The following is a 57,671-nucleotide window of genomic DNA, read 5'->3' as shown; positions in this document are numbered from 1 at the left end:
GCCCGGAACGATAGACGTCTGCGGCACTGTCGAACAGCACGTCTATCGACGGTCTCGAAAAGTTCACGCGCGCCTCGGTGGAGAATGCGAACCGTCCGTCGGTTTCGATCAGCAAGTGCATGCCGCCCGGCGCGAGATAGACATTGCCGGCCTGCGGCGCGACTCGCTCCGGCGCCTCGGATACATTCAACGGCGTCCGTGCGGCGTACAGCTGAGCCATGTCGGACACGTCTTCGGTTGCGGTGTGCAGGACCGCGATCACCGGCCAGGGAAAACGGCCGTGCAGGGCCGCGAACAACGTTCGCAGGGCATGAAAGCCGCCCAGCGAAGCGCCAACGACCACTGCCCGATACCGTCTAGACGGCATTCGTGCTGCGTAGCCTGTAGAAGGCGTGGCCGCTGCTCACCGGCTTGAACTCGTCCGCCAGCGTGGACAATATCAGCGATTCCTTGTTGCCGAGACACAGATAGCCCCCCCGCGCCAGGCTGTCGCGAAACAGCGTCAGCACGCGATCCTTGAGGCTGTCGGAAAAGTAGATCAGCACGTTACGGCACAGAATCAGATGCGCCTCGCAGAACACGCCGTCCGCCGTGAGATTGTGATTGGCGAAGCTGATGTTGCGCTTCAGGCGTGCGTCGAGCTTGATATGGTCATAGCCGGCCACGTAGTAGTCGGACAGCGAGCCACTACCGCCGGCGCGCTGGTAGTTCTCCGAGAACAGTCGCGCCTCGCGTGCCGCGTAGATACCTTCACGGGCGCGGTCCAGCGCGTGCTCGTTGAAGTCGGTGGCGTAGATCAGGGCCCGGTCGTAGAGACCGGCTTCCTCCAGCAGGATCGCCAGCGAATACACCTCCTCGCCGCTGGCGCAGCCGGCCTGCCAGATGTTGAACTGCGGGAAGCTCGACAACCACGGCAGCACGTCCTCGCGCAGCTGCTGGAACACCTCCGGGTTGCGGAACATCTCCGTCACCGGCACCGAAAGACGCGCGATCAGTTGTGTCAACAAGGTCTCGTCATGCAACGCGCGTTCCGTGAGTTGCGAGATCGTGGCCAGGCCGAAGTGTTCGGTGGCACCGCGCACGCGGCGCTTGAACGAGGCTGGCGAATAACCGCTGAAATCGTAGCCGTAGCGCAGCTGCATGGCCTGCACGAACAGGCGAACTTCGATGTCCTGCAGGTCCGATGGATGGAGGCTGCTCATGCGGGCACCCGGCGGCTCCGTCAGGCCAGCGGTTTGCGAATGTTGTCGCCGCCGGCCCAGACACGCATCAGCGACACCAGCCGCTCGACGTCGATCGGTTTGGACAGATAGTCGTTGGCGCCGGCTTCAAGGCATTTCTCGCGATCGCCACGCATCGCCTTTGCGGTGAGCGCGATGATCGGCAGACGCAGCCATTGCGCGTTGCCGCGGATGCGGCGCATGGTTTCGTAACCGTCCATGCCGGGCATCATGATGTCCATCAGCACTATGTCCACGACGGGCTGCTTCTCCAGCTGCTCGAGTGCCTTGAAGCCGTCCTGCGCCGCCACTACGTTGAGGCCGCGGCTACGCAGCGCCTTGGACAAGGCGAACACGTTGCGCATGTCATCGTCAACCACGAGCACGGTCTTTCCAGCCAGGTCGGTACTGCGCTCCGGCTGGGGCACCAAGGCCGGCGCCGATGCCGATTCACGGCGGATCGCGTGCAGGAACAGGCTCACCTCATCCAGCAACCTTTCCGGCGAGCGCGCGCCCTTGATGACGATGCTGTCGGTGTATTCATGCAGCTGGAGGTTCTCCTCGCGCGTCAGCTCGCGTGCCGAATAAACCACCACGGGTGGCACCGGACCACTGCGTGCTGCCTGTTCCAGCAGATCGAAGCCGGTTCCGTCCGGCAGCCCCAGGTCCAGAATCACGCAGTCGAACTGGCCGTCCTGCAAGGCTTTGAGACCATCGGCCGCCGTCGCCGCCTCGGTGAGTTCGACCTGCGCTTCGGACAGCAGCTTGCGTACTGCGACCCTTGATGCATTGTCATCGTCCACCACCAGCACGGTGCGGGCGCCATTCGAGGCGAAGTGCATCACGCGGTCGAAGGCCTGGTCGAGACCTTCCTTGCTGACGGGTTTGTGCAGGAAGCCGACAGCGCCCAGCTCCAGGCTCTTGGCCGACTCCTCGCCAGCGGAAATCATGTGGACAGGGATCGTGCGCGTCACCGGATTGCGTTTGAGGTGCTCGATCACGTCCAGGCCACTCATGCCCGGCAGAGCCACATCCAGCAGCACGCCGGTCGGCCGATACTGCCCGGCCAGGATCAGGGCACTGGCTCCGTCGAGCGCGGCGAGCACTCGAAAGCCCTTTTTGCGCGTCACATCCACCAGGATCTTGAGGAAGACCGGATCATCTTCCACCGCGAGTATCACCGTATCGCCGGCCTCGATGCGATCGCGGTCGTCATCGACCAGTGCCCGCGTACTGACCGGCGCTGCCGCTTCGGTCAAGATGGTCGGCGGCTGCGGCGCCTGCGTCGTCACCCCGTCGCGACGCAAGGGCGCCTGACTTGGCCGGTCGGCCTCGGCGGGTGGCATCTCGGGCAGGATCAGGCTGAATGAGGAGCCCTCGCCTTCGCGGCTGTGCACGCCGATTTCCCCGCCAAGCATCATCGCCAGACCGCGCACGATGGAAAGCCCGAGCCCGGTCCCGCCGTAATTGCGGCTGGTCGAACTGTCGACCTGCTCGAAAGCCTGGAAGATGCGCTCCAATTTTTCAGCCGGAATGCCGATGCCGGTGTCGGTGACCACCAGGCGTACGAACGCCGGAACCCCGCCAAACAGGCGTTGCTCACGCACCGGCTCGATGCGCAAACTTACGCCACCGCTGGCGGTGAACTTGAACGCATTGCCGATCAGGTTCACCAGGATCTGTCGCAGTTTGTGCGAGTCGGTCTGCAAGCATTCCGGCGCCTCGGCGGCGATGTCGATATGGAAATCGAGCCCGCGCTGACGTGCGACATGCTGGTACTCGCGCTTGAGCCCGGCGGCGAACAGCGGCAGGTCGATGAAATCAGTGACCACCTCCATCTTGCCGGCCTCGATCTTCGACAGATCGAGAATGTCGTTGATGAGCTGCAGCAGATTGGTTCCGCTTTCGAACACGATTCGGGCGGATTCGATCTGGTCTTCGCTGAGGTTGCCTTCGTCGTTGTCGGCCAGGGTCTTGGCGAGTATCAGCAGGCTGTTGAGCGGCGTACGCAGCTCGTGCGACATGTTCGCCAGAAATTCCGACTTGTACTGGCTGGCCTGTTCCAGGTCCTGGTTGCGCTGCTCGAGTTCCCGCCGGAAGCTCTGCAACTGCTCGTTGAATTCGCCCAGGGTACGGCTCTTCTCCTCCAGTTCCTCGTTGGTCGATTGCAGTTCCTCCTGCTGCACCCGCAGTTCCTCTTCGGACGCGCGTAGCTGCTGGCTCTGTTCTTCGAGTTGCGCATTGCTCGACTGCAAGGTTTCATTGCTTCCGCGCAGAGCCTCCTGTGAGGCATGCAATTCCTCGGCCTGCGCCTGAGTTTCCTCGAGCAACTGGCGTGTGCGTTGTGCATGTCCCAGAGACTCCAGAGCCAGGGACATCACTTTGGTGAGTTCCGTGACGAGTTCCTGCTGGCGGACATCGATGGCTTGGAATCCGGCCAGTTCGAGCACAGCGACCACGTTACCGCCAGCGGTAATCAGCGGCCACAGATACAGCACCCGCGGAGTGGCTGCGCCCAGACCGGATTCGATACGCACGTAGTCCGCGGGCAAGGCATCGATCCGCATGGGGCTTCGCGTCCGCACGCATTGTCCAACCAGCCCCTCACCCTCGCGAACAGCCTTGGTCGTGGGCTGCGTACCATGACTTCCGATGGGCTCGTAGGTGTCTTGTTCGGCATCCCGGTAGAACAAGGCTCCGTACGGCAGCTCGACCACGGGACACAAACGCGAGAGTACGATGGTGGCGAGCGCGCGTGGCGTCGCCTCAGAGCCCATATCCACACTGATGCTGGCCAAACAGGTCTTGATCCACTCCCGATCGGCGGTATTTCGTGCAGCGTCCTGGAACACTTCGAGCGCACGCGCGATATCGCCGACCTCATCGCGGTGGCTCCTGTACGACAGCTCGATATCGAGTCGGCCGCCGGCCAGCTCCTGGGTCTCGCGCGTCAGCTTTTCGAGCGGGCCGGCAATCGAGCGGGAGGCCAGCCGCAGCGTCCCCCAGCCGATGAAGATCCCGAGCGCCAGCATGCCGAGCACTTCGATGTTGCTGATCAGTTTGGACCGGTCCAGGCGCGCTTCACGCTCCGCCAACAACTTGCGTTCTGCACTGATGAAGCGCGTCAACTGGTCGAACAGCTGATCGATCACGACGGCACCGCGCCTGAGCGGGCCGTCCTCCATCGAGAACGGCGCACGCAAGGCGGCCAACCCGCGGCGCCCCTCGACCGCCAGCATCGGCACGACGACGATCTCGCGATAGTCGTCCATCAGCTCACCGATCCGCTCGGCACCGACCCGCTGCTGCGGATTGTCGCTGACCAATATCACCAGGGATGCCAAGGCATCGTCGAACCGGCGGGCGGATTCACGATAGCCAGCGAGCTCATCCGGCGACTCGTAGATCAATGCATTCCGGACCAGTCGCTGCTGATCAAGCACCAGGCCCTTGATCTCCTCGCCGGCGAGCAATACCTCGAGGGTATGCGCGGTCCAGCGGCGCGCGTCCTCGGTGAGCTGCTGCGATACGAAGAACAGGCCGCAGGTCACAGCGAACAACAGCAGCAAGCTGCCGAAGGTCACGGCGATTTTGGTCATGACCCGCCGGTTTGCCAGCCAGGCCCGGCTGAGCTCCCGCTTCGCCATCAGCGCCGCACCCCGTTCGCAGCATGGACCAACGCGGGATCAGTCACCCGAGACGCGCAGCTTTTCGCGTATGAAATCCTTGTGCGGGATATGCAGCATGTCCGCAAGACGCCGCACCAGCACTTCCTCGTTCGGATCGAGCCGACCGTCCGCAAAAGCGACCTGCCAGATCATGTTGATCATGCCCTGACGGTCTTCGTAACTCAGTGAGCGGTTCAGGGTCTCGACAAATCCGTAGAGCGAGGTCGTGCTGCGCAGCTCCCGGCCGGCGCGTTCCATCAACATGTCGAGCGCGGCCGAGTCGAGCCCGAAATGGCGCCCAACCAGGTCACGCACGGTCTTGTGTTCGGTCTCCTGCAACTCGAAATCGGCGCGGGCGATCTCCAGCAACAGCACCGCAACCGCCATGCGGCGTTTCGCTTCCGGATCCTGGTTCGGTTCATCGCCACGGGCGAACAGCTTGCTCAGCGCTTCCAGCAATGGTCAGTCCTTGTGTTCGATCAAAGTCCAAGTGAAACACGCAGGCTGAAGACATCGTTGTCGCCCACGTGCTCGTACTCCGGTGTCAGCGCCATGAACCCGAGCGTCATGCGGACGCCCGCGAAGAAGCGACCCACGTCGACATCTTCCTTGTCGAGCCCGAATTCGTCGGCGGCGTCAACGGTGCCGAACACCATACCGGCTCCGGCGTAGGGCGTCAGCAGGGTGAAGCCCTTGGAAATCGAAACGTCGAGGCCCGTGGAGTCGTAGTCGATATCGTCGACACCCGACAGCTTGCTGTAACTGGCGCGCACCGCCACCGCCGGCGATGCGATCCCGCCTTTCCACACCGCATAGCGCAGTTCCGCGCCGAACAGGCTGCCGTCGGTGCCCGGCACGGCGCTGTAGAACGCTCCCACATCGACCCCGAACGGCAAGCCCTTGCTGACACTGATGCCGGCCATTCCGATCTCGCCAGGCTCATCACCGGTCAGGGTCTCCCACGCGTCCTCGTTCTCGACCGGCACGTAGCTGCCGAACATGCCGATCGAAAATCCGCTCAGACCGGACGGCTCGGCCGGACCCAGTGCCTTGTAGTTCAGGGCCGCAGTGATGTCCTTGGCGACATCACCGAAAGCATCCTGGTCCGGCGTCTCGATATCGAAATCGCCGGCCAGCGCCTGTGCCGAGAATGCAAGGCTCAGCAGCACTGCAAATGGGGGCAGAACGCGCAATCTGTGCATGGGGATTCCCCTCCTTGGTTATTGCGGGCGAGCATACCAAACCGAATGTGAACGCCTGGCTTCGAGCAGCGCCTTGCAGCTCAGAAGTTGTTAGCGTGAATCACTCGCGGCGTGATGCCGACCGACCCGCGCGAATGCGAGCGCTGGGTGAGGGCAACGGCCATGCCGCAGCAGATTCATACTGAGTCCGGCAGGCTGCTAGGCCTGCAGCAATTCATCCAGAAACGGCACGACGGCATCGCGCACCACATCGAGCCGGCCATGGAAGAAGTGCCCGCAGCCTTGCGCTGTCACCAGGCGCGGCCTGGGCGACAGCGTCTCGATCTTGCTTGCGGTTTCCGCATACGGCACCACCTCGTCATCCGTGCCGTGGATCAGCAGCCACGGACAATCCGGCTGCGGCGTCTCGCGATCCTCGAAATAGCGAAACGGCGGCGCCACCGTCACCAGCGCATCCGGCTTCACCCGGGCGGCCGCGCCGAGCGCGACATAGCCACCGAACGAGAAACCGGCCATCACCGTCTGCGCATCGGGCATCTGCGCCTGCATCCACTCGAACAGCTCGATCGCGTCATCGGTCTCGCCAAACCCCTTGTCGTGTTCACCCTCGCTGGTGCCGACGCCGCGGAAATTGAAACGCAGCGCGTACAGCCCGGCCTGCTGCGCAGAGGACGCCAGCATGTACGACACCTTGTTCGACATCGCACCGCCCATCAGCGGGTGCGGATGACAGACCACGGCGAAGCCCGGGCGCTGGCGCGACTTGCGGGGAGCCGACAGGATTGCCTCAACGGCTCCGCCTCCGGCGCGCAGGCTCAGGTTCCTGGATTCGCCGACAGAGGGTAAGGAATTCGAGTTCATGAAATGGGTCGTTTCAGCACTGCATGGTGGTAGGTTCGCCGGCCAGCGGCGAAACGGATCACAATTCTCGCCAGCCGGCGGGCGGCTTGGCCAGTCGCCGCGTCGCCCATGCGCCCAAGGCCAGACCCACGACAAACACCAAGGCGCCGGCAACCAGCGCATCGCGCTGCGCTCGCGCCAGTTCGGACTTGCGCTGTCGCAACTGCTCATCCGCGGCGCTTTTCTCAAGCTCGCGCCGCAGGCGCTCATTGTCTTCCAGCAGCGCCTCGACATCGACCCCCGACAGCGCCTCCAGTTCAAGGATGCGGGCTCGCGCCGTTTCAAGATCGGCCAGCACCGATTCCATCTGCTGGCGCGCGCTCGGCTGCTCGCTGAGATAACGCGACAGCAACCAACCGCGTCGTCCGTCCGCGGTGGACACGCGGGCATAGCCGCTGTCGGTATCCTGCGCCAGCACGGTCACCGCCTCACCACTGTGCACCAGCCCGAGCACCGTGGCATCGGTCCCCTTCGCCGCACGCAAGGTCACGGCCAGCTCATCGCTGACATAAGCGCGCGCGTCCTGCGCCAGAATCGGCGCCGGCAGCAGTGCCGCAAGCGTCAGCCCCAGCCTCATCAGCGCCCCGACCGCCCCAAAGGCTGCGCGCAGCCTTCCCCGAGCATTCCCTTGCATGCACATGATCGACCAGCCCGCCTTCGACATTCGCCGGTGCGAGCATAGTGCAGCGCTTGTCAGCCCGCATGCAGCTCCATATAGTCAGTGCAGCACCGCCGCACTCGAACCGGTGTATGGCGTAACGACACACCCAAATAAACTGGATGGGGGAGCACGGATGCGTTCGATCGCTCTAGCAGCAGTCACCGTCGGCGCTCTGGCGACGGTCGGCTTGGCACAGGCGGACACCTGGGACCGTTCCTCGGAATCGCGCGCCAGCGCCTATGTCGGCATGGAATTCGGTGGCACCACCACCACGAACCGGGACGTCCCTCTGCACTACGGCTTTCGCTTCGATCAGGCACGAAGCCACCGCTGGCAGACCGACACGTTCGGCGGCACGCCGTTTGCAATGGCCGACTTCACGGCGCAGGGGCTGGAGCAGATCAGCTTCAACGGCGTTCCCATGGTTCGCCGCGCGGCGATTCCCGGCAACCGGGCCAACGGCGACGACACCGAATATCAATGGACGGACTGGGCGTTGATTGCGGTGGCGGCGGCCGGCTTTGGATACCTGATCTATGAAATCAGCGAAGGCGATGACGACGACGAGCCCGAACCCGCCGAGGACACCGGCGGTGGGCTGCTCGGCGGTGACGGCGGGGGCTTGCTCGGCGGTGGCGATGACGGAGACGACGGTGACGGCGGCGGGCTGCTCGGAGGACTGCTCGGTAGCGGATACCGCGACGGCGGCTACGTGCGCGGCCTCGGTGAACGCGTCGATCCGGAATACCAGCGCTGGCTGGACGGCGGCAGCGGCCAGATGGGCGACCTCGGCGGTTGATGACACACTTGCAGTGACACGGGGGAGCGTTCGCGCTCCCCTTTTTCGTGGGGGCTGACCATACTCGGGGAAACATGACCGTTCGTTCGCCCATCCGCCTGCCGGACCGCCTGCTCGATCTGTTCGCAATCGATCTGAGGACGCTGGCGCTGTTCCGCATCGCGCTGGGTCTGCTGCTGTTCGTGGACCTGTGGCAGCGCTTTGCCGACCTCGGCGCGTTCTACAGCGATTTCGGCGTGTTCCCGCGCGAAGTCGCCGTGACCAGCGCCGGCGCCTGGCGTTTCTCGCTACACCTGTCCAGCGGCTCGGTGTATTTCGAGGCCGCCTTGTTCGTCGCGCAGATGGCCGCGGCACTGGCGCTGGTAGTCGGTTGGCGCACACGCCTGGCCGCCGTGATCAGCTTCGTACTGCTGGTATCGCTGCAAAGCCGCAACCCGCTGATCCTGATCGGCGCCGACAATCTGCTGAGCTGCCTGCTGTTCTGGGGCATGCTGCTGCCGCTCGGCGCGCGCGCCTCGCTGGATGCCGCGCTGACGCACGCCGCCCCGCCTGAAACGAATCACTATCGCAGCTGGGCCAGCGCCGGCCTGCTGCTGCAGGTGCTGTCGGTGTACTTCTTCACCGCCTGGCTCAAGTCGGACGCGGACTGGTGGCCGGACGGCAATGCGGTCTATTACGCGCTCAAGCTCGACCGCTACGTCACGCCTATCGGCGAATGGCTGCGCGATTTCCCAGGGCTCATGCGCACGCTGAGCTACGGTGTCTACGGCCTCGAATGGGCTGCACCGCTGCTGGTGTTGTGTCCATGGTTCAACCGCATCACACGCGGCGTCGCGCTGCTGTTGCTGGCGCTGATGCACCTCGGCTTCCTCGCCTGCCTGACGCTGGGTCTGTTCCCGTTCGTGAGTCTGTGCTCGCTGACGGTGCTGATCGGCGGAGGGCTGTGGGACTGGCTGGGAACTCGCCAGCAACTCGGACGCGGCCTGCGTGTCCACTACGATCACGACTGCGCGTTCTGCCGCCAGAGCTGTCGCGCGCTGTGCGCACTGCTGATGCTGCCGCGCGCCGAAATCCGTCCGGCGCAGGACAGCCCGCGCGCCGACGCGCTGATGCAGGCACATGGGTCGTGGGTTGTCATCGACTACAGCGACACCGCGCACCTCAAGTTCAGTGCCTTTACCGCGCTGCTGAAAGCCTCGCCGTGGCTGGCCCCATTCGGGCATCTGCTCTCGGCGACCTGGCTACAGACGCCCGGCAACCGACTCTATGACTTCGTTGCGAATCATCGTGCAGCAGTCGGTCGAGCGAGTGCCTGGCTGCTGCACGAGCGCCCGGTACGCTTCGTACCCGGCCACGCCTCGCAGATCATCGCCGCGATTTTCCTGTTCGGAATCCTGGCCTGGAACCTGAGCTCGGTGCAGGCCCTGCCACGCTTCGTCGGCGGGCCGGTCGAGCCGGTGTTCAACTGGCTGCGCATCGATCAGAACTGGAACATGTTCGCGCCGCGCCCGTACCGGGACGACGGCTGGATGGTGGTTCCCGGCCGCCTGGTGGATGGTTCCGAAGTCGACGTGCTGCATCCGGGACAGACGCCGAGCTTCGACAAGCCCGCCCACATCGCGATGACCCATGCCACGCCGATCCGCTGGCGCACCTATCGCACACGGTTGTGGCAGCGCGAATACGCCGACCAGCGCGGGCACTACGCGCGCTACCTGTGCCGCGACTGGAACCTCAAAGCCCGGCCGCAGCAGCGCCTGCTGTCGCTGCGCCTGATCTACATGCTGGAGCGTACTCCGCCGCCCGGCGAAACGGCCCGGATCGAACAACGCGTACTGTGGCGCCACGACTGCCTGGCGCCGGCGACGCGAACCGAGGGTGTCGATGCCTACTGAGCACGATGCACCGGTGGGGCTGATCGACATCGGCGCCAATCTTTCGCACGAAAGCTTCAAGGCCGATCTCGACGCCGTGCTGGAACGCGCCTGGGCTGCGGGCCTGGAGGCCATCATCGTCACCGGCAGCGACCGCGACAGTGCCACGCACGCGGTCGAACTCGCGCGCCGGCATCCGGGCCGCCTGTACGCCACGGCCGGCCTGCACCCCCACCACGCCGAGCACTGGAATTCCGATCTGCGCAGCCATTTTCAGACGCTGGCGCAGGACCCGGGCTGTGTCGCCCTCGGCGAATGCGGGCTCGACTATTTTCGTGATCTCGCACCGCGCCCGGCGCAGCGCCAGGCGTTCTCGGAACAGCTTCGGCTGGCGGTCGACTGTGCCATGCCGGTATTTCTGCATCAGCGCGACGCACATGCCGACTTCCTGGCGATCCTGCGTGAATTTCGCCCGCAGCTGAAGGCCGCTTGTGTGCATTGCTTTACCGACAGTGTCGAAGCTCTGGACGACTACCTCGCGCTGGACTGCCACATCGGCATCACCGGCTGGATCAGCGATGAGCGCCGCGGCGCTCATTTGCTCGAATCGGTGCCGCGCATTGCGGACGACCGCCTGATGATCGAGACCGATGCGCCCTATCTGATGCCGCGCAATCTGCCGCGCGAGGTCCGCAAGCAGGCGGGCCGGCGCAATGAACCGGCGTTCCTGCCCGCGGTGCTGGCGGCCGTGGCCGAGGCGCGCCAGCAGACAGCATCACAGCTCGCTGGCCTGACCCGTGACAACGCGCGCGCGTTCTTCGCGTTGGATGCGGTATGAGCATGGCGTCTGCGGTCCGCGATGCCCTTGGCAAAAGCGGGTACGCTTGAACCTGGGCTTGATGACGAACGCGCCTAGACCCGGTCCGGGGAGAACAGGCTGATCCGAATCGGCCAGACAGCAATGGAAACCGATCTAAGAAACCGCCGCGTACTGGTCGTCGACGACGACGATCGTCTGCGCGCCCTGATCGTCCGGCATCTCAACGACGCCGGCATGGATGCGCGCGGCGTGCCGGATGCGCGCCAGATGCAGCGTTGGTTGGAACGCGAGCATCAGGACCTGATCGTGCTCGACCTGATGCTGCCGGACGACGACGGGCTGCGTGTGTGTTCGCGCCTGCGCGCCGAAGGCAACGACGTGCCGGTGCTGATGCTCACGGCCAAGGGCGACGACGTGGACCGCATCCTCGGGCTCGAAGTCGGCGCCGACGACTACCTGCCCAAGCCCTGCAACGCACGCGAACTGGTGGCGCGCGTCAAGGCGATACTGCGGCGTACACGCTCGACCCCGCCGGGCGCGCCGGAACCGCAACTGGGCCAGTACCGCTTCGGTCCGTTCATCCTGGATTTCGAACGGCGCAGCCTGACGCGCGACGCGGATACCCGCATCCCGCTGACCACCGGCGACTTCGCGCTGCTGTCCGCCCTGATCCGTCACGCCGGGCAACCACTGTCGCGCGACCGTCTCTACGTGCTGGCCACCGGGCGCGAATACCTGCCCGAAGACCGGGCGATCGACGTCCGCGTGTCGCGCCTGCGCAAACTCCTGACAGACGACAATTCCCAGCCGCGCTACATCCAGACCGTCTGGGGCTTCGGCTACGTCTTCGTCGCGGATGGCTGAAACCGCACCGCCACGGATGGCGGGGCCAGGCTCGGGATCCGGATCGTCCATCCTGACCGCGCCCAGCGCACATCAGCAGACCTTCTTCGCGGTCGCTTCGGCCGTAGTGGTGACGATCGGCAGCGCGATCACGCTGGCCTGGGTGTTCATCGCCGGCGTCCAGTTCGACAGCGTTGGCGATCTCGTCCAGGCGCAGTACCGACTGGCGCAGTACATCTACGCGACCGCCGATTCCGACGAACAGGCACGCGAAATCCTCAAGGGTTCCGGGCTGGAACTGAGCCGCGAGCCGCCGAGCCTGGGCACGCCGCTGTCACCGATACGGATCACCGCGCGCAGCGTCGCGCGTCGGGCCTCGGAACGGCTCGGGGTGCCGGTGGAGGTCCGCCGCGACGGCGAGCAACGCGTGGTGTTCTGGATCGGCCCCACCCCCGACATCGGCGGCGACTGGCTGGCGCTGCCCCTGGCCTACGATCCCGGCAACGTACGCCTGCTGATTCTGATCTGGTTTGCCGCGGTGGCCGCCGCGATCATCGTCGCGTCGTGGTGGCTGGCCGGGCAGATCAACCGTCCTCTGCAACGTCTCGCCGCCGCGACCCGCACGCTGGCGGAGGGCAAACCCCTGCCTCCGGCCCGCGAGGAAGGGCCGCGCGAGGTCCGCCAGCTGGCCGCAGCCCTGGGCGACGCCGACCGCAGGCTGCGCGACGATCTGCAGGAACGCAAACTGATGCTGGCGAGCATTTCGCACGACCTGCGCACGCCGCTGGCTCGCATGCAGCTATCGGTCGATCTGCTGAAAGGCGACGAGGACACGCATCTCGCGATCGAACAGGACATCGGCGAAATCAACGCGATACTCGACCGTTTCATGGAATATGTACGGGACGGGCGCGAAGAACCGTTCGCGCACACCGATCTCGCCGTGCTGGTCCGCGAGGCGGCGCAACGCTACCGCGCGCAGATGCGGATCGAGGTGGAAGTGGCACAGCACCTCGACGCGCAATGCCGTCCGCAGGCGCTGCAACGCTTACTGCACAATCTGCTCGACAACGCCGTACGCCACGGTCGGCCACCGATCCAGCTGTCCTGCCGGCGGCGCGGCAATACCATCGAGCTGAGCGTTCGCGACCATGGCGAGGGGCTGCCGCCGACCGCGCAGGAACAACTCGGTCGACGCCCGAACCTGTCCGAAGAGCGGCGCCACGGATACGGACTGCACATCGTGCAGCGCATCGCCGCCGCGCACGGCGGCATCGTCAAGTTCCGTGACGCCCGACCCGGTACCCGCGTGCGCTTCGTCTGGCCCGACCCGCGCGGTAATCCGGAAGCCTGAACCTATCCCGCCCTGCGTGGCGGCGGCTAGAGTGGTGCCCCAGAGACAAGTATCAATTCTCGCTCGGTCTGGCGCTGCGATACGGCGTTGCTCGTCGTCACCATAGCGATGGCCATGCCTCCGCCTCGCGCCTTGTCTCTCAGCACCATCCCTTCGCGATTGATTGCACTGACCTCGGGGATACCAAAACAGGCCTCAGTCCACGAAATACGCCTTGGTGTTCGCGTGCACGCGGTCATCGCTCAGCAGCGCCGCGACCCCACACCAGCGATAGTCGCTGTGCTGTTCCGGCGGCAGTTCCAGCCCGGCCTCCAGGCGCAGTTCGTAGCCGAGCACGACGTAGTGTGTTCCGAAGCCCGGGCGTTCACCGGCATTGTTGTCGTAAACGTGCTCGTAGACGCCGAGAAAACGCGCATCGCTGCGCTGCTTCGCCCGGCCAAGCTCGCTTGCGGTCAGACGGCCGAAGGCCGCCTCAAGCGGCTCATTCTTGAGCACGCGCCCGCCAGGAACAAACCAGAAGTCGCGCGCCGGCTCGTTGCGGCGCAAGCCGAGCAACACCCGCCCCGCGGCATCACGCACGATCAGATCGATCGACACCAGCGGCGCATCACGCACCACATCCAGGAATGCGGCTCGCGACAGCATCGCCGGGGGTCCGGTTTCGCTCACGGCCCCCGACACCCGTCAGCGCGTTCGAATACCGGCACCGCTCGGTCGACAGGACTTCATCCGATTTCGGCTGCGCTCTGGACGATACGACCGACCAGACCGTAATCCTTGGCTTCCGCCGCGGACATCCAATAGTCGCGATCGGTGTCCTTCTCGATGCGCTCGATCGGCTGCCCCGTCTCGATCGAGAAAATCTCGTTGAGCCGGCGACGCATGCGGATGATTTCCTTGGCCTGGATCGCGATGTCCGACGCCGTGCCCGTGCCGCCGCCCGAGGGCTGATGCAGCAGGAAGCGCGTATTTGGCAGGCTCAGGCGGTTTTCCGCCTTGGCCGCGGCATAGATCAGGGCGCCGGCGCTGGCAACCCAACCGGTGCCCACGATCCGGACCTCTGGCTTCACGAACTTGATCATGTCGTAGATCGTATCGCCGGACTCGACGTGGCCGCCCTGGCTGTTGATGAAGATCGTGATCGGCTCGTCGCTTTCGGACTGCAAGGCCAGCAAGCGTGCGGTCACCGTTTCGGCGAGCTTCTGGTCGATACCGCCATAGATCAGGATCGTGCGCGCCTTGAACAGGCGTTCCTCGAGCGCAGGCGTGCGCGGGGCCTTCTTCTCGTTTTCGGATTCCGGATCGTCGTTGAGCATGCGGAGGTCGGTCTTGGGTTTGTTCATCAGCGCAGTTTATCCGAGTCGGTCAGTGCACAAGCTAGTTGGGGACGAAGCTGCGCTCGATCAAGGTCTGCATCGGCGCCAGCGGCGACAGCGTGCCGAAGGCCTGGCCGCGCTGCCCACCCAACCGCGATTCGCAGAAGGCATCGGAAACCACACGATTGCCGCCTCGGATCAGCACTGCCGCCTGAATCGCCAGCGCCGCGCGCTCGGTCAGGTAGCGTGCGCGCGGCTCGATGTTGTCCTTGTCGGCCAGTTCCTCGCGCAGCGCGCCGATCTCGCGGTCCAGCGCCGGATGACCACCGCGTGCCGATTCCAGCTCGGCCATCAGCGCCTCGGCCGTTGCCGGTTCGCGATTGAGCGCGCGCAACACGTCCAGACACTGGATGTTGCCGCTACCCTCCCAGATCGAGTTCAGCGGCGCCTGCCGGTACAGGCGCGGCAGGATCGATTCCTCGACATAGCCCTGGCCGCCGAGGCATTCCTGGGCCTCGTTGACGAACGGCGCGCAGCGTTTGCAGATCCAGTACTTGCCGATCGCCGTGGCGATTCGCGCGAATGCGGCTTCCCGCGGGTCGCGGGCGCTGGCGTCCACGGCACGCGCCACGCGCATCGTCAGCGCAGTGGCCGCCTCGGACTCCAGCGCCAGATCGGCCAGCACGTTCCGCATCAGCGCATGTTCGACCAGGGTCTTGCCGAAGGTCTGACGATAGCGGGCGTGATGTACCGCGTGCTGCAGGGCCTGCCGCATCACGGCGGACGAGCCCATCATGCAGTCCAGCCGCGTCAGCGCCACCATCTCCAGTATCGTCGCGACCCCACGCCCCGGCTCACCCACACGACTCGCCACCGCCCCGTGGAACTCGACCTCGCTGGAGGCATTGCTCCAGTCGCCGAGCTTGTCCTTGAGGCGCTGGATGCGCACGCGATTCCTGGAGCCGTCGTCCAGATAACGGGGCAGCAGGAAGCAGGAGATTCCCGCGTCCTCCTGCGCCAGCACCAGATGCGCATCGCAGGCCGGCGCCGAAAAGAACCATTTGTGGCCGACGATCTCGAACTGAGCGTCGCCCAGCTCATACGCGCGCGTGGTGTTGCTGCGAACATCGGAGCCGCCCTGCTTCTCGGTCATGCCCATGCCGATCTGCACGCCGTTCTTGCTCAGGCCCGGCAGCGGGCGCGGATCGTATTGCCCGTCAGCGATTTTCGACACCCACTGCCGGCCGAAATCGCCAGCGTGAAGCAGGGCCGGCACGCTGGCATAGGTCATCGTCAGCGGACAACCGGTGCCCTGCTCGGCCTGCGCGTGCAGCAATGCCAGCGCCGCGCGCGCCACGTGGGCGCCGTGCTGGCCCGCGTGCTTCCAGGCGAACCCCGGCACGCCGTGGGCCACCGCCAATTCCATGATGCGGTGATACGCCGGATGGAACTCGACCGTATCGAGACGGTGCCCGTAACGATCGTAGAGCACCAGTTCCGGCTTGTGATGATTGGCCTCGAAACCGAGATCGAGCAGTTCGCCGCCGGCAAGTTCGCCGAAGGCCTGCAGTTGACTCTCGGCCCAGCCGCCGCCTTCGCGATGCACTGCATCGCGAAGGGCCGGATCACTGACATAGGCATTGAAGCCGCTCAGCGGCGGCGCCTGGTTGGTCACTTCATGAGTAACGAAGCGTTCGGAGGGTCTGGAGATGTTCATGCGCAACTCCGCCAAAACGGGGGCTTCGACCGTACCCCGTTCCGCCGGTTCCAGCCAGAGCCACCGGCGCCACTGCATGAAAAAAGCCCGTCCGCGCTGTTGCGCGGACGGGCCTTGACCGAACCGGCCAATGCTCAGTGGATGCCGCGCATGCCCTTGCGCAACAGCGGCGACAGCGCCAGCAGCACCGCTCCGGTACCGATTCCAATCCAGAACAGCTTGCCGAACAACTCGGTATAGGTCGCCAGCGCCACACCGATGTCGGCGACCGCACCCGCGGTGGTATCCACCGAGGCGAGCTTGGAGATCAGCGCGGCCATGAATTCCGCGTAGGCCGTGGCCAGGAACCAGGCGCCCATCATCACGCCGACCACCGAGGGCACGGCCAGCTTGGTCACAGCCGACAAACCGACCGGTGACAGGCACAGCTCGCCGGTGGTGTGGAAGAAATAGGCCAACACCATCCAGATCAACGCGACCTTGCCGAGTTCGTCCGGATGCTGCGCGCCGTAGACCAGCATGCCGAATCCCAGGCCAGCCTGGGCGATGCCCAGCGCGAACTTCACCGGCGTACTCGGCTCCCAGCCGCGCTTGCCGAGGTATTGCCACAAAATCGCGAAGAAAGGTGCCACAGTGAAAATGAAGAAGGCGTTGAGCGAGCCAATCTGCACCGCCGTGAAGGTGAACCCGAATGCCTCCCGATCAAGCACCCGATCCGCGTACAGGGTCATCGATGCCGAGGACTGCTCGAACAAGGCCCAGAACACCACGGTGGAGATCGTCAGCACCGCCAGCACGATCATGCGGCTGCGTTGCTGTGCATCGCAGCGCATCGTCACGAACCAGGTAAACCAGACCAGGAAGCCCAGCGCCAGCAGGTTCAGCGCGGTATGCACCACCGGATTGAACTGCACCAAGCGCCAGATCACGAACAGCGCGGCGATCGAGCCGGCATAGATCAGCCATTCGCGCGACATGAAGCCGAACACCTTGGCCCGCAGCTTCTCGGGGTCGTGCGGCTCGGCGGCACCGTGCAGATAGCGCTGGCCCCACAGGAACCACACCAGTCCGAACAGCATGCCGATGCCGGCAGCGCCGAAGCCGTAGCGCCAGCCATAGGTTTCACCCAGCCAGCCGCACAGCAGCGTCGCCGAGAACGAACCGATGTTGATGCCCATGTAGAAGATGGTGAAACCGGCATCGCGCCGCGAATCGCCCTGTTCATAGAGCTGACCGACGATGGTGGAGATGTTCGGTTTGAGAAAGCCGACACCGGTAATCACCAATGCCAGCGAGAAATAGAACATCTGCAAGGCGCCGGTATCACGGATGACGGTACCGTTCTCGATGTAGGCCTGGGTGCCTTCGATGGCGAGGCCCAGATGCCCCAGCACCAGCAGCAGGCCACCGAAGGTCACGGCCTTGCGCATGCCCAGGTAGCGGTCGGCGAGCATGCCGCCGAGTACCGGCGCGGCGTAGGCCAGGCCGGCATAGGCGCCGAGCACGTCGAGCCCGTCCTTGTCGGTGAACAGATGGTACTTGGTGAGATAGAGCACCAGCAGGTACTTCATCCCGTAGAACGAGAAGCGTTCCCACAGCTCCGTGCCGAAGCAGATATAGAGCCCGATGGGATGACCCAAAAACGTTTGGCCGCGTGATGCGGCAGCAATGGACGTCGACATGAATCCCCGGCAAGCAATAACTTTGCCCGGAGTATACCGAGCGCACGCCGCCGTACCGCTTTTACCCAAGCTTCGGTTTTGCAGGCCCGGATTCGGCGCGTACCATCCGCGAAGCCCCAATACCCGGAATCCCCATGCTGCGCATTGTTTCGGCTGCCGCGCTGAGCCTCACCGCCTCAATCGCCACGGCGGCGACCCATCCCTATTCGATTGACGATCAGGTTCGCTTCGATCGTGTCAGCAGCCCCCAGCTGGCGCCCGACGGCGAGTCGCTGGTCTACCAGCTGCGCGAAACCGACTTCGATGCCGACAAGGGGCTCAACAGCCTGTGGACGCTGTCACTCGCAAACGGCAAGGCCACACCGCAACGCATCACGCCGGCCAGCCTCGGTGCGCATGACGCGCAGTGGGCGCCCGATGGCAGCGCCGTTTATTTCCTCGCGGCAAAGGACGGCTCGCAGCAACTGTGGCGCGTGGTTCCTGGCGAGGATGCCGAAACGCTCAGTGAATTGCCGGTCGACATCGGCAGCTTCCTGATCGCGCCGGACGGCAAGCAGCTCGCTTTGTTGATCGATGTGTTTGCGGACTGCACGAACCTCGCCTGCACCGCCGCGCGCATCAAGTCCGCCGACGAGGACCCCGTCAGCGGCGTGATGTATCAGCGCATCTTCGTGCGTCACTGGGATACCTGGGAAGACGGCCGCAATACCCAGCTGTTCTCGGCCACACTCAAGGACGACGGCCTTGGCGAACCCGTCGCGCTGTCCTCCACGCTCGACGCCGACATCACCGAACCGGCGTTCTCGCCGGATTCGCGGACCCTGGCGTTTTCGGCCCGGCTCAAGCAGGGCGAGCCCTGGTCCACCAACTTCGATATCTACACGGTCGCAGTCGACGGCAGCGCCGCGCCAAGCAACCACACGGCCATGAACCAGGCCTGGGATGCCGGCCCGCTGTACTCGCCGGACGGCAAAACCCTGTACTACCGTGCCATGAAGCGCCCCGGTTTCGAGGCCGACCGCTACGGCATCGTGGCCCTGGATCTGGACAAGGGCTCCACGCGGGAAATCGGCGCCACCTGGGATCGTTCGGCCGGCGCGCTACAGGTTTCGCCGGACGGCAAGACGCTCTACACCACGGCCGACGATCTCGGCCAGCATCGATTGTTTGCGATCGGCGTCGCCAGCCAGCGCGTCAGCGCCCTGAGCAAGGATGGTTCGGTCGGCAATTTCGACGTGGGCACCGGGCAAATCGTGCTGACGATGGACAATCTCGACTCGCCGGCGCAGGTCTACCGCATCAGCGGTTCCGGCAAACCCAAGCCCATCACCAAGCTCAACGCCGAACGCCTGGCGGACATCGAGTTCGGTGACTACGAGCAGTTCTCGTTCAAGGGCTGGAACGACGACGAAGTCCACGGCTACGTGGTCAAGCCAGCGGGCTACAAAAAAGGCCGGAAGTACCCGGTGGCCTTCATCATCCACGGCGGCCCGCAGGGCAGCATGGGCAATCACTTCCACTATCGCTGGAATCCGCAGACCTACGCTGGCGCCGGCTTCGCGGTGGTATTCATCGACTTCCACGGCTCCACCGGCTACGGCCAGGCCTTCACCGACGCCATCTCGCGCGACTGGGGCGGCAAGCCGCTGGCCGACCTGCAGAAGGGCTGGGCCTACGCACTGCAGGAATATTCCTTTCTCGACGGCGACAAGGCCTGCGCCCTGGGCGCGTCCTACGGCGGTTACATGATCAACTGGATCGCCGGCCAATGGCCGGACGCCTTCCGGTGCCTGGTCAACCACGACGGCGTATTCGATGCGCGCTCGATGTACTACAGCACCGAGGAGCTGTGGTTCCCGGAATGGGAAAACGGCGGCCCCTACTACGAAAAGCCGGACGCCTACGAGCGCTTCAATCCGGCGACGCGGGTCGAGCGCTGGAAGACACCGATGATGGTGATTCAGGGCGGGCTCGACTACCGCGTGCCGCTGGAACAGGGGTTGTCGGCCTTCACCGCCCTGCAGCGCCAGAACATCCCGAGCCAGTTCCTGTATTACCCCGACGAAAACCATTGGGTGCTCAAGCCCCACAACAGCGTGCAATGGCATCGCGCCGTCGAAGCCTGGATCAAACGCTGGACCGGAGAATGACCATGACGACCAAAACCTACACTGGCGTGGCACTGTTGACGCTGCTGAGCCTCACCGCCTGCGAGCACTCCAGCGACGGGGGCGAATCCGTCAGCCAGACCGAACCGGCCGAGGCACCGGTGATGGCGGTCGCGAACGACGCCGAATCGCAGATCGATACGGACGACCTGCTCAAGTACATCAAGCAGCTGTCCTCGGACGAGTTCGAAGGCCGCCTGCCCGGCACGCCCGGCGGCGAGAAAACGGTGGCCTACCTCGTCGAACAGTTCAAGAGATTGGGGCTGGCGCCCGGCAACCCCGACGGCAGCTACACCCAGGCGGTGCCCCTGGTCGGCATCACCGGTCAGCCGACGATGCAGTTCACGGTCGGCGACAAACCGATCGAAATGCAGCGTGGCAGCGATTTCGTGGCCACCACCGCGCAGTTCACCGATGAGGTTTCGGTCGAGGAGGTGCCGCTGGTGTTCGTCGGCTACGGCGTGCAGGCACCGGAATACGACTGGAACGACTACAAGGGCATCGATCCCAAGGGCAAGGCCCTGGTCATGCTGATCAACGATCCGCCGGTCAGCGGCGAGGACGGTGAACTGGATTCGGAGGTGTTCGGCGGCCAGGCCATGACCTACTACGGTCGCTGGACCTACAAATACGACATCGCTTCCAAGCTCGGCGCCGCCGCCGTGATCATCGTCCACGAGACCGAACCGGCCAGCTATCCCTGGAGCGTGGTCGAACACAGCTGGACCGGCGAGCAGTTCGAACTCGCCGCCAGCAACAAGAACATGGACCGCGTGCCGGTGCAGGGCTGGATCACGCTGGACCGCGCCCACGAGCTGTTCTCGGCGGCCGGTCAGGACTTCGACGCACTGAAGAAACAGGCCGTGAGCCGCGACTTCAAGCCGGTGCCGCTGGACTCGGCCACCGTCACCGCGCGCATCGACAATACGGTCCGTGAAGTCGACTCACAGAACGTGATCGCCCGTATCGAAGGCAGTGACGCCACGCTCAAGAACCAGTACGTGGTCTACAGCGGCCATTGGGATCACCTGGGCCGCAACCCGGACCTGGAAGGCGACCAGATCTTCAACGGCGCCGTCGACAACGCCTCCGGCACCGCCGGCCTGCTGGAAATCGCGCAAGCCTACAAGGCCCTGCCGCAAGCCCCGAAGCGCTCGATTCTGTTTCTGGCCGTGACCGCCGAGGAACAGGGGCTGCTCGGCTCCAAGCACTACGCGCAGAACCCGCTGTATCCGGTTGCGGACACCGTGGCGATGCTCAACATGGACGCGATGAATCCCTTCGGCGCAACCCGCGACGTGCAGATCATCGGCTACGGACAGAACAGCCTGGAGGACATCGCCGAGGAGATCGCGGCCTCACACGAGCGCGAGATCGTGCCCGACACCGCGCCCGAGAAGGGCTTCTACTACCGATCCGACCAGTTCGAGTTCGCCAAGGTCGGCATTCCCGCGCTGTACGCGGACGGCGGCGTGGACGTGATCGGCAAACCCAAGGGCTACGGCGAGCAGAAGATGAAGGAATACACCGCCAATGACTACCACTCCGTCTCCGACGAAGTGAAGCCGGATTGGGACCTGTCCGGCATGGTCGCCGATCAGCAACTGCTGTTCGAGATCGGCCAGCATGTGGCCGACAGCGAGGACATTCCGACCTGGAAGGAAGGCTCGGAGTTCAAGGCGGTGCGCGAAGCGCAGTGAATCGGGCAGCGCCCGCCGCACCGATGCTGCCGTAGGGAGCGAGCGGGGTTACGTGGTTACGGTGACAGTTTACCGGACAGCAGTGATGTAAATCTATTATTGAAACAGCGTGCTAGCTGCGCTTACACGCTGTCCGGCAGCCGGTCGATCAGTTTGTCGAGCGTGATCGGGTAGTCGCGGACGCGGACGCCGGTGGCGTTGTAGATGGCGTTGGCGACCGCGGCGGCGACGCCGCAGATTCCCAGTTCTCCGACACCCTTGGCTTTCATCGGGGACGAAATCGGGTCGACCTCGTCGAGGAATATGACGTCCTGATGCGGGATGTCCGCGTGCACCGGCACTTCGTAGCCCGCGAGATCATGATTGACGAAGTAGCCGAATCGCTTGTCGATGGCCAACTCCTCCATCAGGGCAGCGCCGGCACCCATGGTCATGGCGCCGATGACCTGGCTACGGGCGGCCTTGGGATTCAGGATGCGCCCGGCGGCGCAGACGGCGAGCATGCGGCGGATGCGGATTTCCGAGGTCATGGCGTCGACCGCGACTTCAACGAAGTGCGCGCCGAAGGTGGACTGCTGATACTGCTCGTCGAGGTCGCCGTACTCGATGCGGTCCTCGGCCACGAGTTCGCCGTCGCGGGCGGCGTCCGCGAGCGCCGCGTCCCGGTTTCCCGCACGCACCCGCCCGTCGCTGAAATCGGTTTCGGTCGGATCGAACCCCAAAGTCCGGGCCACCGTTTCCCGCAGTTTCATGCAGGCGGCGTAGACGCCGGACGTGGAGTTGTTCGCGCCCCATTGACCGCCGGAGCCGGCCGATACCGGAAAGTCCGAATCGCCGAGGCGCACCTTGATCCGGTCGAGCGGCAGCCCCAGGGTCTCGGCGGCGGTCTGCGCGATGATCGTGTACGAACCGGTGCCGATGTCGGTCATGTCGGTTTCGACCGTCACCATGCCGTCGCCCCCGAGGCGCACGCGCGCGCCGGATTTCGTCAGCAGATTGTTGCGGAATGCGGCGGCGACGCCCATGCCGATGAGCCAGCCACCGTCCCGGACGCTGGCGGGTTTGCGCTGTCGCCGGTTCCAGCCAAAGCGCTCGGCGCCGTTGCGCAGACAGGCAATGAGCTGGCGCTGGGAGAAGGGACGCTGCGGGTTTTCAGGATCGACCTGGGTGTCGTTGAGCACGCGGAATTCGATCGGGTCCAGCCCGAGCCTTTCGGCCATCTCGTCCATGGCGATTTCCAGGGCCATCAGTCCCGGCGCTTCGCCCGGGGCACGCATCGCGTTGCCCTCCGGAAGATCCAGCGTGGCCAAGCGTGCCGCCATCATGCGATGGGCGCCGGCGTAGAGCCGCCGTGTCTGTTGGATCGCATTCTCGATGTCGCCCCCCGGAAGGTTGCCGGACCAGCATTCGTGGCCGATGGCGGTGATCCTGCCGTCGTGGCCGGCGCCGATCCGGATGCGTTGAATGGTCGCCGGCCGATGCGTGGTGTTGTTGAAGATCAGCGGACGCGTGAGGCTGAGTTTGACCGTCCGTTTCGCGGCGCGCGCGCCCAGCGCGGCAAGAATGAGGTCGGCACGGATGAAAAGCTTGCCACCGAAGCCGCCGCCGATATAGGGCGAAATCAGGCGGACATTGTCTTTGGACAGACCCAGTGTCCTGGCGACATCGCCCCGGCTCCAGTTGATCATCTGGTTCGAGGTCCAGAGCGTCAGCTTCTCGCCCTCCCAGGCCGCGATCGTCGCGTGCGGTTCCATCATCGCGTGGCTGTGATCCGGGGTCGTGTAGCTTTCATCGAACCGGACCGCCGATGCGGCCAAGGCGCTCGCGAAGTCGCCGACCGCGACGTCCTGCTGTTCGTCGGACGGCACGGCGGTATCCCGTGCCGCGGCCAGATCGAACACGCCCTGATCGCGGGTGTAGGACACGTCCAGCAACTGGGCGGCGGACCGCGCCTGCTCGAAGGTTTCGGCCACCACCAGCGCGATCGCCTGGTGGTAATGCTGGACGTCTGGGCCGGCTAGCAGTCTTGCGGTATTGAAGCGGCCCTTGCCGAGATCGCCGGCATTGGCGGAGGTCACCACCGCCAGCACGCCGGATGCAGCCAGGGCACGGGACGTATCCATGGACTTGATTCGACCTTTGGCGATCGCCGCGCCGACGACGTAGCCGTACGCCTGATGCGGCACGGCATCGTGATGCTCGTAGGCGTAAGGCGCGGTGCCGGTGGTCTTGGCCGGACCGTCGATCCGGTCGGTAGGCTTGCCGATGAGCTTGAGCCGGTCGATCGGATTGGTGGTGGCGGGCGTCTCGAACTTCATGCCGACCTCGCCTGCGCCATCACGGCGCCGAGCGTGCGTTCGACCAGGGTCAGTTTGAACCGGCTTTGCGGTGTGGGTGTCGCGCCGTTCATGAGCCGTGCCGCCACCGCTTTGGCGCCTTGCGGCATTTCCGCTTCCGCCGCCTCGACACGCCAGGGTTTGGCCGCCACCCCGCCCAGGGCGACGCGGCCGCTGCCGTCGCGCTGCACCACCGCCGCGACCGAGACCAGCGCGAAGGCATACGACGAACGATCCCGGACCTTGCGGTAGAGCTGAACGCCGCCGAGAGGCCTGGGTAGCGTCACGGCCGTGATCAACTCGCCGCGTTCCAGCGTGTTTTCGATATGCGGCGTCTGTCCGGGCAGGCGATGCAGGTCCGCGATCGGAATGTCGCGGCGACTGCCGTCCGGCTTCACGGTTTCCACGCGGGCATCGAGCACGCGCATGGCCACCGCCATGTCGCTGGGATGCGTGGCGATGCAGGCCTCGCTGCCGCCGATCACGCCCAGCTGCCGGCTGACGCCGCCGATGGCCGAACAGCCGCTGCCGGGCAGGCGCTTGTTGCACGCCTGATTCGGATCGTAGAAGTACGGGCAGCGCGTACGCTGCAGCAGATTTCCGGCAGTGGTCGCCTTGTTGCGCAGCTGCCCGGAGGCGCCCGCCAGCAGCGCGCGCGACAGCACTGCGTAGTCCCGGCGCACACGCGTATCGGCCGCCAGATCGGTGTTGCGGACCAGCGCCCCGATACGCAGGCCGCCATCCTCGCTCGGCTCGATGCGGTCCAGCCCCAGCGGATTGATGTCGATCAAATGCGTGGGCGCTTCGATCTCCAGTTTCATCAGGTCGAGCAAATTGGTGCCGCCCGCGATGAAGCTGGCGCCGGGCGTGCGCGCGGCCGCCGCGGCGGCTTCGGCCGGCGTGTTCGCGCGTTCGTAGGTAAACGCCTTCATGCCGATTCCCCGGCCACGTCGAAAATCGCCTCGATGATGTTGGAATAGGCGCCGCAGCGGCAGAGGTTGCCGCTCATCCGCTCGCGGACCTCGTCGAGGCTGAGGCGCGGCGCGGCGTTCAGGTCCGGGCTGACATGACTCGGAATGCCGTCTCTGATTTCCTCGAGCACCGCCACGGCCGAACAGATCTGGCCCGGCGTGCAGTATCCGCATTGATAGCCGTCGTGCCGGACGAACGCGGCCTGCATCGGATGCAGCGCGCCCGGGGTGCCGAGCCCCTCGATCGTGGTGATGCTGGCGCCCTCGTGCATGACCGCCAGCGTCAGGCAGGCGTTGATGCGCCGTCCGTCGACGAGCACGGTACAGGCGCCGCATTGCCCATGGTCGCAGCCCTTCTTGGTGCCGGTCAGCCGCAGCTGCTCGCGCAAGGCGTCGAGCAGGGTCGTGCGCGTATCGAGCACCAGTTTCCGGGTCTTGCCGTTGACCTGCAGCGACGTGGTCGCGGTGGGCGGCGGGGCAGCGTTCTGGCTCATGCCGATGGGCGGCGCCGCGGCCGCTGTCGCTGAAGCTGCGCCGGCGACCAGCAGCTTGCGCCGAGTAAGCGTGAGTCGGTCCGCCTCGTTCGTGTCTTGGATGTCTTCGACTCCTGAGCGCGGACTCGCGGCGGCCACGGACTGTGCCGTAGCTCGATCAATGCTCGGTCGGCACCCGCTGCTGCATGCCGATGATACTGGGGTCTGCTATCGAGGGACATTGGCGCCGCCCTGTGTTGTCAGCCAGCTGTCTGCTCAGCATAAAGCCATGAGCCCCGACCAGAAATGAATGCCGCCCTGGAGCTTGCCACCCAGGCCCGTCATCCCAAGTCCGGGCGCCGGGCGACATTGTGAAACCTTGCTCCCGGATTCCGCTGCGCTTCTCCGGGCTACGGTTTGTTCCGAAACCGCCGTGTCGCGGTCCTAGGACGATCCCAGGCCGCGTGCGCGCAGGCGCGACAGATAGCTCATCACCTTGCGGGCAATGCTTGGATCGCCTTCGCCAGGCGTTATCTGGACCGCGTGGCGTTGCGCCAGCCGCGGCTGCGCATGAAGCGTCTGCCGGTGATTCAGCGCGGACTGCAAACTCATCGACAGCGGTCCCTTGCGCAGCGGCTTCGGCAGAAACCGGTAGACCTGGGCGCCATTGATCAGTCCGACCAGCGTGGATACGTCGCGAAACGAGGTCAGCACCAGCGTCACCACCTCGGGGTGCTGGGCCTTGAGCATCTGCAGCGCGCCCGTCAGGGCATCACCGTTGACGAACAGTTCGCTGATCAGCACCGCGACATCGTGCCGGGCTAGACATTCGAAGCCCTCGTCCAGTGAGGTGGCGCCGTAGACCGGTCGCGACGCACCCACGATCTCGCGCACGCTCTGCTCGGTCGCCGGGTCGGTGTCGATGACCAGCACGCCCGCTGGCGCTGCGGTCATCGCTCGGGCTGGTTCGACGGCGGCCTGCTCGCTCAGATTCATCGCGATCTCGGCCGCTTGAAGCACGCTGCTGCGCAATTCGACCGCATCCCACGGTTTGGCGATGAAGCGAAACACTTCGCCTTCGTTGATGCTCGCCACCACGGCCTCATACTCGGAATATCCGGTCAGCAGCAGCCGCATGCTGTTTGGCGAGACGGCTCGAATCTCGCGCAGCAGATCGGCGCCGAGCATCTGCGGCATGCGCTGGTCCGAGACCACGACGTGCACCGGCTCGCTGCGTGCGATGGCGATGGCCTGCTGCGGGTTGGTCGTGGCGTGGATCTTGAACTGAAGCCGGAACAGCATCGACAGCGAACGCAGGATGCGTTCTTCGTCGTCGACCAGCAGTACCGTCGGTTTGGTGGTCAGGGTATTCATGCGGCCTGAGCCGACTGGCCTGGCTGCGATTGCGGCAGGCTTATCACGAAGCGCGTACCGCGCCCGGGTTCGGACACCACGTCGATGCGGCCGCCGTGGGCCTGCACGATCTGGTAGCAGATCGACAGCCCCAGGCCGGTGCCTTCGCCCACGGGCTTGGTGGTGAAGAACGGGTCGAAGATGCGCTTCAGGTGCTCCGGCGCAATGCCCTTGCCGTTGTCCTGGATCGAGATTCGTGCCCAGCCGTCTTCGTCGGAGGTCTTGATCAGCAGCTTGCCCTGGTCATGCTCGATCGCCTGTGACGCATTGACGATGAGATTGAGCAGTACCTGATTGATCTGCGAAGGCGAGCAGCTCACCGTCGGCAGCGTGCCGAAGCGACGGATCACCTGTACCCGGCTCTTGATCGCGTTGTTGGCGATGGTCAGCGCCTGTTCGATGCAGGCATGCAGATCGACGGCGTCCACGGGCGCCTGATCGAGACGCGAGAAGTCGCGCAGCCCCAGCACCAGGTCGCGGATCGAGTCGGCTCCGAACAGGGTGTCCGTCAGCAGTTCGCGGGTGTCGTCGATCAAGACGCTTTCGCGGATGCCCGCAAGCGATTCGGTGGCCGCGCCCAGGCGCTGTGCAAATTCGGCTTCGTCGGCGCTGCCTTCGCGCAGCAGTTGCAGCAGGCTCTCGCTGTGCTCGATGGTTTCGGCAAGCGCGTCCAGCGTCAGCGCGAACATTTCCACGTTGTTGCGCACATAGCCCAGTGGCGTGTTGATCTCGTGCGCAACGCCGGCCACCATCTGACCGAGCGAGGCCATCTTTTCGGACTGAACCAGCGCGGCCTGCGAGGCCTTGAGGCTGTCGTAGGCGCGCGAGACGTCGCTGCGGCTGTCGACCAGCTGTTTCTGGATCGCCGAGAGCAGATCCAGCACCAGTCCGACGCCGAGGTAGCGTTGATCGCGCACGATCACGAAGTCCTCAGTGATCGGCGATTGCAGACGCGCGCCGACATAGGCCGCGGCGTCTTCGAGCGAATCGTCGATTCTCACGATCAGCGGTTCGCGATTCATCACGCTGGAGACAGTTCGGCGGCCGTACAATTCGCGACCGTAGCGATGCATGAAAATCTGGTTCAACTGATTGCGGCTGAGTACACCGACCACCGTGCCGTTGGACACGATTGGCAGGCACAGCAGGCGATCGTATTCATTGCCCAGCAGCAGGTCGGCGGCCTCGGCGATGCTCGTGACCGGCGAGATCGGACGAACCTCGATCAGCAATGAGACGATGGAGCGCGGCGATTCCGACACGTTTGGAGGGTCCGGCGAGTAGAACCGGTAGAGTCTGGACTCCGTGCATGACACGAATATGTCCTGTCCCCGCAGAGGAGCACGTAAAGTAATGAGCCAGACCATGAAGGCGATCGAGATCAGCGAACCGGGTGGGCCGGAGGTGCTGAAGGCCTGCGAGCGACCGCGCCCGACTCCCGGACCGGCTCAGGTGCTGATTCGGGTCGCCGCTGCCGGCGTGAACCGGCCCGACGTGTTTCAGCGCATGGGTGCCTATCCGCCGCCGCCGGGAGCCTCCGATCTGCCGGGCCTGGAAGTGGCAGGCACGATCGTTGACGGCGACTGCGGTGACTCCGGTTTCGCCGTCGGCGACCGGGTTTGCGCCCTGGTCCACGGCGGCGGCTATGCCGAGTACTGTCTCGCGGACAACGGCGTGTGTCTTCCGATTCCGGACGGTCTGGACGAGATTCAGGCGGCCGTTTTGCCGGAAACCTGCTTTACGGTGTGGAGCAATGTCTTCGACCGCGCGGCGCTGGCGCCGGGCGAATCGCTGTTGGTGCAGGGCGGCAGCAGCGGCATCGGCGTGACGGCGATCCAGATCGCCAGCGCGCTTGGTCATCCGGTGTTCGCCACGGCGGGCAGCGCTGAAAAGTGTCAGGCCTGCGAATCGCTTGGCGCCACGGCGATCAACTATCGGGAACAGGATTTCGTCGCCGTGGTTCGCGAGCACACCGGCGGTCGCGGCGTTGATGTGATTCTCGACATGGTGGCCGGGGATTACGTTCCGCGCGAGATCGACTGCCTCGCGGAAGATGGCCGAATCGTGATCATCGCCCTGCTCGGCGGCGCTCGCGCCACCGTGAACCTGGGCAAGATCATGAGCCGTCGCCTGTCGGTGAGCGGTTCGACGCTGCGACCGCGCTCGGTGGCATTCAAGGCCGCGATTGCCGCGCAGCTGCGTCAGCGGGTCTGGCCGCTGATCGAGAGCGGACAGCTCAAACCGGTGATCCACCAGATCTTCGCGCTGGATGACGCGGCCGAGGCGCACCGCATGATGGAAAGCAGCGCGCACATCGGCAAGCTGGTGCTGAAGCTCTGATCCAGGGTTTGGCGTTGGCCGGGCGACGGCCAAAAGCGGGGCTCGCGCAAAGACGCAAAGACGCGAAGGATTTGTTCCGAGGTACAAGCACCGCTTGCCCGTCTGTTCTTCGGCGTTTTCTTTGTGCCCTGGCGTCTTTGCGCGAGGCAGCTTTTCAGTACTGTTCCGATGTTCCGCGTTGCAATGGACGGTTCATCAGTTCCACCATCATGTTCTCAAGCCGCTCCACGTCGATTGCCCGCACCACGGTCTGAAGCTGTTCGCCGAGTCCCGGCTGGTAGTGCTCGGACCATGACAAGGTCTGGCCGTAGCCGGCACTGAAACTGGTGTCCACGTCCACGTAGAGCGGACTGCTTTTCGTGATGATCGACGGGTCCAGCCACACCGCTGTGGCGATTTCGTCCCACAAGGGAAAGCCGGTTTCCAGATGGTCCTGGAAGGCCTTCGACAGCGGCGTGCCGGCGGCGCTCATGCGCTCGACCAGCTTCGGCGTGAGTTCGGTCGCGGTCGAGGGGTCCACGGGAATCATCGTGATCTTCTTCCAGGGCGCACGCAGCGTGATGCTCGCGGCTTCCGGGTCCCAGCGGAAATTGAATTCCAGGCGCGGGGTGTTGATGAATTCACGGGCGAACTGCGCGGCGGACACCGAATCGCGCATCTGCCGCGGGTTGATGCTGCCGCCCATGTAGATCAGCTGCTTGGCCGTGGCGGCGAACTCGGGGTCGAGCCGCTGCGCCAGCGCCAGATTGGTCAGCGGACCGGTGGCGATGATCGTGACCTCGCCCGGAAATTCACGAACCTTGCGGATCAGGAAATTCGCCGCGATTTCATCGGAGGCTTCGAGGCTCGGATTGCCTTCCGGCAAGTCGGGTACGACATCGTGTGCGTGGTAGTTCGGTGCGGTCTGCACGGTGTCCTCGACCCATTGCTTCATCCACGGACCCTTGAACACCAGCTTGCCGAACAGCGACTCCCAGCGTTCTGTCTCCTTTTCGGTATTGACCAATGGGAATGCCGAACCCGGTACGACCGGCACCTCGGGGCGATCGATGATCTCCAGCATGCGCAGCGCGTGGGCCACGTTCTCGTCGCGCCAGGTGGAGCCGCTGACGATGGTGATGCCGAGCACGTCCACGCGCGGCGACTGCAAGGCCATCAGCTGTGCCGGGTGCAACATCGGCACGTCGTCGTCGAGGATCAGCTTGAGTCTGTCGGCGGCCAGAGCGGGTCCGGCGAGGACCGTGAGAGCAAGGCCGGCAAGCCAGGGACTGCGGCGTGGATAAGCGGCAAAGCGTGGTTGTCGCGTCATCGGTCGTCGGGCAGGGCGATGGATTCAAGCAAGTGCGCCGCAATGCCTGTGCCAGCCGGGAACTTCGCCGCTCAGAGCTGTGTGACTTTCCAGCAGCGGTGCGCGGGCGGCGGACGTTTGAAATCCTCGTCCAGCGTTTGTTGCGTGATGTCCTCGACGTGCAGGCCGGCCGATGCCGCGTCGTCGAGCTTGAAGCGTCGCCGATTGGTCGAGAAATACAGCGTGCCGCCGGGACGCAACAGGGCGGCGGCGTTGCGGATCATTTCCACGTGATCGCGCTGCGTGTCCAGCACTTCCTCCATGCGTTTGGAATTGGAGAAGGTCGGTGGGTCGCAGAAGATCAGGTCGAAGCGCGGCGAGGCCGGGTCGGCGGCTTGTTCGCGCAGCCATTGCAGGCAGTCGGCCTGCAGCAGCACATGCGGTTCGTTCCAGGCGGAACGCACGCCGCGGCGCGTCTGTAGCGTGGACGCGAAGCCGTTGGCTTGCAGGTTGCGCGCCGCCCATTCGAGATAGGGTTTGGACAGATCAACCGACAGCGTGCGCGAGGCGCCGCCCACCGCCGCATGCGCGGTGGCGCTGCCGGTGTAGCAGAACAGGTTAAGCACGCGCTTGTCGCGCGATTCACGTTGCAGGCGCAGACGCAGCGGCCGGTGATCCAGAAACAGGCCAGTGTCGAGATAGTCGTCGAAGTTCACGCTCAGCCGGCAGTCGTGCTCGACCAGTTCGAAGAATCGCTGGGCCTGGCTCTGGCGCTCGTACTGGGCGCTGCCCTTCTGCGGTTTGCGCAATTTGAAGTGCAGCCGCTCGGACGGCAGTTCGAAAATGCTGTGCAGGGCCGCCAGCGCCTGTCGAAGACGCTGCTCGGCACGCACCGGGTCGATGTCCTTGGGTGCCAGGTATTCCTGGACGTGCAGATGGATTTCGCCGGCGCAGTCGTAGAGGTCCACCGCGAGTGCGTATTCGGACAGGTCGGCGTCGTACAGCCGGTAGGCGGAGATGCCGTTGCGCCGCGCCCACTTGCCGAGATGGCGCAGGTTCTTGCGGATGCGGTTGGCGAAATCGCTGCCGTGTTCGGCCGAGGGCGGTTCGGCCGGGATGTCGAACTGCAACAGCTTGCACGGCAGATCGCCGTTGTAGAACGAATGGATCGCCGAGGCGCGCAGGCCCAGGCGCGGCGCCAGGTCCGGGCGGGCGGTGAAGATGCCGGCATGCCAGCCGCCAAAACCCTGACGCAACTGATTGCCGAGCAGGCTGTAGAGCTTGATCAGTTCGTTCTCGCTGCCCAGGCGTTCGCCGTATGGTGGATTGCTGAGCAGCAGGCCGCTTGCGGCCGGCGCGGTCTGTTGCAGCGCATCGCCCAGTGTCCAGGTGATGGCCGGCGCAAGTCCGGCACGCCGGGCGTTGGCGCGCGCCGTCTCCAGCGCTCGCGGGTCCGAATCGGAAGCATGAATCGGTAGGCTGATGGTGCGCCTGGCCTCGACCGCCTCGCGCCGCACGGTTTCCCAGAGGTCCGCACGATGGCCCAGCCAGGCGCTGAATCCCCATTGCCGGCGCGACAGGCCCGGGGCCTGCTGGGCGGCGATCATCGCCGCCTCGATCGCCAGCGTGCCGGAGCCGCACATCGGGTCGCAGAACGCCGCGCCTTCTGCTGCGAGCCGGGCCCAGCCTGAACGCAACAGCAGCGCGGCCGCCAGATTTTCCTTCAGCGGCGCCTGGCCGCCATCGCGCCGATAGCCGCGCTCGTGCAGGCTGCCGCCGCCAAGGTCAAGGCTGATGGTGGCGCGTTCGCGATCCAAATGCAGGTGCAGGCGAATGTCGGCGTGTTCGGTATCGATCGAGGGTCGGCGTCCGCTGCGTGCGCGAAACTGGTCGACGATCGCATCCTTGAGTCGCAGTGTGGCGAAATGCGTATGCGTGATGCCTGGAGAGCGTCCGGCCACTTCGATCGCCAGCCGCACGTCCACATCGAACAGGGCGGACCAGTCATGGGCGAGCGCGCCTTCGTAGAGGCGCTCCGGGTCCGGTGCGTCCACCACGAACAGCGGCAGCAGCACGCGCGACGCGGTTCGCGACCACAGGCAGGCGCGATAGAGGCTTGCCAGATCCGCACGCAGGGCGACCCCGCCGCGACGCTCCCGCACGTCCTGAGCACCCAATTCGCTCAGCTCGGTGGCCAGCAGCGGTTCGAGGCCGCGCGCAGCGGTGACGAAGGCATCGAGAAGTTCGGGCTGCGGCATCGGGGGGATTATCCGTGTTGAAACGCTTGCCTGTCTCAGACAACCTCACGCAGTGCCGTCAGCCAGGCGCTTGGCAGATTGCGTGAAGCGGAGTCGCGTTGCGCATGCGCGAGCTTGACGGGCAGTTGTTCCTGGTCAAAGGCGGCGCGCAGGGACTGCGCCAGACTTTGCGTCTCTGGTGCGTGGATGCCGATGCACAGCACGCCGAGCAGATGATCGTCGGTGCGTGCCGCCAGATGCGGGCTCTGAACCAGCGAACGCACGATCCAGCCGATCCGGCGTAACGCACGGTCGTGCTCTCGGCGGTCCTCGGTGGATGTCTGAATGCGGATCGCGATGGCGCCGCAGGGGTCGCCGAGCCGATGACAGCGCTGTTCCTCCACCGCAAGGCTCGAACGCCAGGCCGAGGTCGTGAACAGGCCGGTGGAGGGGTCGGTGCTGTTCAGCATGCTGCTGCGTTCGTGATCGCGCTGCCGCGCCACGTCGCGCTGCTCATCGATAAATATTGTCGAAAGCTGACGCGCTGCGAACCTGAGCAGGTGGCTGCAAGAATGAATCGAGTCGTCGTGCGCGGTGGAATCCATGGCGAACAGCGCGGCGTAGGCATGCCCGGTGGCGTCCTGCAGGGGGGCGGACATCCAGGACCGGACCTGCAGGCAAACTTCGCGCGCGTCGTCGATGCACAGCGCCGCATTCAACAGCGAGGGAATGATGTGCACGCTGTCGGCCTGTTCGGCGCGCCACAGTTCGCATGGCAGGCGCAGTACCGTTCCGGGGGGAATGCAACCGAAACCATCCAGGCTGCGCAGCACGACCGCGCGTGCCGGTGCGAGACGCGCCAGGAACCACAGCCTGTGGCCCATCTGCGCGTGGCCCTGTTCCAGCCAGGCGTCGATCTTGTCCTCGAAATGCGTGAACGGCAGTAGTGATGATGCGGACTGGGCCGCATTCATGACCTGGCCTGACGCGGCGAGGCGCAGCTCTGTCGGGATGTCGTCCATCGCGCGGCGACTTTCACCGTGGTCTCCTCGCATTTTCGTTCTTGACGGTGTCGGCTGGGTTTGATGGGTTTGGTGGGGGCCCGCTCCATGCAGTCGATTGAAGCATGAACCGGACGCGCACGCCTGCAAAATGCCGAATAGCGGCATGGCGCTTGCCTGCGATAGACCATTGCGATTGCGTAAGAAACCGTTGGCAAGGTCGCCGATGGCGGCGAGGGGGCACGAACGGCAGGCTTGCGGATTCCGTTGAGCGGATTTCGCAAGCCTTGCGGTCATCGAAGTCGAGATGGTGGCTAGGGAGAGACTCGAACTCTCGACCTCAGCATTATGAGTGCCGCGCTCTAACCGGCTGAGCTACCTAGCCATGATCTCAAAAGGGTCGCGAATTCTAGAGTAAAGCGGCAAGCGCGTCGAGCACGATTTGCAGGAGTCGAACTGGTTGTGGTCGTATCGAAGTCAATGACCGGAGGCGCCATGCGCAAAACCTTACATTGTCAACGTGAATCACGCGCCGCGTGATGCCGACCGACCCTCGCCCGCTTGCGGGAAAGGCGGCGCTCGCGAATGCGAGCGGTGGGTAGGGGAACGGCCATTCCGCAGCAGATTCATTCTGCGGGGTGCCGCTTGGCGGCACGGCCGTTAGACTGCCCACCCGCTGTCCGTCAGGGGCATGGACAGTTCAGTAATTCCACACGGAGCGCGCACAAGGATGGCATTGAAAAATCTGGTCTTCATCGTGATGGACAGCTGTCGTTTCGACAGCTACCAGGCTGCGAAGACCCCGAACATGGATGCCTTGGGCGAGGGCTCGCGACGCTATTCGTTTGCCTCCTGGACCAGCCCGTCCCACTACACCTATCTGATGGGAATGATTCCGCACGAGAGTCCGCAGGGCGTGTTCGCGTCCGAGGTCTACAAGAAGGACTTTTCCAAGTGGGTCGACCGGCTCGGCATCGACGGCCTGTCGTTCAAGAGTTTCATCCCCGAGCTGTCCTTGCCCAAGGTCTTGCAGAGCCATGGCTACCGCACCGAGGCGCGCGTGTCGCTGCCGGTACTCAATCCGTTCTCGCATCTGAACCGGCATTTCGACGAATACAAGCTGATGCCGAATCACAACGATTTCGTCGGCATCGTCAACCAGATCGAATTCGACGAGGATGAACCGAGCTTCCATTTCCTGAACCTCGGCGAGACCCACTATCCGTACATGCTGGATCCGAAGACGATGCCGCACATCTCCGGGGTGCACGGGGTGTTCAAACGCATGGACGACCATCTGGGAATCGATACCGATAGTCAGTTTTTTGACGCTGACCAGATGCGGATGCTGCATCTTCAGCAGACCAAGACCGTGGAATATGTTGACCAGGTGCTGGCCGCGCTGATCGACAAGGCGCCGAAGGATACGCACTTCGTCATCACCGCCGATCACGGCGAGTGCTTTGGCGAAAGCGGCTATTTCGGGCATGGCCCGATCGTGCACGAGAAGGTACTGGAAGTACCGTTTCTGGAGGGCGTCAAGCGCTAGTATGAACCGAGCGTGGGGGGGGCACAAAGGTTGATACAGCAGATTGCAGCAGTGATCGTCGATATTCGGCGACTGCGACGGGATTCGGCGTCGCGCGAAAGGCGAACAGGCCCTGGGGTGGCAAGACATGGACGTAAACAGTTTCGATATTTTCTGTCTGGTGCCGGCGGACTTTTCGCATCCCGGCATCGCTGTGGCGGCGTCGCGGGCTGGCGCCATCGGGGTTCTGGACCTTGAGCACGCCGGCGACGCGCAGCGTGTCGAGGACAACTTCGACCGCCTGCTTGCGGGCACGCGTGGCCGTATCGGTCTGCGACTGACGCCACAGTCACTCGGCATGGGCCGGCGCCTGATCGAGAGAGCCGGCGAACGCGAGCTGGTAGTGATGCTCGTGGATGCGGACCGCGATCGCTTCGAATCGCTGCCTGCCGGCACGCATTCGGCACATTCAGTGTTTGCCGAAATCCGTTCGCCGGATGACATCGCGGCGCTGGGTTTCGAGCCCGACGCCTATGTTGCCAAGGGCCACGAGGCCGGTGGCTGGGTCGGTGACGACACCGCCTACATTCTCGCCCAGAAGCTGCTCGGCAAGGTGGCCAGGCCGGTTCATGTGCGTGGCGGTATCGGCCTGCATTCCGCGGCCGGCCTGCGCATCGCCGGCGCCGCCGGCGTGGTGCTCGACGACCAACTGCTGCTGCTCGACGAATCCGCGCTCTCGGATCGCGTCAAGCTGGAGCTGGCGCGGCTCAACGGCTCCGAGACGCGGCTGTTCGGTGAGTTGGCGAATGCGCCGTGCCGGGTCTACGCTCGGCCCGGCAGCGAATCGCTGAAGGCGATCGAAGCCCATTCGCGCGACGCCGAAAGTGGCGAGCTGACCATCGAGGCCTGGCACGGCGAAGTCCGGTCCCGGCTGGGCTGGGGGGCCGCTCAGTTGTTGCCGCTGGGTCAGGGCATCGGTGTGGCGGCGATCTATCGCGAGCGCTACAAACGCGTCGGCAGGTTGGTGCAGGCGATGCGTTCCGCCAGCGAGCAATTCATCGAAACGGCCAACCGGCTCGAACACCTGTCGCCCGGTGCGCCGCTGGCTGCCTCGCACGGCACGCGTTTCCCGATCGCGCAGGGTCCGATGACGCGCGTGTCGGACAGCCCGGAATTTGCGGTCGATGTGGCACGCGGTGGCGCCTTGCCGTTCCTGGCGCTGGCGCTGATGCGCGGGCCGCAGGTGCGCGAGATGCTGGAATCCACGCGCCGGCAGATCGGCGATCAGCCCTGGGGTGTGGGCATGCTCGGCTTCGTGCCGCAGACCCTGCGCGACGAGCAGTGCGAGGCGATCTGGGCCTGCAAGCCCAGCTATGCGCTGATCGCCGGTGGCCGCCCGGATCAGGCCGCGCAGTTCGAAAGCCGCGGCATTCCCACCTATATCCACGCCCCGGCGCCGGCGCTGCTGAAGATGTACATCGAGCAGGGCGCGCGCCGCTTCGTGTTCGAGGGCCGCGAATGCGGCGGCCATATCGGGCCGATCGCCAGTTTCCCGCTGTGGGAGCAGATGATCGAAATGCTGCTGGCCCAGGCCGCGCCCGGCAGCGAAGGCGAGTTCCATCTGCTGTTCGCGGGCGGCATACACGACGCGCGTTCCGGGGCGATGATCGCCGCGATGACGGCGCCACTGGCGGCGCGCGGTTTCAAGATCGGCATGCTGATGGGCACGGCCTATCTGTTCACGCCGGAGATCGTCAGCTCCGGCGCCGTGGTCGAAGGTTTCCAGGCTCAGGCGATCGCCTGCCGGCGCACCATGAGCCTGGAGACCGGGCCAGGGCACTCCACGCGTTGCGTCGATTCGCAATTCGCTCATGAGTTCTACGCGCAGCGCCGGCAGCTGCTGCGCGAAGGCAAGTCCGCCGACGAGATCCGCGACGAGCTCGAAGATCTCAACATGGGGCGCCTGCGCATCGCCTCCAAGGGCGTCAACCGCGACGCCAGCGGCACGATCGTGGATGTGGCGGCCGAGCAGCAGTTGAGCGACGGCATGTACATGATCGGCCAGGTGGCGACGCTGCGCGACGCAGCCCTGCCGGTCGAGAACCTGCATCTGGAAGTCAGTGAAGGTGCGGCGGCCTTGATGGCCAACTGGACGATCCGTCGTGAGGGCGCGGCGGCGGCGGCGCCGTCGAACGTCGCGATCGTCGGCATCGGTACGCTGCTACCGCAGGCGCTGGCCGCGGATGCCTACTGGAACAACATCCTGCGTCAGAACTGCGTGTTGCGCGAAGTGCCCAAGGAGCGTTGGGACTGGCAGTTGTATTTCGATGCCGACCGTACCGCGCGCGACAAGGTCTATTCGAAGTGGGGCGGTTTTCTCGACGAGCTGCCGTTCGATCCGATGATCTACGGCATCCCGCCGAGGTCGATGAAGTCGATCGATCCGATGCAGCTGCTGACGCTGGAAGTGTCGCGGCGCGCACTGGCCGATGCCGGTTTCGCGGACGGCGGATTCGACCGCGAGAACACCTCGATCATCCTCGGCACCAGCGGCGGTCTCGGCGACCTCGGCACCCAGTACGCACTGCGTGCAGAACTGCCACGATTCGTCGAGGACCTGTCCGAGGAGGTCTGGGACCGCCTGCCGGAATGGACCGAGGAATCCTTCGCCGGCTCCCTGCTCAACGTCGTGGCCGGGCGCGTCGCCAACCGTCTGGATTTCGGCGGCGTCAATTTCACCGTGGATGCGGCTTGCGCCTCGTCGCTGGCGGCGATCTCCATGGGCGTCAACGAACTCGAGACCGGGCGCAGCAACGTCGTCGTCGCCGGTGGCATCGACACCGTGCAGTCGGCGTTCGGCTTCCTGTGTTTCTCGAAGACGCAGGCGCTGTCGCCGGACGGCCAGCCGCGCACCTTCGACCAGGCCGCCAACGGCATCGCAATCAGCGAGGGTCTCGCCGTGATCGTGATGAAGCGGCTGGAGGATGCGGAGCGCGACGGGGATCGCATTTACGCCGTGATCAAGGCGGCTGCCGGTTCCTCGGACGGCAAGGCCCTGGGCATGACGGCGCCGCGTCCGGAAGGACAGATGCGGGCGATCAAGCGTGCATACGCGAAGGCCGGTTTCTCGCCGGCGACCATCGGCATGGCCGAAGCGCACGGGACCGGTACGCCGGTCGGTGATCGCGCCGAGGCGCGGACCATCATCGAATCCCTGCAGGCCGAAGGCGCGGCGACCAAGAGCGTGGCGATCGGCTCGGTCAAGACCCTGCTCGGTCATACCAAGGCCAGTGCGGGTGTCGCCGGCCTGATCAAGGTGGCGATGTCGCTGCATCACCGCACGCTGCCGGCGCACTACGGCGTCGACAGGCCGATCGACACGATCGCCGATCCAGAATCGCCGGTGTATCTGCTCAAGGCGCCACGGCCCTGGGTTGCCGATCCGCGGCATCCGCGGCGCGGCGGCGTGTCCGCCTTCGGCTTCGGCGGCACCAATTTTCACGCGGTGCTCGAAGAGTATCGAGACGGCTACGCGCAAGCGGATGTGCCGGGTGCGGAAAGCTGGCCCTACGAACTGATCGTGTTGCGCGCCACCGACGAAACGGGTATCGCGCAGCAATTGAAGCAGCTGCAAGGCCTGCTGTCCTCGGACAGGCATCTCGAATTCTCGAGTTTCGCCGCAAGCCTGGTACGTGACGCGCAGTTGCGCCAGTCAGGCCGCTGCGTGGCCGCTTTTGCCGCGCGTGACTATGAGGCGCTGAGTGCCGATATTTCGGCTCTGAGCGCGCATGTCGAATCCGGCAAACCGCTGCCGCCGCACATCAAGTTCTCGAAAGCGGTACCGGACAGCGCGCCAAAGATCGGCCTGCTGTTCCCAGGGCAGGGTGCGCAGTACGTCAACATGGGCTGCGAGCCGGCTGTGTACCTCGAGGAGCTGCGCGCAGCGGTGGAACTCGCCGACGGTGAACTCGCGGAGGTTCTGCCGCAGCGTCTGTCGCGACTGATATGGCCGGAATCCGCGTTCACGCCCGAGGTCGAAACGGCTCAGCAGAAACGCCTGACGCAGACACAGCACGCGCAGCCGGCGCTGGGTGCGATCGAACTCGGCTACCTATGGTTCGCGCGCCGCCTGGGCCTGCAGGCCAGCGCGGCGGCCGGCCACAGCTATGGCGAATATGCCGCGCTGATGGCTGCCGGAGTGATCGATCCGAAAACCTTCCTGAGGTTGTCGGCGATTCGTGGCGGCGCCATGGCGCAAGCGTCCGCTGATGGCGTCGCTGGCGGCATGGCCGCGGTACAGGCCGATCGCGGGGTCGTCGAAACGCACATTGCCGCCTTCGACGGCGTGCGTGTCGCCAACCACAACTCGCCACAACAGAGCGTGATCTCCGGTCCTTCCGGTCAGATCGACGCGGCGGTGAAGGCGCTGACGGACGCGGACATTCGCGCGACTCGTCTGCCGGTGTCCGGCGCATTCCATACCGAACTGGTGGCCGCCGCCCAGGCGCCGCTGTCGGCGGCGATTGCCGGCGCCCATTTCGCAGTGCCCGAATTCCCGGTCTATTCGAACACGCTCGGCGCCCGCTATCCGGACGATGCGAGCAAGGCCCGCGCTCTGCTGGATCGGCATCTGCTCAGTTCGGTGGAGTTCGTCGCAGAGATCGAAGCGATGTACGAAGCCGGCATACGTTTGTTCCTCGAACTCGGGCCCAAGAGCATCTGCAGCAACATGGCCATGGCCACCTTGGCCGGCAAGGATGCGCGCGCCGTATCGCTGGACGGGCAGGGCGGTGGTCTGCGCGGTCTGCTCGGCGGTATCGCCGAACTGGTCGTTGCCGGTGCCACGCTGGACGCGTTTGCGCTGTATGAACCGCGAGGCCTGACTACATACGCCGTAGCGAAACTCAGCCAAGCGATGGCGGCACCGATTCCGAGCAAGACCACCTGGATGCTGTCCGGCGGTTGCGCCCGTGCGCTCAACGATCCCGAGATCCGTACCGGCAAGCGTCCGGCTCTGACGCTGGAGACGCGTGACGCGGCTCGTGCCCAGCGCCGGGCCAGGCAAGCACCGCCCTCTGCACCGGTCGCGCCGGCTGCCAGTCCGGCACCGCTGGCGGCTGCGGCCACAGGCGCGCCGGTCAGCGGCGATGCGATGGCGGCCTACCAGGAAACCATGCGCCAGTTCCTGGCCTTGCAGGAACGTGTGATTGGGCAGTATCTGGCGGCGGCTGCGCCTGCCGCCGGTGAGGTGTCAGGCGTGGAGCCTGCGGCGCCGGTTGCCGCGTCGGTTGCGGCAGCCGTTTCGGCGCCCGAGCCCATGGCGCCCCTGGCGACGGCTTCCGGGACCCGGGACAGCGTCGATTACGCCGCTGTGCTCCTGGCGATCGTCGCAGAACGCACCGGTTATCCCGAGGACATGCTGGGTCTGGATTCCGATCTGGAAGCCGACCTTGGCATCGACTCGATCAAGCGTGTCGAAATCGCCGGTGCTCTGCAGAAACAACTGCCGCCCGACGCCGGCGCGCAGATGCAGGCAGGCATGGAGACGTTTACACGGGCCAGGACGCTCAACGCGATCATCGCCGCGCTCGAAGCGCTGGCGCCCATGGCACCGGTTGCGGCTGTTTCGCCTGCCGCCTTACCCCTCACGCCTCTTGCTTCCACCCGTATCGACTACAAGGCAACGCTGCTGAGCATCGTCGCAGAACGCACCGGTTATCCCGAGGACATGCTGGGTCTGGATTCCGATCTGGAAGCCGACCTTGGCATCGACTCGATCAAGCGTGTCGAAATCGCCGGTGCCCTGCAGAAGCAGTTGCCGCCCGACGCCGGCGCGCAGATGCAGGCAGGCATGGAGACGTTTACACGGGCCAGGACGCTCAACGCGATCATCGCCGCGCTCGAAGCGCTGGCGCCCATGGCACCGATTGCAGCTGTTGCGCCTGCCGCCTTACCCCTCACGCCTCTTGCTTCCACCCGTATCGACTACAAGGCAACGCTGCTGAGCATCGTCGCAGAACGCACCGGTTATCCCGAGGACATGCTGGGTCTGGATTCCGATCTGGAAGCCGACCTTGGCATCGACTCGATCAAGCGTGTCGAAATCGCCGGTGCTCTGCAGAAACAACTGCCGGCGGACGCCGGCGCGCAGATGCAGGCGGGGATGGAGACCTTCACGCGCGCCAGGACGCTCAACGCAATCATCGCCGCGCTGGAGGCTCTGGCGCCTACCGCTGTCGTAAGGCCTCCCGCCTCAGGCCTTCGACCTCCCGCGAGCCCGCCTCCCACCGAGGCAATAGCGGAGGTGCCGCGCTATGTGATCCGTCCTCAGTCGGTGCCGTTCATTGCCGAGCGCGGCACGCTGAGCGGACTCGTGCTTGTCTGTGGTGGCGACGACGCCACCCGCATGCCGTTGATGGAATCACTGGCGGCGCAAGGCGCGTCGGTTGTGGCGGTGGATGCGATCGAAGCTGATTCGATTGCCGCGAGCCTGGCCGTTGCACGCGAGCGTCACGGTCCGGTTCGCGGGGTCGTGCATCTGTACGGCATGGAGCCGCTGGCCTCGGATTCCTTCGAGGACTGGCGCAATGCGGGCCAGCGCAGCGTGATGTCCCTGTTCCATTGGGTGCAGGCGCTGGGCGCGGAGCTCTCAGGCATCCGCCTGGTCGCGGCGACGCGGCTGGGTGGCACGCTGGGACGCACCGCCGTGGGCAATGGTTCGGTGCTCGGCGGCGGTGTCTCCGGGCTGATCAAGTGTCTACGCCACGAATACCCGGATGGTCGTTTCCGCCTGGTTGATTTCGATGGCCAGACACCGCTGACGATCGCCGACTATCTGGCGGATGAACTGCTGGCGAACGACGCGCTGCCGGAGGTGGGCTACACCGGCGACGCACGTTATGCGACAACCACCGTCGACGACGCATTGCGGGAAAATGCGTTCGCACCGCGCCTATCGCCTGCGGCTGATTGGGTGGTGCTGGCCACCGGCGGTGCGCGCGGAATCACCGCCGAGCTGTTGGAGGAAATCGCGCGGCCCGGTATGCGGATCGTGCTGGTCGGGCGCAGCCCGGAACCGCCGGCCGAAGACGCCCGGTACGCGGCGGCCGCCGACGCGACGGCGCTGCGCCAGCGCCTGATCGAGGACGCGCGTGCGAGTGGTCAGGCTCTTAAACCGGTCGAATTCGAGCGTCAGCTGTCGCGGCTGCTGGCGGCGCGCGAGATTCGCGGCAATCTGCTCCGGCTGGCGGCCTGCGGCGCCGCGGTCGACTATCAGGCTTGTGACGTACGTGATGTCCAGGCCTTCGGCGCGCTGATCGACACGGTCTATGACCGGTACGGACGCATCGACGCCGTGCTCCACGGCGCGGGCGTGATCGAGGACAAGCTGCTGGCCGACAAGAGCGTCGAGTCCTTCGACCGCGTGTTCGGCACCAAGATCGATTCGGCCTGGACCCTGAAGCACAGGCTGCGCCCGGATTCCCTGAAGCTGCTGGTGTTCTTCAGCAGTGTCGCGGGCCGCTACGGTAATCAGGGCCAGTCCGACTATGCCTGCGCCAACGAGGTGATCAACCGGCTGGCATGGCAGCTGTCGCGTGAATGGACCGAGGCGCGCGTGATCGCCGTCAACTGGGGGCCCTGGGATGCGGGTATGGCCAGCGAAGGCGTCAAGCGCCAGTTCCGCGAACGCGGCATGGCGCCGATTCCGCTGGCTGGGGGGCGCCGCTATTTCATCAATGAACTCGCCTATGGTCCCAAGAACGAAGTCGAGGTTGTGATCGGCCAGGGGCCGTGGCAGCAAATCGACGGTATTGCACCGCGGCTGGATGCACCGGCCGCCGACAAGCCGCCACAGGCCATGCCGCTGATCCGTCAGTCGCTGCGCATGGGCAGCGGCGGCGCTCTGGTGCTGCCGCATCACTTCACGGCCGAGTCGGATCCGTATCTGGACGACCACGTCATCAACGGCAAGCGCGTGCTGCCGGCGGCCGGTGCCGCCGAGTGGATGGCGCAGGTGGCGGTCGAAGGCTGGCCGGGCTGGCAGCTCGCCGAGGTTCGCGATCTGAGGACGCTGGCCGGCGTGGTGCTGGATGGCGACAAGGGGCGGGAAGTCTCGATCCGCGCGCGCGCCTCCACGCATTCCGGCAGCGGCGAGCAGATGATCAGCGTCGACATCGTGGAGCCGGGACGGAAGGCGCCGTTGTATCGGGCTTCGGTCCGTCTGGTCGAGCGTTTCGACGAAATCCCGCCGCCCGTACCACCGGCCATCCAGGGTGAGTCCCTGGATATCGCCACGGTGTATCGCGATTATCTGTTCCATACGGGTCGATTCCAGCTCATGACCGCGATCGATGCCTTCAGCGAGACCGGCGTGGACGCCGTCGTGCGTTCCAGCACGCCGCAGGAGTGGGTCGGCGTGGAAGGGCAATGGCTGCTCGATCCGGGTCTGGTCGATGTCGCGGCGCAGCTGGCATTCGTCTGGGTGCGGAAGCAGCATTCGACCAGTGCGCTGCCAGCGCGTTTCGGCCAGCTTGTACGTTACGGAAAGGCGCCGCTGCCCGCCACACTGAAAGTATTGTTCCGCCTGCGGCCGCCGCCGCATGATCTGGCGATCGCCTTCGATGCCTACTTCATCGACGCGGCGGGCGACCTCAGATTGGCGGTACTCGACAGCGAAAGCACCTTGTGGGCCGCGCTGAATCGCGCTGCGGGGCATTCGTGAGTGCCGAACCGATTGCCATCGTCGGTGTCGCCGGCTGTTTCGCCGGTGCCGCCGACGCGACCCAGTTGTGGAACAACGTGCTCAACAAGGTCGACGCCACCAGCGAGGCCGATGCCGCCTGGGCTTCGCTGTCGCGTGACAATGATCCCGAATCCACCGAGCGTCTGTACACCACGCGCGGTGGGTTCCTTAAAGAACTCGCGAGCTTCGACGCGGCGGAGTTCGGCATCATGCCGCGCTCGATCGATGGTGCCGATCCGGATCACTATCTGGGCTTGAGGCTGGCGCGCGATGCCCTCTCCGACGCCGGCCTGCTCGACAAGGATTTCGACCGCAGCCGCGCCGGCATCATCGTCGGTCGCGGTGGCTACGCCTATCGCGGCACGATGACACTGGCGCAGCACGGCCTGGTGCTGGACCAGACCCTGGCCGCGATCGCGGCGGTGCGTCCCGATTTCTCGGCGGTCGAACTCAAGGATCTGCGGGAAGCCTTGCGTGCGCAGCTGCCGGCGTTCAACGCCGAGGCCACGCCGGGCTTCGTGTCCAACATCGCCACCGGACTGATTGCCAACCGGCTCGACCTGATGGGGCCGAACTACGTGGTCGACGCGGCCTGTGCGTCGTCGTTGCTGGCGGTCGAGGCGGCGGTGCGCGAATTGCAGACCGGTCGCTGCGACGTGATGCTGTGCGGCGGCTCACAGGTGCAGACCGGTGCACAGATCTTCATGAGCTTCTGCAACATCAATGCACTCTCGCGTGAGCGGGTACGCCCGTTCAGCAAGGGTTCCTCGGGTACCTTGCTGGGCGAAGGGGCGGGCTTTCTGGCGCTCAAGCGTTTGTCCGATGCGGAAGCCGACGGCGACCGCGTCTATGCGCTGATCCGTGGCATCGGCGTCGCCAGTGACGGCCGTGCCAAGGGCGTGTTGGCGCCGCGTCTGGAAGGCGAGGAACTGGCGCTGCGCCGCGCTTACGAAAACGCTCAGGTCTCGCCCGATACGGTTTCACTGATCGAGGCGCACGGCACCGGCATGCCGCTGGGGGATCGCACCGAGATTCAGGCGCTGTCGCGGGTGTTCGGACCGCGACACGGAGAGTTGCCGACGATCGCGATCGGTTCGATCAAGTCGATGATCAGTCACTGCATACCGGCATCCGGTTCGGCGAGCATGATCAAGATGGCGCTGGCCTTGCACCACAAGGTGTTGCCGCCGACGCTGTGCGACGAGGTGGAGCCCGAACTGGGGTTGGAACGCACGCCGTTCTACGTCAACACCGAAACGCGCCCGTGGATACATGGCGGCCGCGAGCCACGCCGCGCCGGCGTCAACGCCTTCGGCTTTGGCGGGATCAACGCGCATGTCGTGCTGGAGGAGTACCGGCCTGCCCGCAAGGTGCAGGCCCAGGTGCTGCATGCTCCCAGCGAAGGCGAGCTGCTGGTGCTGGCCGCCGAGTCGCTGGAAGAGCTGCGCAGGCGCGTCGAGCAACTGGTGGCGCGTGCCTCGGCCTTCGATGAACCCGGCCTGCCATCCCTGGCGCGCTTGTGCGCGCAGGATGCCTCGGGCAGTCATCGTTTGGCACTGGTCGCCGCCGATCGCGATGATCTGCTGAAAAAGCTGGCCCAGGCAGCGGAAAAACTGGCGCGCGGCGATACGCCGTTCAAGACGCGCAACGGAATCTATTACGGCCACGGTGAACCACCGGGGCGTATTGCCTTTCTGTTCCCGGGCGAAGGCTCGCAGTACCAGAACATGCTGTCGGACGTCTGCGTGCAGTTCCCGCAGGCGCGTGACTGGTTCGATTTCCTGGACGATACCGCGGCCGCGCGCGGTGCGCCGGCGCGGGCTCCGGTGTTGTTCCCGGCACCGACGGCGCTGGGAGAGGCTGCCGCGAAATCGCTGGAAGCCCGGCTCTACGAAATGGATGTGGCGGCCGAGTCGGTGTTTGCCGCCAGCATGGCGCTGCTTGCCGTTGTCGATGCGGTGGACCTCAAGCCGGACCTGATGCTCGGACACAGCACCGGCGAGAACACCGCGCTCACCGCATCGGGCGTACGCCGATTCAGCAAACGCAGCGAGATCGCGCAGACGATTCGAGACCTCAACGACATCTACAAGCGGCTCGACGGGGAAGGCCGCATCCTTGGCGGCAGTCTGTTGACGATTGGTGCGCTGCGCCCCGAACAGCGTCAGGCGCTGCTCGACGATCCACCGAACCACATCGTTCCGGCAATGGACAATTGCCCCAATCAACTGGTGCTGTTCGGAGATTCGGCGGCGGTCGGAGAATTGCGCGCAAAGCTGTCGGCCGAGGGCGCCATCTGTCAGGAGCTGCCGTTTGGCCGCGCCTATCACACCGAGCTGTTCCGGCCGGTGGCCGATGCCTACCGCCACTATTACGAGAACATCGAGTTCGGCGCCGGACGCGTGCCGCTGTACAGCGCGTGCAGCGCAGGACCGTTTCCCGAGGATGCGCCGGGCATCCGCGCGCTCGCTTCGAAGCAGTGGGAAGCCAAGGTTCGCTTCACCGAAACCGTGGAGCGACTCTATGCGGATGGCGTGCGCGTGTTCGTCGAAATCGGTCCCAGCGGCAATCTGACTTCGTTCGTGTCGGATGCCTTGCGCGGACGCGAGGAACTGGTGGCGGTGGCCAGCAACAGCCGCCGCCGGTCCGGTGTGCAACAGCTGAACCACATGCTTGCGCAGCTGTTTTCCTGCGGTGTGCCGCTGCGCATGCCGGGGCTGTTCGCGCATCGGCAGATTGCCGACATCGACTGGGTCGCGCCGGCCATTCCACGCCGCAAACCGGCGATTCTCAACCTCAACATGCCGGAGCTGCGGGTTCCGGATGCTTTCCGCGGGCCGCCGCCGCAGGCTTCGACGCCGCAAGCCTCGAACCCGGTCGCTGGAAATGTGCCGGCTGCCGCCGCACCGCCGCTGGCGGCGCCACCCGCGACCGATGTCACCGATCCGCGCGGCGCTGCGCTGCGCGCCCATTTCTCGCTGATGAACGACTTTCTCGCCAGCCAGATGCGGGTCATGTCGCAGTTGGGGCAGGGCTCGCCGCCGGCGCTGCCCTTGGCGACGCCGGCGGTTCAGGTGCCCGCCATGGTCGCGAAAGCGGAGGCGGTGACACCAGGCTACGATCCGGCGTACCCGATGCTGGGTCGGATCGTCGCACACGAGGCTGGCCGGCTTGAATCGCGCCGCCGCTACGATGCCGATACCGACCTCTACCTGCGGGATCACGCGATCGGTTCCGCGCCCTCGGTGCTGGAGCCCGATCTGCGCGCGTTGCAGGTGATGCCGTTCACCTTCAGCATGGAGATTGCGTCCGAAGCCGCGCGACGCCTGGTTGGGGACGGCTTCGTGGTACGCGGTCACCATGAGGTGCGCGGGCACCGATGGCTGACTCTGGACGAGGACCACCTCGATCTGCGGATCGTCGCCACCCGCGCACCCGGCGCCTCCACGGTCGGCGTCAGGCTGTTCATGCTCGGTAGCGGCATGCCTCCCGATGGACTGGTGGTATTCGAGACCGAAGTGTTGCTGGGCCAGGACTACGAAGCGCCGCCGCAGCCTCTGGCCTGGCCGGACGAGCCGTCGCAGATCGTGGCCCGTCACGACGACAGCACGCTTTACAGTCAGGGTATGTTTCACGGCCCGCGTCTGCGCTGCGTGAAACACGTGCGACGCTGGTCGGCCACGGCTGTGGAGTGCGATCTCGCGGCGCACGATACCTACAACTTCTTTTCGTTCACGAGCTCGCCGAGGATGCAGACCGATGCAGCGCTGCTCGACGCCGTCGGGCAGATGGCAGGCTACTGGTTGATCGAGCGTTTCGGCTGGGACTACAACTGCTTCCCGTTTCGCTGCGAGCGTTTCGGTTGCTACGGGCCGCCGCCTGCACCGGGCACCCGGCTGATCGGGCGTGGCCGGATTCATCCCGTCGGCGATACGCAGCTGCATGCCGAGTTCGATCTGATTCATGAAAACGGAACGGTGCTGATGCGGCTCGAAGGCTGGCAGGACCGGAAGTTCGATGTGCCGCAGCGGTATTTCAACTACCGTTTGCAGCCGCAGCGCGAATGCTTGAGTGTCCCGCTGGTGCTTGGCGCGGGCGTCTATGCCGTTCACAACCCTGCGTTCCCGGAAGGTTTCCTCGGCGTCGGGCACGAAATCTGGATGCGCGTGCTGGCGCACATGATGCTGTCCAGCAGCGAACGCAAGCTGTTCAATGCGATGCCGCGCGGCGGTGGCCGGCGTGCCGACTGGCTGATGGGTCGCGTCGCTGCCAAGGATGCAGTGCGTCACTGGGCGGCGGCACGCGGCTTGAACCTATCGCCGGCGGACGTGGACATACTCAATGCCGACAACGGGCGTCCCTATGTGCGCTGTGCGGCGATCAGCGGCACGCCGCCCGTGGTTTCGCTGAGTCATTCCGGCGGCGGTGCCGTGGCGGTCGCTGCGGACGCGGGTCACGAGATCGGAATCGATCTGCAACGACTGCACGATGTGGATGTCGATGCCTTGATTCGCGGTGGCATGCACGCGCGCGAGGCTGCCCTGGTGGAACCGCTGGACGCGGCCATGCGCTTGCGTGCCACTGTGGCTTTGTGGTCTGCCAAGGAGGCCGCCGCCAAAGCGGCCGGGCTGGGACTGGACGGGCGTCCCTTGGAGTGGGTGGTCACTGAACTTCAGCTGGCAATCGGCTCAGGTTCGGCGCGAGTGCTGCATGCCTCGCGGGAATTTTTGGTGAGCCTGCATTTTCTGGACGAGGAATCGGTGATCGCGGTTGTCGCGCCGCCGACGCAGCACACTCCACGCAGCGTTTCGATGCGCTGAGAACTTTCAACCGGATAACCGACGAACCCACCGACAGGGACGCGACCATGAGCAAGACCTTATTCATTGGCCTCGACGGCTGCACCTACACCGTGCTCAACGAAATGACGCGCGAACTTCCGGATGAAGGCATCACCATGCCGTTCATGAAGAGCGTCATGGAGGCCGGCACGCGCGCCAAGCTGGCGTCCACGCCGAATCCGCTGACACCGCCGGCCTGGGCCTCGATTCAGACCGGACGGGGTCCGGGGCACCACGGCGTGTTCGATTTCATCCGTGCCGAGGACAAGGGCGGCGAGATCTACTGGACGCTGTACGACTCGCGCGACATCGACTGCGAATTCATCTGGCAGATCGCCTCGCGTCAGGGCAAGAAGGTCGCAGCGCTGAATTTCCCGCTGACCGCGCCGGCGCCCGAGAACGTCAACGGCTGCGTGGTACCGGGCTTCATCCCGGCCAAGCACCTGCGCCGCAACACCTATCCGCGTGAGCTGTTCGACCGCATGAAGCAGGACATTCCCGGCTTCGATCCCAAGGAATTGGCCTGGGATTTCGACAACGAAAAGCAGGCGATGGAAAAGCTTTCGGAGGAGGACACCGAAAGCTGGGTGCGCTACCACCTGCCGCGCGAGGAACAATGGTTTCGCGTGGCCGAATATATTCTGCGGAATGACGATCCCGACCTGATGGCGGTGATGTTCGACGGCACCGACAAGATCCAGCATCAGGCCTGGGCCTACCTCGATCCCGAACTGGTGCCGGCCGATCCTAAGCCCTGGGAAAAGCGCATGCGCGATGTCTGCCTCGAATATTTCCGCAACCTGGACGGCTACATCAAGCGCCTGGTGGAGCTGGCTGGCCCGGACGCGCAGGTATTCTTCGCCTCCGACCACGGCTTCACCGCATCCACCGAAGTGCTGCGCATCAACGCCTTCCTGGCGGACAAGGGCTATGTGAAATGGGCCGAGAGCGACGGCAGCGAGCAGGCACTGCGCCGCGAGGCCAGCGACTTCGCCAACCTCGACTGGGCCGGCACCACCGCCTATTGCCGCACGCCGTCCTCGAACGGCATCAACATTCGTGTGGCGGCCCGGCCCGGCGACTCCGGCGTTCCGCCGGAACAGTACGAAAGTTTTCGCGAAAAGCTGATCGACGACCTCTACTCCCTGAGCAATGAAAAGGGCGAGCCGGTGGTCATCGACGTGCTCAAGCGCGAGGACTGGTTCCCCGGCAAGCACATGGAGCGCGCGCCGGACCTGACATTGGTGCTGCGCGATCACGGCTTCGTCTCGATCCGCAATTTCCAGCCCGTCGTGATCCAGCGCGAAGTCGCGGCCGGCACCCATCATCCGGACGGCATCTTCATGGCCTATGGCCCTGGCGTCGCCGCATCCGGCATGATCGAACGGCGTCAGATCGTTGACGTTGCGCCCACGCTGTTGCACAGCGTCGGCCTGAAAGTGCCGAAGGATTTCGAGGGTGAAGTCCCCGCGGCCTTCTTCAGCGAACAGTGGCTGGCACAGAACCCGGTCCAGCACGGTCCCAAGACAAAAGCGCCGGGCGAACGCCAGGCCGGCGAGGAAATGGACGAAAAGGAAAAGCAGCAACTGATGGAACAGTTGCAGATGCTCGGCTACATGGAGTGAGGGCGATTCCTTGCGGAATACCTACACCCGGAAATCTATTGAGAGGAATCAGGACATGAACGATCTCGCGACGCCCTCGATGGCTCCCGAGGCCATCACCGCCCAATTGATCGCCACCCTGGAAGACTTCACCGCCGACTGGGACAGTGAATTCGAAGGTGTGATGAACAGCGACACCAAGCTGCTGGCTGACCTGTCGTTCGAATCGATCGACATCATCCAGCTCGTGGTCGCGATCGAAGAGGACTTCGGCAAGCGCAAGCTGCCGTTCGAGAAGCTGCTGATGAAGGACGGCCGCTACGTCGACGATCTGTCGATCGGCCAGATTTCGGACTTCCTCGCGCAGCAGCTGTGAGCCAGCCGCGCTGATGGCAAGCCTTGAGCTAGCCGATGCTTGCCGCCTCGAATATCAGCAGGTGGGCGAAGGGCCGGACCTGGTGCTGGTGCACGGACTCGCCACCAATCGGGCGTTCTGGTACGCCTCGCTGGCGCAGGCGCTCAAGCACGCGTTCCGCGTCACCCTGTACGACCTGCGCGGTCACGGCTACAGCAGTCTGAGCCCGCAGGGCTACTCGGCCGCGGACCAGGCCGGGGATCTTGCGGCGCTCCTCGAACAGGCCGGCATCGAGTCGGCCGATGTCGTGGGCCACAGCTATGGCGGTGGCATCGCACTGGAGTTCGCAGTGCAGTATCCGCAGCTGCTGCGCCGGCTGGTGCTGATGGACAGCAGGATCAACACGCTCCAGCCCGAACAGCGCCTCGCGGATTCCCCGCATCTGTCGGCCATGGAGATCGAGATTGCCGAGCGTGCCGGACTCGACTGGGATCGAGAGCCTCAGGTCGGCTTGCGTTATCTGGAGGTGACCGCGCGCCTGCGCGCCGAGCAATGGGCGCCGCAGGCGCGTGATGCGTTCACGCCGTTCGGCGAAGGACGCGGCGGCATGCGAGGTGCGCGGCAGTATCTGAAACTGCTTGAGGAGACCGAGGCGCCGCGCGAGTTTCTGGAGATGGGCGCCAGCGCCGATGAGATTGCACGGATCGCAGCGCCCACACTGTTGCTGTATGGCGAACGCTCGCGCTGCCTGCCGTCCGGCCGTGCCCTGGCCGCCACACTGCCGGACACGCAGTTTCGCGTGGTGCCGGATGCCGGGCATTTCTTCCCCGCCAGCCACGCCGCGTTGATCGCCGGATGGACCGCGAACTTTCTCGGCGTGGAACTGCCTGCCGCTTAATCCGTACTCGAGAGCGGCGCCACGTCGATGTGCGCGCCACAGGCGCGAATCGGCCGGCGGATGTTGCCGATCACCTTGTTGCTGCCGGGGGCCATCACGTCCACCGATTCGATTTCGGGACATCCGCCCGATTCGCCTTCGATCACGCTGAAGCTGATTTCGAAGTGCGCCGATGCGCCAGGCTTCAATTCGACCGCATGAGGCTGTTGAAGCTCGGAGTCACCGACAACCTGGCGAACCTCGATGGCCGAAGCCCGGACGCCGCCAGCGTCCAGTGGAGCCAGGCCCGGATATCCGTGCAGAACGCAGGTTCTCGGACTGTCATTGAAGACCGAGGCTTCGATGACTTGCTGGCCGGCCCCGGCGTTGCTTGCCGTTTCGCGGACGCTGAGATAGTTCTCGGAGCAGATCTTTGGCGGCGTTGCGAGCCCGGAGGTCGATGGGGCGGATGATGCCTGATTGCTGTGATCGCCGGTGCAGCCGCAGATTGCGACCACCACCGAGAGCAGGGCGATGCGGTGGTGCATGGCGGACTCCTGATTGCTGGTCCCTGGGTCGCGCCGCGTCAGGGTAGTCAATGTCGCATGAATTCTCATCCCCTCGAATGAGCGAATGTGGAATGACGCAGCATTGCATTGCACCCAGTTCGAATCCGATTCAGGCGCGATTGCTAGTCTGTGAACAGGTCGGCCTCCGGGCGCCGGAGGTCGAAACCGATTCGTGCAGACTGCAGGAGGCCGAACATGAAAGTCAGTGAACTGATGACCCGCGACGTTCGTATCGCCACGCCCGCCCAGACCCTACAGGAAGCGGCCATCATGATGTCGGAAGCCGAGAGCGGACTCGTGCTGGTCGGGGAGAACGACCGCCTGCTCGGCACCATCACCGATCGAGACCTTGCGGTCCGCGGCATCGCCAAGGGTTGCGATGCCGAAACCGAGATTCGCGACATCATGTCCGATGGCATTCGATACTGCTACGAGGACGATGAGCTGCGCCAGGCGGCACGCAGCATGATCAGTCATGAAGTGCGGCGCTTGCCGGTGCTTGACCGCGACAAGCGTCTGGTGGGCATCGTGTCGATGGGCGATATTGCCGGCAAGCTCAAGGATGTCGATGCCAGCGATCTGCTGCGGGCCCTGAGCACCCCGCTCAATCGGCTCATGGACGCCGAAACGGAACTGGACGAGGGCATTGAGGAAACCTTCCCGGCCAGCGATCCGGTGTCCGTCGCGCGACCCTGACGGCCATGCCGCGAGCGGCACCTACGCAGAATGAATCTGCTGCGGCATGGCCGTTCCCTCACCCACCGCCCGCATTCGCGAACGGTCCCCGCTCTCCCGCAAGCGGGGCCAGGGTAGCTCGGCATCACGCCGCGCGTGATTCACCTTAAGGTGGCCAAGAAACCGGCCCAGTCTTCAGCCTGCCCGTCTGGTGAAATTGTTGACCCCTGCGGGAGGGGACGTCCTGACGGCGGAATTGAACGGAAGAATCTCAGGAAGCCGATCAAGAACGCATCATTTCATCGATCGATGGAGGACCGGTTGCGGTTTGCAGGAAGGCTTTCCGGTCGGAATCCGATAGTCCGGTAACGACACAAATACTGAAGTTCTCGACGATTTTGTAAGAATTTTTCAAAACAAGCTGAATAGTCGATTCAATACCTTGATAAATACCCATTCATTTCGAGCTATAATGGCTACCCGATGCGGTTCTCGGGCAAAAATATTGGAGCGGTCGTGATACAGGAAGTTTCAGCCAAAGGCTTGCTTGATCTCGGTCTGTTCGTTGTCTCGGGGGGAACGATTTCGGGTTCGATTACTTACGAGCGCCCCGCCTGGGTCTATGATCCCAGGATCATTCGAGACTCGTACCTGGGGGCGTTTACGCTGATCAATGGCCAGGTCACCACCAGCATCTATCGCTGCTGGATAGGTCGCTACGGACAGATCGGCGAAGGCGTTGTGCTCGGGCCGCCCGACCATCCCACTGACTGGTTCAGTACGCATCCGTTTTCATTCACGCGGGAACACTACCAGCCGCGGATGTACCAACTGCCCGATTTTCGAGACCTGGCTCCCGATGATAGCGAAGACTACTCGTTCGCCGAAACACTTTCATTGTGGACCCATATTGGGCACGAGGCTTACGTCGGCGCGGGTTCTTTCGTCAAGCGGGGGATCCGCATCGGTGATGGTGCTGTCATTGGCGCCGGAAGCGTTGTGACCCACGATATTCCTCCATATGCCATTGCCGTCGGTGCGCCGGCGCGCGTCGTACGTCTGCGATTCCCGGAACCGGTCGTCGAACGCATGCTGGCGCTGCGCTGGTGGCGATTCAATCTGGCGCCTCACAAACATAAGGTCAATTTTTCGAAGGTCGAAGCTACGCTCGACTATTTCGAGCAGCGCTGCGCTGAGGGAACACTCGAGATGCTGTCCCCCGACACCTATCGCGTCACTCGCGACGCTGGAAACTTTCGCGCCGAACAACTGGCCGCTCCCCTTTATTGACGTGAATCACGCGCCGCGTGATGCCGATCTACCCTCGCCCGATTGCGGGAGGAGAGCGGTGGGTAAGGGCAAGGGCCATGCCGCGGCAGGTTCATTCTGCGGGGTGCCCGCTTGTGGCATGGCCGTCAGGGACTGTCGACATTCACGCGATCGTCGCATGGGGAATCCACGTCGCCCTTTGCCGTGGCCAGTACCACCTGGCCTTGAACATCGGTGAGGCCTCCGTAAGGCTCGCTCGAGCATCGATTCATCTCGATCCGTACGCTTTTTGCGCGCGGTAGACTGGTCAGCGCCCTCCAGAAGCTGCCCGCATGATAATCCAGTCCTTGCTCGATACCGACCTCTACAAGTTCACAATGATGCAGGTTGTCTTGCATCATTTCCCTGGGGCGCAGGCGGAGTTTCGCTTCAAGTGCCGGACACCCGGCGTTGATCTGGCGCGTGGGCTCGATGAGATTCGTGAGGAAGTTCGTGGCTTGTGCGCCTTGCATTTTAGCCAGACCGAACTCGACTATCTGCGGAGCCTGCGGTTTCTGCGTGACGATTTCGTCGACTTTCTCGGCCTGTTTCACCTCAACGGGCAGTTCATCGACATCCGGCCTTCGCCGGTTCCGGGAGAAATCGAGATCATGATCCGCGGCCCGTGGCTGCATACGATCCTGTTCGAGGTGCCGGTGCTGGCCATCGTCAACGAGGTGCATTTCCGCGGGACGGATCGTGCCGAGGCCCACCGGGAAGGCCATCGCCGGCTGCGCCGGAAATGCAGGGTGCTGCGCGATCAGGCGGATACGGATTGCCGGATCGCCGACTATGGCACGCGTCGCCGTTTTTCGGGTGCCTGGCATGATGAATTGATTGGCGAGTTGCCGGCGTTGCTCGGCCCCCAACTCGCCGGCACCAGCAATGTCTGGCACGCCATGAAATACGGTCTGACGCCGATTGGCTCGATGGCCCACGAATTCCTGCAAGGCTGTCAGGCGCTGGGGCCGCGCCTGCGCGATTCGCAGAAGTTCGCGCTGGAAACCTGGGCCAGCGAATACCGCGGCGATCTCGGAATCGCCCTGTCGGATACCTATGGCATGGATGCCTTCCTGCGCGACTTCGATCTGTACTTCTGCAAGCTGTTCGACGGCGCCCGGCATGATTCCGGCGATCCCTTCGAATGGGGCGAACGCATGCTGGCGCACTACGACAGCATGCGCGTCGATCCGCTCGGCAAAACGCTGGTCTTCAGTGACGGTCTGACGATGCAGCGCATCGTCGAGCTGTACGCCCGTTTCCGGCACCGCTGCCGTCTCGCTTTCGGCATCGGGACCAATCTGACGAACGATCTCGGTCCCGAGCCGATCAATATCGTCATCAAGATGACGCGCTGCAACGGCCAGCCGGTGGCCAAGCTGAGCGATTCGCCCGAAAAGACCATGTGTGACGATCCCGGCTATCTCGCCTACCTGCGCGAAGTGTTCACCGTGCGCGGCGAGTCGTCGGCATGAACCGCGTCGGCCGCGTCTGATTCTCCGGGCCTGGGCTTTCAGCGACGACTCAGCCTTTGCGCCCAGACTGGACCGCCTCGAAAGTCGCATCGGAGATCGCAATGCGCCGCGCGTCGCAGCGGGACAATACCTACGAACTCTACTACTGGCGGGGTCTGCCAGGTCGCGGCGAGTTCGTGCGCCTGACGCTGGAGGCGGCCGGAGTGGCGTATCGCGATATTGCTCAGGAGGGCGGCGACGGCGCGGCCGCCCTGACTTCGCCGATGTGGGCGATCGATGGCAATATCCTGAAAACTCCCAGCTTCGCGCCACCGTTGCTACGCCACGGCGAACTGGTGATCGGCCAGACCGCCAATATCCTCGGTTATCTGGGCCCGCGCCATGATCTGGCACCCGACGACGAGGCCGGACGCCTGTGGGTTCAGCAACTGCAGCTCACGCTGGCCGACTGGGTGCTGGAGATTCACGACACGCACCACCCGATCGCCTCCGGGCTCCACTACGAAGACCAGGCTGAGGAGGCAGCGCGGCGCAGCGAAGAATTCCTGCTGTCGCGCCTGCCCAAGTACCTGGATTACTTCGATGGTGTGATCGCACTGTCGCCGGGCCCGTATCTGGCGGGTCCGCGCATGAGCTACGCCGACCTGTCCCTGTTCCTGGTCGTGGAAGGCCTGCGCTATGCCTTTCCGACCGCGATGCGGCGGCGCGAGGCATGCCATCCGGCAATCTCGACGCTGGTCGAGGCCGTCCTCGCGCATCCGCCACTGGCGACCTATTGGCACTCCCCGAGGCGCCAGGCATTCGGAGACGGGCTGTTCCGTTTTTATCCGGAACTCGATGCGCTGGCGCGCAAGAGCGACGATTGAAAGCTTGAGAGTCACCGCCGCGACCGACATGCTGCTCCGCCACGAACCCCACCGTTTCGGAGATCCACATGGCGCTGGACGCGCATCAACTCGCCACGTTTCGTCAGCTTGCGGCCGCGACCCCGGGCGTCGACGTGGAGGTCTACCGTCGCTTCGACAAGAATCCGCTCGATCCGATCATCGGCCTCGGCGAAATCGATGCCCGCATCGGATTCATGGGGCGCGATCCCGGTCGGGATGAAATCTGTCACGGCGAGCCCTTCATCGGGGCCGGTGGGCAGATCGTTCGGCGCGCGATTCATCAGCAGCTTCATGGACAGCCGCTTCCGGACTTCGAAGCCTCGCGCGCCCTGAGCCGGCACTTCTTCTGGATCAATACCGTTCCTTACAAGCCCGTCGGAAACAAGGCCTGGTCGATGAGTATCAAGAAGCGTTTCCACCCGGCGATGACGGAGCTGCTCGAACATAGCTGGCTGGGGCGCGATCTGATCACGCTGGGGCGCGAAGCCTTTCTGTGGTTCGGCATCGCTCAGGACAAGTCGCTGCGCGGCCGCCTCGATGCCTTCTGGGCCCGCGAAGACCGCTTTGAAAGTTCGCTGGAGGTGCAGTTGGCGGGAATGAGCCGCCCGCTGCGTCTGCATCCGCTGCCGCATCCCTCTCCGCTCAATGCCACCTGGTATGGACGTTTCCCGGGATTGCTGAGGCAGCGTTTCGAACAATTGAAGCTGGATCCGGAGCATCTGCGGCTGGACCGGAATGCGGTCGTCGGCAACGGTTTTGCGGGTTGCAGCTGACAAGCCGATCATTCGTAAGCGTTCAAACCGCAGCGCAGTTGCCCCCACGCTCC

The 57,671-nt window shown here is 64.7% G+C and carries 39 protein-coding genes and 1 tRNA gene (1 of these 40 running past the window's edge); 19 read left to right on the top strand and 21 right to left on the bottom strand.

The window, feature by feature from the left end; genetic code table 11:
• The 7 genes from RM530_RS09315 to RM530_RS09285 all read right to left on the bottom strand — a co-directional run.
• Positions 1-367: the 5' portion of a chemotaxis protein CheB gene (locus RM530_RS09315; RefSeq protein ID WP_311364953.1), read on the bottom strand. 215 nt of this gene lie to the left of the window's left edge; only the first 367 of its 582 coding nucleotides appear in the window; the start codon lies at positions 365-367; its stop codon lies beyond the left edge, outside the window.
• Positions 357-1,202, bottom strand: coding sequence for a CheR family methyltransferase (locus RM530_RS09310; protein ID WP_311364952.1), 846 nt, complete (start codon positions 1,200-1,202; stop codon positions 357-359). The genes RM530_RS09315 and RM530_RS09310 overlap by 11 nt, the downstream gene beginning before the upstream one ends.
• A gap of 20 nt (positions 1,203-1,222) precedes the next feature.
• Positions 1,223-4,819 (bottom strand): response regulator, encoded by a 3,597-nt coding sequence (locus tag RM530_RS09305; protein WP_311364951.1) that lies wholly within the window; start codon positions 4,817-4,819, stop codon positions 1,223-1,225.
• Positions 4,820-4,906: 87 nt separating this feature from the next.
• On the bottom strand, positions 4,907-5,347 hold the full coding sequence (locus tag RM530_RS09300) for a tellurite resistance TerB family protein (RefSeq protein ID WP_311364950.1): 441 nt from the start codon (positions 5,345-5,347) through the stop codon (positions 4,907-4,909).
• Positions 5,348-5,367: 20 nt separating this feature from the next.
• A complete protein-coding gene (locus tag RM530_RS09295; RefSeq protein WP_311364949.1) occupies positions 5,368-6,090 on the bottom strand; it encodes a hypothetical protein in 723 nt (240 codons plus the stop codon).
• A gap of 198 nt (positions 6,091-6,288) precedes the next feature.
• On the bottom strand, positions 6,289-6,951 hold the full coding sequence (locus RM530_RS09290; protein ID WP_311364948.1) for an alpha/beta hydrolase: 663 nt from the start codon (positions 6,949-6,951) through the stop codon (positions 6,289-6,291).
• A gap of 58 nt (positions 6,952-7,009) precedes the next feature.
• Positions 7,010-7,567, bottom strand: a complete 558-nt coding sequence (locus tag RM530_RS09285) for a TIGR04211 family SH3 domain-containing protein (RefSeq protein WP_311364947.1) — start codon at positions 7,565-7,567, stop codon at positions 7,010-7,012.
• A 217-nt stretch (positions 7,568-7,784) separates the two neighbouring features.
• On the opposite strand from RM530_RS09285, the gene RM530_RS09280 reads away from it, so the two are divergent.
• From RM530_RS09280 to RM530_RS09260, 5 genes are all read left to right on the top strand, one after another.
• Complete coding sequence (locus RM530_RS09280; RefSeq protein WP_311364946.1) at positions 7,785-8,450, top strand: hypothetical protein; 666 nt, start codon at positions 7,785-7,787, stop codon at positions 8,448-8,450.
• Positions 8,451-8,524: 74 nt separating this feature from the next.
• Entirely contained in the window at positions 8,525-10,345 is a 1,821-nt protein-coding gene (locus RM530_RS09275; protein WP_311364945.1) for an HTTM domain-containing protein, read from the top strand.
• Positions 10,335-11,162 carry a TatD family hydrolase gene (locus tag RM530_RS09270; protein ID WP_311364944.1) on the top strand — a complete coding sequence of 276 codons (828 nt, stop codon included), beginning with the start codon at positions 10,335-10,337 and terminating at the stop codon, positions 11,160-11,162. Before RM530_RS09275 ends, RM530_RS09270 begins: the two co-directional genes overlap by 11 nt.
• 123 nt (positions 11,163-11,285) lie before the next feature.
• Positions 11,286-12,008, top strand: coding sequence for a response regulator (locus tag RM530_RS09265; RefSeq protein ID WP_311364943.1), 723 nt, complete (start codon positions 11,286-11,288; stop codon positions 12,006-12,008).
• A 16-nt stretch (positions 12,009-12,024) separates the two neighbouring features.
• Complete coding sequence (locus RM530_RS09260) at positions 12,025-13,341, top strand: ATP-binding protein (RefSeq protein ID WP_311364942.1); 1,317 nt, start codon at positions 12,025-12,027, stop codon at positions 13,339-13,341.
• A 195-nt stretch (positions 13,342-13,536) separates the two neighbouring features.
• On the opposite strand, the gene RM530_RS09255 is transcribed toward RM530_RS09260, so the two are convergent.
• The 4 genes from RM530_RS09255 to RM530_RS09240 all read right to left on the bottom strand — a co-directional run bounded on the left by RM530_RS09255 (position 13,537) and on the right by RM530_RS09240 (position 18,056).
• Positions 13,537-14,010 carry a GDP-mannose mannosyl hydrolase gene (locus RM530_RS09255; protein WP_311364941.1) on the bottom strand — a complete coding sequence of 158 codons (474 nt, stop codon included), beginning with the start codon at positions 14,008-14,010 and terminating at the stop codon, positions 13,537-13,539.
• A gap of 56 nt (positions 14,011-14,066) precedes the next feature.
• Positions 14,067-14,657, bottom strand: a complete 591-nt coding sequence (locus tag RM530_RS09250) for an ATP-dependent Clp protease proteolytic subunit (RefSeq protein WP_349256212.1) — start codon at positions 14,655-14,657, stop codon at positions 14,067-14,069.
• A 61-nt stretch (positions 14,658-14,718) separates the two neighbouring features.
• On the bottom strand, positions 14,719-16,374 hold the full coding sequence (locus tag RM530_RS09245) for an isovaleryl-CoA dehydrogenase (RefSeq protein ID WP_311364939.1): 1,656 nt from the start codon (positions 16,372-16,374) through the stop codon (positions 14,719-14,721).
• 134 nt (positions 16,375-16,508) lie between these two features.
• Positions 16,509-18,056 (bottom strand): peptide MFS transporter, encoded by a 1,548-nt coding sequence (locus RM530_RS09240; protein ID WP_349256207.1) that lies wholly within the window; start codon positions 18,054-18,056, stop codon positions 16,509-16,511.
• Positions 18,057-18,190: 134 nt separating this feature from the next.
• Between RM530_RS09240 and RM530_RS09235 the strand changes: the two genes are divergently transcribed.
• Both RM530_RS09235 and RM530_RS09230 read left to right on the top strand, forming a co-directional pair.
• Positions 18,191-20,206, top strand: a complete 2,016-nt coding sequence (locus RM530_RS09235; protein ID WP_311364937.1) for a S9 family peptidase — start codon at positions 18,191-18,193, stop codon at positions 20,204-20,206.
• A 2-nt stretch (positions 20,207-20,208) separates the two neighbouring features.
• On the top strand, positions 20,209-21,924 hold the full coding sequence (locus RM530_RS09230; RefSeq protein WP_311364936.1) for a M28 family metallopeptidase: 1,716 nt from the start codon (positions 20,209-20,211) through the stop codon (positions 21,922-21,924).
• 122 nt (positions 21,925-22,046) lie between these two features.
• On the opposite strand, the gene paoC is transcribed toward RM530_RS09230, so the two are convergent.
• The 5 genes from paoC to RM530_RS09205 all read right to left on the bottom strand — a co-directional run bounded on the left by paoC (position 22,047) and on the right by RM530_RS09205 (position 28,379).
• A complete protein-coding gene (paoC, locus tag RM530_RS09225; protein WP_311364935.1) occupies positions 22,047-24,242 on the bottom strand; it encodes an aldehyde oxidoreductase molybdenum-binding subunit PaoC in 2,196 nt (731 codons plus the stop codon).
• On the bottom strand, positions 24,239-25,192 hold the full coding sequence (locus RM530_RS09220; protein ID WP_311364934.1) for an FAD binding domain-containing protein: 954 nt from the start codon (positions 25,190-25,192) through the stop codon (positions 24,239-24,241). Before RM530_RS09220 ends, paoC begins: the two co-directional genes overlap by 4 nt.
• Positions 25,189-25,863, bottom strand: a complete 675-nt coding sequence (paoA, locus tag RM530_RS09215) for an aldehyde dehydrogenase iron-sulfur subunit PaoA (protein ID WP_311364933.1) — start codon at positions 25,861-25,863, stop codon at positions 25,189-25,191. Before paoA ends, RM530_RS09220 begins: the two co-directional genes overlap by 4 nt.
• 285 nt (positions 25,864-26,148) lie before the next feature.
• Positions 26,149-27,078, bottom strand: coding sequence for a response regulator (locus RM530_RS09210; protein ID WP_311364932.1), 930 nt, complete (start codon positions 27,076-27,078; stop codon positions 26,149-26,151).
• Positions 27,075-28,379: a sensor histidine kinase gene (locus tag RM530_RS09205; RefSeq protein WP_311364931.1), complete on the bottom strand. Its 1,305-nt coding sequence runs from the start codon at positions 28,377-28,379 to the stop codon at positions 27,075-27,077. Before RM530_RS09205 ends, RM530_RS09210 begins: the two co-directional genes overlap by 4 nt.
• A gap of 103 nt (positions 28,380-28,482) precedes the next feature.
• Here RM530_RS09205 and RM530_RS09200 point away from each other — a divergent pair, with 103 nt between their 5' ends.
• Positions 28,483-29,457 (top strand): NAD(P)H-quinone oxidoreductase, encoded by a 975-nt coding sequence (locus RM530_RS09200; protein ID WP_349256210.1) that lies wholly within the window; start codon positions 28,483-28,485, stop codon positions 29,455-29,457.
• Between the two features lie 154 nt (positions 29,458-29,611).
• Here the strand turns inward: RM530_RS09200 and RM530_RS09195 are convergent, their stop codons facing one another.
• The 4 genes from RM530_RS09195 to RM530_RS09180 form a co-directional block, all read right to left on the bottom strand.
• Positions 29,612-30,766, bottom strand: coding sequence for a nucleoside hydrolase (locus RM530_RS09195; RefSeq protein ID WP_311364929.1), 1,155 nt, complete (start codon positions 30,764-30,766; stop codon positions 29,612-29,614).
• A gap of 71 nt (positions 30,767-30,837) precedes the next feature.
• Complete coding sequence (rlmKL, locus tag RM530_RS09190; RefSeq protein ID WP_311364928.1) at positions 30,838-33,003, bottom strand: bifunctional 23S rRNA (guanine(2069)-N(7))-methyltransferase RlmK/23S rRNA (guanine(2445)-N(2))-methyltransferase RlmL; 2,166 nt, start codon at positions 33,001-33,003, stop codon at positions 30,838-30,840.
• Between the two features lie 35 nt (positions 33,004-33,038).
• Positions 33,039-34,004 carry a hypothetical protein gene (locus tag RM530_RS09185; RefSeq protein ID WP_311364927.1) on the bottom strand — a complete coding sequence of 322 codons (966 nt, stop codon included), beginning with the start codon at positions 34,002-34,004 and terminating at the stop codon, positions 33,039-33,041.
• Between the two features lie 287 nt (positions 34,005-34,291).
• Positions 34,292-34,368, bottom strand: a tRNA-Met gene (locus tag RM530_RS09180).
• A gap of 345 nt (positions 34,369-34,713) precedes the next feature.
• Between RM530_RS09180 and RM530_RS09175 the strand changes: the two genes are divergently transcribed.
• The 6 genes from RM530_RS09175 (at position 34,714) to RM530_RS09150 (ending at position 51,952) form a co-directional block, all read left to right on the top strand.
• Positions 34,714-35,532, top strand: a complete 819-nt coding sequence (locus RM530_RS09175) for a sulfatase-like hydrolase/transferase (protein ID WP_311364926.1) — start codon at positions 34,714-34,716, stop codon at positions 35,530-35,532.
• 127 nt (positions 35,533-35,659) lie between these two features.
• Positions 35,660-44,233, top strand: coding sequence for an SDR family NAD(P)-dependent oxidoreductase (locus RM530_RS09170; RefSeq protein ID WP_311364925.1), 8,574 nt, complete (start codon positions 35,660-35,662; stop codon positions 44,231-44,233).
• Positions 44,230-49,074, top strand: a complete 4,845-nt coding sequence (locus tag RM530_RS09165) for a polyketide synthase (RefSeq protein ID WP_311364924.1) — start codon at positions 44,230-44,232, stop codon at positions 49,072-49,074. The genes RM530_RS09170 and RM530_RS09165 overlap by 4 nt, the downstream gene beginning before the upstream one ends.
• Before the next feature lie 47 nt (positions 49,075-49,121).
• Complete coding sequence (locus RM530_RS09160; protein WP_311364923.1) at positions 49,122-50,720, top strand: alkaline phosphatase family protein; 1,599 nt, start codon at positions 49,122-49,124, stop codon at positions 50,718-50,720.
• Between the two features lie 55 nt (positions 50,721-50,775).
• A complete protein-coding gene (locus RM530_RS09155; protein ID WP_311364922.1) occupies positions 50,776-51,075 on the top strand; it encodes an acyl carrier protein in 300 nt (99 codons plus the stop codon).
• A 13-nt stretch (positions 51,076-51,088) separates the two neighbouring features.
• Positions 51,089-51,952: an alpha/beta fold hydrolase gene (locus tag RM530_RS09150; RefSeq protein ID WP_311364921.1), complete on the top strand. Its 864-nt coding sequence runs from the start codon at positions 51,089-51,091 to the stop codon at positions 51,950-51,952.
• On the opposite strand, the gene RM530_RS09145 is transcribed toward RM530_RS09150, so the two are convergent.
• A complete protein-coding gene (locus tag RM530_RS09145; protein WP_311364920.1) occupies positions 51,949-52,479 on the bottom strand; it encodes a DUF4232 domain-containing protein in 531 nt (176 codons plus the stop codon). The genes RM530_RS09150 and RM530_RS09145 overlap by 4 nt on opposite strands.
• Before the next feature lie 216 nt (positions 52,480-52,695).
• On the opposite strand from RM530_RS09145, the gene RM530_RS09140 reads away from it, so the two are divergent.
• From RM530_RS09140 to RM530_RS09120, 5 genes are all read left to right on the top strand, one after another.
• Positions 52,696-53,196, top strand: a complete 501-nt coding sequence (locus RM530_RS09140; RefSeq protein WP_311364919.1) for a CBS domain-containing protein — start codon at positions 52,696-52,698, stop codon at positions 53,194-53,196.
• Positions 53,197-53,658: 462 nt separating this feature from the next.
• Positions 53,659-54,465: a CatB-related O-acetyltransferase gene (locus RM530_RS09135; protein ID WP_311364918.1), complete on the top strand. Its 807-nt coding sequence runs from the start codon at positions 53,659-53,661 to the stop codon at positions 54,463-54,465.
• Positions 54,466-54,776: 311 nt separating this feature from the next.
• Positions 54,777-55,958 carry a nicotinate phosphoribosyltransferase gene (pncB, locus tag RM530_RS09130; protein ID WP_311364917.1) on the top strand — a complete coding sequence of 394 codons (1,182 nt, stop codon included), beginning with the start codon at positions 54,777-54,779 and terminating at the stop codon, positions 55,956-55,958.
• A gap of 101 nt (positions 55,959-56,059) precedes the next feature.
• Positions 56,060-56,824, top strand: a complete 765-nt coding sequence (locus RM530_RS09125) for a glutathione S-transferase (protein WP_311364916.1) — start codon at positions 56,060-56,062, stop codon at positions 56,822-56,824.
• A 68-nt stretch (positions 56,825-56,892) separates the two neighbouring features.
• On the top strand, positions 56,893-57,618 hold the full coding sequence (locus tag RM530_RS09120) for a uracil-DNA glycosylase family protein (RefSeq protein ID WP_311364915.1): 726 nt from the start codon (positions 56,893-56,895) through the stop codon (positions 57,616-57,618).
• The last annotated feature ends 53 nt before the right edge of the window (positions 57,619-57,671 follow it).

The sequence above is a fragment of the Banduia mediterranea genome, assembly GCF_031846245.1.
GTDB classification, from domain to species: Bacteria; Pseudomonadota; Gammaproteobacteria; order Nevskiales; family Nevskiaceae; genus Banduia; species Banduia mediterranea.
Note: the sequence above shows the minus strand (reverse complement) of the source record. Positions and strands in the feature narration are given on the sequence as shown.

Bases quoted from the DNA above. Each gene is read 5' to 3' on its own strand.
- RM530_RS09310 (WP_311364952.1), bottom strand. From the start codon at position 1,202: ATGAGCAGCCTCCATCCATCGGACCTGCAGGACATCGAAGTTCGCCTG.
- RM530_RS09305 (WP_311364951.1), bottom strand. From the start codon at position 4,819: ATGACCAAAATCGCCGTGACCTTCGGCAGCTTGCTGCTGTTGTTCGCT.
- RM530_RS09295 (WP_311364949.1), bottom strand. From the start codon at position 6,090: ATGCACAGATTGCGCGTTCTGCCCCCATTTGCAGTGCTGCTGAGCCTT.
- RM530_RS09290 (WP_311364948.1), bottom strand. From the start codon at position 6,951: ATGAACTCGAATTCCTTACCCTCTGTCGGCGAATCCAGGAACCTGAGC.
- RM530_RS09285 (WP_311364947.1), bottom strand. From the start codon at position 7,567: ATGAGGCTGGGGCTGACGCTTGCGGCACTGCTGCCGGCGCCGATTCTG.
- RM530_RS09280 (WP_311364946.1), top strand. From the start codon at position 7,785: ATGCGTTCGATCGCTCTAGCAGCAGTCACCGTCGGCGCTCTGGCGACG.
- RM530_RS09275 (WP_311364945.1), top strand. From the start codon at position 8,525: ATGACCGTTCGTTCGCCCATCCGCCTGCCGGACCGCCTGCTCGATCTG.
- RM530_RS09270 (WP_311364944.1), top strand. From the start codon at position 10,335: ATGCCTACTGAGCACGATGCACCGGTGGGGCTGATCGACATCGGCGCC.
- RM530_RS09265 (WP_311364943.1), top strand. From the start codon at position 11,286: ATGGAAACCGATCTAAGAAACCGCCGCGTACTGGTCGTCGACGACGAC.
- RM530_RS09260 (WP_311364942.1), top strand. From the start codon at position 12,025: ATGGCGGGGCCAGGCTCGGGATCCGGATCGTCCATCCTGACCGCGCCC.
- RM530_RS09250 (WP_349256212.1), bottom strand. From the start codon at position 14,657: ATGCTCAACGACGATCCGGAATCCGAAAACGAGAAGAAGGCCCCGCGC.
- RM530_RS09245 (WP_311364939.1), bottom strand. From the start codon at position 16,374: ATGAACATCTCCAGACCCTCCGAACGCTTCGTTACTCATGAAGTGACC.
- RM530_RS09240 (WP_349256207.1), bottom strand. From the start codon at position 18,056: ATGTCGACGTCCATTGCTGCCGCATCACGCGGCCAAACGTTTTTGGGT.
- RM530_RS09235 (WP_311364937.1), top strand. From the start codon at position 18,191: ATGCTGCGCATTGTTTCGGCTGCCGCGCTGAGCCTCACCGCCTCAATC.
- RM530_RS09230 (WP_311364936.1), top strand. From the start codon at position 20,209: ATGACGACCAAAACCTACACTGGCGTGGCACTGTTGACGCTGCTGAGC.
- paoC (WP_311364935.1), bottom strand. From the start codon at position 24,242: ATGAAGTTCGAGACGCCCGCCACCACCAATCCGATCGACCGGCTCAAG.
- RM530_RS09220 (WP_311364934.1), bottom strand. From the start codon at position 25,192: ATGAAGGCGTTTACCTACGAACGCGCGAACACGCCGGCCGAAGCCGCC.
- RM530_RS09210 (WP_311364932.1), bottom strand. From the start codon at position 27,078: ATGAATACCCTGACCACCAAACCGACGGTACTGCTGGTCGACGACGAA.
- RM530_RS09200 (WP_349256210.1), top strand. From the start codon at position 28,483: ATGAAGGCGATCGAGATCAGCGAACCGGGTGGGCCGGAGGTGCTGAAG.
- RM530_RS09195 (WP_311364929.1), bottom strand. From the start codon at position 30,766: ATGACGCGACAACCACGCTTTGCCGCTTATCCACGCCGCAGTCCCTGG.
- rlmKL (WP_311364928.1), bottom strand. From the start codon at position 33,003: ATGCCGCAGCCCGAACTTCTCGATGCCTTCGTCACCGCTGCGCGCGGC.
- RM530_RS09185 (WP_311364927.1), bottom strand. From the start codon at position 34,004: ATGGACGACATCCCGACAGAGCTGCGCCTCGCCGCGTCAGGCCAGGTC.
- RM530_RS09175 (WP_311364926.1), top strand. From the start codon at position 34,714: ATGGCATTGAAAAATCTGGTCTTCATCGTGATGGACAGCTGTCGTTTC.
- RM530_RS09170 (WP_311364925.1), top strand. From the start codon at position 35,660: ATGGACGTAAACAGTTTCGATATTTTCTGTCTGGTGCCGGCGGACTTT.
- RM530_RS09160 (WP_311364923.1), top strand. From the start codon at position 49,122: ATGAGCAAGACCTTATTCATTGGCCTCGACGGCTGCACCTACACCGTG.
- RM530_RS09155 (WP_311364922.1), top strand. From the start codon at position 50,776: ATGAACGATCTCGCGACGCCCTCGATGGCTCCCGAGGCCATCACCGCC.
- RM530_RS09150 (WP_311364921.1), top strand. From the start codon at position 51,089: ATGGCAAGCCTTGAGCTAGCCGATGCTTGCCGCCTCGAATATCAGCAG.
- RM530_RS09145 (WP_311364920.1), bottom strand. From the start codon at position 52,479: ATGCACCACCGCATCGCCCTGCTCTCGGTGGTGGTCGCAATCTGCGGC.
- RM530_RS09140 (WP_311364919.1), top strand. From the start codon at position 52,696: ATGAAAGTCAGTGAACTGATGACCCGCGACGTTCGTATCGCCACGCCC.
- RM530_RS09135 (WP_311364918.1), top strand. From the start codon at position 53,659: ATGCGGTTCTCGGGCAAAAATATTGGAGCGGTCGTGATACAGGAAGTT.
- pncB (WP_311364917.1), top strand. From the start codon at position 54,777: ATGATAATCCAGTCCTTGCTCGATACCGACCTCTACAAGTTCACAATG.
- RM530_RS09125 (WP_311364916.1), top strand. From the start codon at position 56,060: ATGCGCCGCGCGTCGCAGCGGGACAATACCTACGAACTCTACTACTGG.
- RM530_RS09120 (WP_311364915.1), top strand. From the start codon at position 56,893: ATGGCGCTGGACGCGCATCAACTCGCCACGTTTCGTCAGCTTGCGGCC.